Here is a 57671-nt window from a genome sequence, read left to right on the forward strand (position 1 = left end):
CGTCGCCTCGCAAACCAGTTCGTACAGACCGCCTTTGTAGTGCCGGTAGCGCACCATTCGAATGCTCCTTCGTTGAATTGAAAACCGCGGCGCGCGAGGTTCGCGACGCTCGCCGCGTCCCTTGCAGGAAGGTCGTTCCGAGCTCAGCCGCCCTCTTTCATCTGCTTCAGAATCTTGTAGACGGTGGCGCGTCCCATCGTCAGCACGGCCGCCACGTAATTCGCCGAACTGCGGCCGCGAAATGCGCCCTGCGCATGCAGCGCTTCGACGATTTCACGCTTGTGCTCGCGCGTGAGCGCGTTGACGCCGATCTGCCGCTCGCGCAGCCACGTGTGCAGGTACGTATTGATGCGGTCCTGCCAGTCGTCGCGGAACAGGTCCTCCGAGGGCGCGTCCGACAGCGTGCCGCCCTTGATGAACAGATCGAGCGTCGAGCGCACGTCTTCGAACACCGCGATGTTGAAGTTGATGCACAACATGCCGGCCGGCTTGCGCTCGTCGTCGAACAGGATGTTGCTCACGCAGCGCATGCGCCGGCCGTCCCAGTTCAGCTTCTCGTACGGACCGATGGTCTGGCCGCGTGCCGCATAGTGGACTTCGTCGAGCACCGACGGGCCGCCCACCTCGAGCTTCGACAGATTGTTCACGAGGTAGACGATGGTCTGATCGCGCAGGTCGTGTATCACCACTTCGGCACACGGGTAGAACAGCGCCGCGATACCGTCGGCGATGGGAGCGTAGCGCTCCAGCAGCAGGTCTTTCACAGGAGACACGGTTGTCTTGCGCATTAGAAAATCGCAGTGTTCGAAGGACGCCGCGTGCCCGCCATGCCGGATGGCCTCGCGCGGCAACTCGACATTGTAGCCACCCGGCCCGGCCGCCGCGACCGCCGCACCGATCACGCCCTCAAAAACCGGCAGCGCACGCAACGCCGCCATCGCGCACGGCGAATTTTGTTCGCGTGGCGAGCGCTTTTTTTTCGTGCGATAAAAGGCCATCTATTTCACGGAGCAACAGATGGCCACGCTCGAAGCGTTTCGCGCCGTGCTCGATGACGAAGGCACGCCGGAAATCATCCGCAATCACATCATCGATTCGCTGCAGTACGCGCTGCGCAATCACGGACAGATCTTTACGTCGAAGGAAGTGGAATGGCTGGCGGCCTGGGATGACGCGCGCATTCCGCTGGCGGCGTCGCGCGAGTTACAGAAGCGCGTTGCCGAGACGACCCGCTGAGGCGGTACGCCGCTCGCCACGACCAACCGCGGTGCGCTCAACGATGCACCGAACGTCGCGCCGGCCGCTCGATGACGCGTGACGGCACGCAACGGCTGCGTGGGCGCCCCGCCCGTGTCCGTCGCGTTTCGCTCAAAGCCCCGCCAGCCGGGCCGTCGGCTCGCGCGTGGAACTTTTCGCTATCCAATAAGCCCCATTTAGTGCATCATATTGGAATAGCTGCATTCCGAATTCGCACTGTCGGGAGCAAAAAGCGGCAGCAACACGCAACACCCAGGTAACACCGGGCCGTCTCAAACCCGCATCTCCGCACCACCCTCGACTGTTCGACCGCCGCCTGTCGGCGATCCCGTCACTCCGGCAATGCGCTGCATGCATGCGCCGTCGCGAGTTGTGCAGCTGAGTGGTTCAGCTTTTACGCGCCCGATGTCCGCGCGACATCAGCGTGTTTCTTCTCCATCGAATCCGCGATTTTGCGCGGCCGCGCTCAAGCCCTTGCCATCGGGCCTGTGCCAACCTTTTTCCATGGCGGCGCGCCCCAGGGTGCTGCGCTGCCCGGCCTGTCGTAGCGCGCGTAACACGCGTGACACGCCGGCCACGTAATACAGGACACGTGCTTCATGAATTCAGTTGTCAAGACGTACAAGGGTTATGAAATTCACCCGCTCGTCTATCCGCGCCGTCCGGCGGACGGTCAAACGGGCCGCAATCCGGACGCGGGCTACGACGCGTCGGTGCGCATCTGCCGCGTGGGCGCCAATCCGGCGGCCGACGGCCGGGTATTCCGTCTGCAGTATCTGTTTCCGTTCGACGGTACGGGCAAGGCGCGCATCGCGTGCATGGCTCACGCCGAACAACTGATCGACGGCCGAGTAGACGGCCAGTCCGTCGCCGATCTTTGAGCGGTACTATCAGCGCATAGGCTGATGCCGCAAGGCAACGGGCCTGAAAGCCAGTTGTCAACATTCGTAATCCCTGCTGTGCACCCGGCCTCGCCGGGGACCAGCAACCCGCTATCCCATCGACCAGGAGTTATGCATGGCGAAAGAAGAACTGCTTGAACTTGACGGTATCGTCGACGAAGTACTTCCGGACAGCCGTTACCGCGTGACGCTCGACAACGGCGTCGTGGTTGGCGCTTACGCGTCCGGGCGCATGCGCAAGAATCACATCCGTATTCTCGCGGGTGACCGCGTTACGCTGGAACTGTCGGTCTACGACCTGACCAAAGGCCGGATCAATTTCCGTCACAAAGACGAGCGCGCCAGCGGTGGCGGTGCAGCCCGTAACAATTCGCAATTCCGTCGCCGTTAAGACGGACGGCACACTGAGCGCGTTGCACATGGCGCCGGTGTGATCGATTGCAGTCAGTTGTACGCGAAGCCTTTCGCGCGCCTTCTCCGGCTTGACTCGTTGAATCGAGCCTGAGCGGCGCGCTGCGGCGACGTTCGCTCATTTGTCTGCCCCTGCCTGCCTCTTTCAGCGGCAATGGCGTTTCACACCCTCGCGACCTTGAACGGCGCCAGGCGCTTCTGTTTCCGTCCCTACTCCTATCTTCTGAATACCGCACCGAGATCCTCGCCGGCGGCGCTTTGGCGCACCTGCGCGATCACGCGCTCTTCCAGTTCAGCGAGATGCTCGCGCATCGCCGCTAACGCCTCTTGCAGGTCGCCTGCGTCGAGCGCCTCGATGATTCGCAGGTGTTCGTCCGCGGAGCAGGACGAGCCTTTCGACGGGTCGAACAAGGCTTTGTAGAGCTCGGTCTTCGCGACGAGCTGGCCGACCAGTCCCAACAATTCCGTGCCGCCCGCCAGCTCCGTCAAGAGCACGTGAAACTGGCCCGCGAGACGCACCGATTCGTCGATCGCGCCAGCGCGCGCCGCTTTTTCCTCGCTGCGCACATGCGCGCGCAGACGACGCTTGTGCGCGGCGCTCAACGCCCCGCACAGCGCCGTGACGATCCCTGCCTCGACGATCTGCCGCGCGCGATACACCTGGCGAATGTCCTGCTCCGACGGCGATGGCACGAACGCGCCGCGATTCGCCTCCAGCACCAGCTTGCCCTCGAAGCCCAGGCGCGCCAGCACTTTGCGCAGCGCGCCGCGCGTGCAGCCGAAGGCGGCGGCGAGATCCCGCTCGACCAGTTGCGCGCCCGGCCGCAAACGGCCTTGCAACAACGCCGCGGTGATCGACGCGTAGATGCGCTGCTCGACGCCGACGGGATCGTCTGCCGGTGCGCTAAGGCTGGCCGTTGCGGTGTCTGCGGGCGGTGAGCGAGGGGAACGTGAGGCCATGGTTTCGGTGACGGGTGTGAGTGGTGACCAGGTGATAACTGCGCGGTGAGCCGTGACCAGGCGATAGCCAGGCACAAACCAGGCAATCACCCGGCGCGCCGCCGCGCGTTGAAAACCGCGTACCGGCGCCGGGCATTCTAGCGGCGACGCCGCACCTGCGCCATCCGCTTATGTCGTGCGCTATACCGGTCATTGCAAAAATGGTCAACCATTTCAGGTTATTATGGTTAACCAAAAATGCGTTTGCGTGATTTTTCGTAGCACGTAAGTCTCCTTGCCTTCGCTCGCCGCGCCAACTTTCTTACGGGCGCCCCCGCGCGGACGGTGCCGCTCTTCTCTCTCCCAGGTCTATAGTGAATTCGCACTCCAGCGCCAGCCCAACTCCCCGCCACACGAACGACGCATCCCGACCACTCACCTGGCAGGACGCGCTGTGGCTCGGCGCGGTCGTCGTCATCGGCGTGAATTTGCGGCCGTTGTTGACGTCGATCAGTCCGTTGATGACCACGATTCGGGCGGCCACCGGGCTGAGCTTTTACGGCGCGTCCTTGCTGACCAGCTTGCCGGTGGTGGCAATGGGCATCGGTGCGTTCGGCGCGGGCGCATTGACCCGCGTGCTCGGCGAAACTCGTGGCGTCGCGCTGGGCTTGCTGGCGATCGCGCTCGCGTGCGGCGCGCGCTGGGCCACCGCCAGCGGCGCGGCGCTGTTGTTGAGCGCCGCGCTCGCCGGGGTCGGCGTCGCCGCCGTGCAGGCGTTGTTGCCGGCCGTCATGAAGCAGCGCTTTCACGCGCGTGTGCCGCTCGCCATGGGGGTATTCTCGGCGTCGATCATGGGTGGCGGCGGGTTGGGCGCACGCCTGAGTCCGTGGGTGAGCAACGCGCTGGGGTCCTGGCACGCAGGCCTCGCGGTGTGGGCGTTGCCCGCCGTGGTCGCACTGGCTTGCTGGCTGGGATTGAACCGGCGGCGCGCGGGCGTGTCTTCGGGCGTGTCTTCGAACTCCCCGTCAAACGTGCCTTCGACACGTGGCCCATCGAGCGAATCTTCGAGCCATCTTCCGAATCAACCTTCCTCGCCAAGCCCCGCGCGCCTTCCTTCCCACGCCTCCACGCTCCACCCGCCGCTCTGGCGCAAACGCCGCGCATGGACGCTGGGTCTGTTCTTCGGCATCGTCAACGGCGGTTACACCAGCCTCGTCGCATGGCTCCCGGCGTTCTATCAGCAACGCGGCGTCAGCGTCACGGATAGCGGCTCGCTGCTGGCCGGCATGACGGTCTTCCAGGCGGCCGCGGCCCTGTTGTTGCCGCTTGCCGCGGCGTCGTTCCGGGATCGGCGGCCGTGGCTGGTGCTCGGCCTGTCCGCGCAACTCATCGGACTGCTCGGACTGATTGCATGTCCCGATACGGCCGCGTGGCTGTGGGTCGGCGTCGCCGGTGCCGGACTCGGCGGCACGTTCTCGCTGACGCTCGTCACCGCGATGGATCATTCCGCCGACCACCGCATCGCCGGCAAGCTGGTCGCGTTCACCCAGGGCGTCGGCTTCGTGGTCGCCGCGATCGCGCCGATGCTTGCCGGCATGGCGCGCGGTTGGACCGGTAGTTTCGGGGCCGCCTGGGTGATGCTGGCAGTCGGTGTCGTCGCGATGATCGGGCTGAGCCTGCTGTTTTCGCCGCGCAGCTATGACCGGTGGAATTGACCGGGCAGATTCGTTTTTCGCCATTCCTCCGCAGCCGCTCATTTGAAAAATGACGCGGCAATTGAACGGTGAGCGTCAAGCTTGCCGACTCGACAAAACCCACCTGCTTCTGTTCACCAACCTTCCTGCCGCGTCCGCTCTGGACGCGACTCACGCGCGCCTGCCGCGCCCGTCGCACATTCAGTCCTACAGGCTGGGTAATTCCTCCGACACACAAATAGAATTGCCTGATTGCTTAACCTGATCAGGATATTTAATCTCCTGATCGAGCTAATTTTTCAAATGCCCTGCAAAACCGCGGTGGCTCGGTTCATCGCGGCGAAACGGGAACGTCAACGCCGAGCCCTGGCAGCAGCGATTAGTTAGCGATCCTGATCCAGCCGTACGAGGGCTGCATCGGGCGAGACAGTCATTTTCATTTGTCGTACGAGGTAGAACAAGATGCAAAAAGAGAGACATGAAAGCGGGAGCGAAACGTCCCGCACAACGATCGCGGCACTGGCCGCGTCGCGATCCATCATCACCGCACGCCGAACGTTGGTTTGCGCCGCCGCGCTGTCGCTTTCGCTGACACTCGCCGCCTGCGGCGGCAGCAACGGCAGCGGCACGATCGGTTCGGGCGCGGGCGACGAAGCCGCGGCGCCTGCCGCCAACGCCGACATCGAAACCTCGGCGGCGCTCGCCGCGGAGTCGACCAGCGTGCCGCTCGCGTTGTCGTTGAAAATGAAGACCGACGGACTCGAACCCGACGCCAGCAACGACCGCTTCATCGTCAAATATCGCGACGGCACCGCCGAACGCGACTCGACCTCGGCGGTGCAATCGAGACTGCAGAAACTGTCGGCGGCGTTCCCTGCCAAGGCACACCATTTCCGCCGCACCGGCATTGGCGCCGACGTCGTGACGACCGGACGCAAGCTGAACATGAAAGAGGCGAAGGCGTTCATGCGCGCCATCGCCTCGGACCCGAACGTCGACTATATCGAGGCCGATCGCGAGATGTCCACGACGATGGCACCGAACGATCCCGACTACAGCCGGCAATGGAGTCTGAGCTCGAACCAGAAAGCCGGCAGCGGCTATCCGGGCATTCGCGCCGAAGGCGCATGGGACATGGCAAACGGCGCCGGCGCCGTGATCGCGGTCGTCGACAACGGCACCACCAGCCATGCCGACCTGAACCCGAACATCCTGCCCGGTTATGACTTCACCGCCACCCATCGCGGCGGCAACGGCACCAACCCCGGCATCATCACCGAGACCTGCGCGGTCGATTGGCACGGCACGCATGTCGCCGGCATCGCGGCCGCGCTGACCAACAACGGCTACGGCGGCGCCGGCGTGGCGCCCGGCGCCAAGGTCGTGCCGGTGCGAGTCATGAACGCATGCGGCCGGGGCTACACGTCCGACATCGCCGACGGCATCGTCTGGGCGGCCGGCGGCACGGTGTCGGGCGTGCCCGCCAACACGCACCCCGCGAAGATCATCAACCTGAGCCTGGGCGGCCTCGGCGGCTGCGAAAGCACGCTGCAGAATGCGCTCGACTTCGCCGTCTCGCGCGGCGCCACGGTCGTTGCCGCGGCAGGCAACAACGCAACGAGCGCAACGAAGTTTTCGCCGGCCAACTGCCGCAACGTCATTAGTGTGGGCGGCAGCAACCGTTGGGGCTCGCGCTGGGTCGACTCGAACTATGGACCGACGGTGGATATCGCCGCGCCCGGCGACTCGATCTGGTCGACCTATAACAACGGCGCCGTCACACCCGGTACGGAGGGGTACGCCTATGCCTCGGGCACGTCGATGGCGGCGCCGGCGGTGAGCGGCGTACTTGCGCTGATGCAGTCGGTGGCGCCCACCCCGCTCACCCCCATCGAATTGCGGACCTTGCTTGCACAGAACGTGCAGCCGTTTCCCGGCGGCAAGCCCGACCAACCGATCGGCGCCGGGATTCTGGATGCCACCGCTGCGGTCGCGGCGGCACGGCTGGGGAAAATTCCGGCAGCGGCGAACTTCAGTTGCAAGCAAAGCGACAAGCTGATGCACGTGTCGTGCACGGACCTGTCGACCGCGCGCGGCGCACCGATCCGTTCGTGGGCATGGAACTTCGGCACGGCGGCGGGCGACACGGTCACCACGAAATCGACCAACCCCGAGCTCGATTTCGAGCAACCTGGCACGTACGAGTTCACGCTGACGGTGACGGACGCCAATGGCGGTATCAGCAAGGTGACGCGTCCCTTCGAGGTCGAACCGATGCGGGTCACGAACATTGCCGACGACGGAAGCGCGGTGAGATTCCCGATGAGCGCCGGCGACAAGCAGTATTTTTCGGTGACGATTCCGCCAGACGCGAGAAGTTCGGTGGCGCCAGTCGGCGTTAAAAGCCTGACCTTCACGCTGTCGCCCGACACACCGCGCGACGTGGCCACCCTGTTGCTGAAAAGCGGAACGGCTTCGATGGCCAATCCGAGTTGTACGTCGGTCATGTCGGGCGGAAAGCCGGCCGTTTGCGTGGTGAATGGCGTTGGGATCGGCACGTACTACGTGCTGGTGAGCAGCGCATCCGCGATCGATAACGTGTCGATCAAGGCTGTCTCGCTCTACTACTACCAATAGGCCACTGCGCCGCCCAGGTCGGAACGCGGGCGCCTGCATGCGGCAATCGCGTCATGCAGCCGCATCAGGCACCCGCGTTCCACACCCATCGCTCAACAGAAACCCAGGTCGCGTGTCGAAACAAAGTCTCTCCCTGCTGTCTCGCGACGAAACCGCCGCGAGTTTCGACGCACTCGTTGCGCGGGCCGACGTTCTTTTCTCCGCGCGTCACATGAATGCGGCGATGAGCCTCTACTGTCGCGCATTGCTCCAGCATCCAGACAACGTGCATGCCTTGCATCGCATGGCCCTCGCGTGTGTTCATACGGCCGAACTGAGCCGCGCGCGTTACTTCTTCGCGCAAGCCGTGCGCGCCGCGCCGAACCACACGGAACTCTGGGAACACGCGGGCTTGGCTGCGGCGATGCAAGACGATCACGCAGCAGCCGAGGCGTATTACCGTCGCGCGTTGGAGTCGAGCGTCGGGACGGCGAGCCTGCATCGCAACCTCGCCGACAGTCTGCGGCTCGCCGGCCATCTCACCGAGGCCATCACGCATTACGAGCGGGCGCTTGAAATCGAGCCGTTTCTACATCATGCACTGCGCTCGGCCGCGCGGCTCGCCACCGCACTCGGCAGAACCCGCGACGCCGCCACTTACTGGTTACGCGCATGGGCGCAAGATCCGGCGCGTCTGCAGGACGGCTTCGATCTGGTCGCCGCGCTCGCCCGCGACAATCGCCACCGCGAACTCGAGGACGTGGTCGAACAACTGAGAGCCCGCTGCGGCCATCACGCCGAGTCGCTCAAAACGCTCGCCTTCGTATTGAACAGCCACGACCGTTTCCGCGACGCGCTCAGCGTCGCCCGACAGGGCCTCGCGGTCGATCCTCAGCATCCGCTACTGCATCACAACGCGGCGCGCGCGCTGAGCATGCTCGGCCGTCTCGCGGAGAGCCTGCCGCACGGTCTCGAAGCGGCGCGGTTGCTGCCCGACAACGCCCACCTGCAATTTCAACTGGCGGGCGTACAACTCGGCCTCGGCGATTTCGTGGCCGGATGGCGGCGTTATAAATGGTTCTACGCGCTGCCGGGCAAGGAAAAAGAGCGGGTTCACGCGAGCTTTCCCGCGTGGCGAGGCGAACCCGTCGCAGGGTGCCAGTTCCTGCTCGTCGGCGAACAAGGCCGTGGCGACGAAATCCAGTGCCTGCGCTTCGCGGCCTGGTTGCATCGGCAAGGCGCCACCGTAGACTTGCTTGTCAGCCAGCCGATAGCGGCGCTCGCAGCGAGCATGACCGGCGTGCGGACCGTTTTCACTACGTTGCCGCCGGGTTTCTACCACTATCATTGCCTGATGCTCGGCATGCCGGAGCCGATGAAACTCGACGTCCCGATGCTGCCCATCGCCATGCCCTACCTCACCCCGGACCCGTGCAAGACGCGGGACTGGCAGGCCCGTCTCGAAGCGATCTCTCCACGCGCAGGGAACGCGAAACGCAAACGCGTCGGCATCGTATGGGCGGGCAATCCGGCTCACGCACTCGACCGTTTTCGCTCCATGCCTCTCGACGCGTTGAAGCCGCTGTTCGCGCTCGCGAACATCTCGTGGTATTCGCTGCAGAAAGGCGAACCGGAGCATGACAGCGCAGCGCTGGCGAGTACGCACCGCGATCTGCATACGCTCGGCCCGGTCATTCACGACTTTGCCGACACGCTCGCGATCCTGCCTTCGCTCGACCTGCTGATCACCGTCGACACGTCGGTCGCCCATCTCGCCGGCGCGGCGGCGTTGCCGGTCTGGGTCATGGTGCCCGCCCACGGCGAATGGCGATGGTTGACCGAGCGCACCGACAGCCCCTGGTATCCGTCCATGCGTCTGTTCCGCCAACCTGAGCCGGGCGAGTGGGCGCCTGTCGTCGACGACATCGCCGACGCACTGCGCGCATGGCGCGATGTGCCGCTTCGGTGCACGCCGTCCGGATGCCCCGCCCGGGTGCAGACGGAAGAGTCCACCGTCGCGGCAACCCCGTGCTTACGCTGACTGCAGCGCACGTTGCGACGACTGGCATAGCCGTTGCTTTAACCTTAGCCAGTCGTCGATAAACCTACTCCATGCTGCGTGTTCTCCTCGTCACCGATACCGACAAGCCCATAGGCGATCTGCGTGACACTCTCGCCCGGCTCGGCTACGACATGCTGGCCGGCACGGCAACGCCGCAAGCGCTGCACCGCACGGTGGAAAGCGAGCGGCCCGATGTGATCATCGTCGACACCGAGTCGCCCTCGCGAGATACGCTCGAACAACTCGCGGTGATGAACGCCACCGCGCCGCGTCCGGTGCTGATGTTTAGCCACGACGCCAACCAGCAGCTCATCCGCGACGCGGTCGGCGCGGGCGTCACCGCGTATCTGGTCGAAGGGCTCGCCACCGAGCGGCTTGCACCGATCCTCGAAGTCGCGCTCGCACGCTTCGCGCAGGAATCGCAATTGCGCGAGCGCCTCGCGCAAGCCGAAAACGAATTGGCCGAACGCAAGCTGATCGATCGCGCCAAACGTCTGCTGATGGATCAGCAGAATCTCACCGAACCCGCCGCCTATGCCAACCTGCGCAAACGCGCGATGAATCAGGGCGTCAAACTCGCCGAGATCGCGCGCGCAATCGTCGCGTCGGCCGATCTGCTCAAATGAAGTGCCGCTCATGAACTCTTCTTCCTCTTTCACCGCACCGGCTTCGTCGGGTCAACTCGAGAAGACCCATTTGCGGCTCGGTTTCGTGGCGCTTTCGGACGCCGCGCCGCTGATCGCCGCGAAGCTGCTCGAATTCGGTCACGCGCACGGGCTGACGCTGGAGCTATGCCGTCAGCCGTCGTGGGCCGCCGTGCGCGACAAACTGCTGTCCGGCGATCTCGACGCGGCGCATGCGCTGTACGGGCTCGTCTACGGCGTCCAGTTGGGTTTGGGTGGTCCGCAAACGGACATGGCCGTGCTGATGGTGCTCAACCGCAACGGCCAGGCAATCACACTGTCGAACCGTCTCGCCGCCGCGCTCGCCGAGCATGGCACGCTACCCACGGCGCTGGCGACGCTCGGCCGCAAGCCCGTGTTCGCGCAGACCTTTCCGACCGGCACGCACGCCACATGGCTGTACTACTGGCTCGCCTCGCAAGGGGTGGATCCATTGCGCGATATCGATAGTGTGGCAATTCCGCCGCCGCAAATGGTCGCCGCGCTGGCCGACGACAAACTCGACGGTCTGTGTGTCGGCGAACCCTGGAACGCGCAGGCCGAGGCTGACGGCGTCGGCAAAACGGTGGCTTATTCGAGCGAGGTCTGGCCCGATCATCCGGAGAAAGTGCTGGCCTGTCGGCGCGATTTTGCCGCAGCGCATCCGAATACCGCGCGCGCGCTCGTTCAAACCCTGCTCGAAGCGTGCCGCTGGCTCGACGGGCCGGGGCATCGCGACGAAATCGCGCACTGGCTCGCGCGGCCCGATTACATCGGCATCGACGCGGCGCTGATTGCCGCGCGGCTAGGCGGCGACATCGCCGTGTCCGCGCCGCGCGGCCTGCCGGTGCGTTTCTTCGACGATGGCACGGTGAACTATCCGCATCCGTTCGAGGGCGCGTGGTTCCTCACGCAATTCGAGCGATGGGGCATGATCGACGCGCGCACGGACTACGACGCGATCGCGGCGCGCATCAATCAGACGCAGTTGTATCGCGAGGCGGCGACCGGTATGAACGTCGCGGTGCCGGGCGACAACGTGGCGCAGCGCGTGTTGATCGACGGCAAGGTGTGGGGGCGTGACACGCCATCCGCCGCGTATGCGTCGAGTTTTCCGATTCGGCGTTGACGCAACCTCATTCACCCTCACACGGCGGAAACAGCACACTCACCACCAGCCCGCCACCGTGTGCATCGGTCAACGCAATCAACGCGCCATGCACGCGCGCGATTTCCCGCACGATCGACAAACCCAGTCCGCTACCCTCCACCGCCTGCGTCGCTTCGCTGCGATAGAAGCGCTCGAACACCGCTTCGCGTTCGCCGGCTGCAATACCCGGCCCGTTATCGATCACCTGCAACAGCGGCTGCCCGCGTTCGGTCGCGACCCGCACCGTGATTACCGCGCCATCGCCAGAATAGCGGATCGCGTTGTCGATCAGATTGCCGACCAGCTCCGCGAGCAGATCGACCTGCCCCGTCACGTCGATCCGCACCTCCTGTTCGAAACCCAGATCGATGCCGCGCGAGCGTGCCACCGGCGACCAGTCGAGCGTCACACTACGCGCGACTTGATGCAGCGGCACCGCGGCATGCTTGACGGTATAGCCGCTGTCCGCGTCGAGCCGCGAGAGCGACAGCAACTGCTGCACGATTCGCCCCGCCTGCTGCACCGCGCCGTTCAGCCGCCGCAAATGCACGCCTTGCCGACGGTTGCCGCCGGCGTTTTCCTCGACGCCGTCGAGATCGCGCAAGGCCAGTTCGGATTCCGCCTGGATCACGGCCAACGGCGTTTTCAACTGATGCGCGGCGTCGTTGAAAAACCGCCGGCGCGACGACTGCATCAACTGCGTGCGGCCAATGTACTGATTGATCGAATCGACCAGCGGCGTCACCTCGCTCGGCAAGCCGACCGTATCGAGCGGCACCGGATCGTCTTCGGCACGCGCGGCGACTTTCGCCGACAGACGATTCAGCGGCCGCAAGCCGCGCGCGACACCCAGCCACACAATGCCCAGCGCCAGCACCACCAGCAAGCCTTCCTGCTGCAACGAACCGGTCAGAATCTCACGCGCCAACGCCTGGCGCGGTTCGATCGTTTCGCCGACCCGCACCAGCACGACCCGCGTCTGCGCGCTCGGCACGTCGTGCACCGGCAACCGGAGCATGGCGATGCGCAGCGGCCGGCCGCGAAACTCGTCGTCGTAGAACTGCACGCTGTAGGGTTCGGCCGGCAGTTTGCGAGGATTCGGCAGATCGGGATAACCCGTCACCACGCGGCCACCCTCCTCGCGAATCTGGTAGTAGATGTTGCCGCCGCCGTTCGATTCGAACATTTCCAGCGCGAGATACGGCAGGTCCACTTCGATTTCGCCGTCGCGCAAACGGATGCCGTCGCGGATCGAGCGCAACGAGAATTCGAGCGTGCGGTCGAACGCGTCGTGGGCCGCATTCATGGCGCGTTGATAGGTGAGCCACGCGTCGAAGGCGAGGAGTAAAAGCAGCGGCAACAGCAACCAGAGCGCGACCCGCACGCGCAGATTCGGCTGCTTCATGCGCCCCGTGCTTCCAGCAGATAGCCGAGTCCACGCAGCGTCACGATGCCGACCGAACTGTGTTCGAGTTTCTTGCGCAGACGGTGGACGTAAATCTCGATCGCATCCGCATTCACGGATTCGTCGAGCCCGAAAATTTTCTCGGACAGTGTGTCTTTATTGATCGCGCGACCGTTGCGCAGAATCAGCACTTCCAGCACCGAACGCTCGCGCGGGGTCAGCGCCAGCGGCTCGCCGCCGAGCGTGAAGCCGCGGTCCACGCTGTCGTACTGCAGCGTGCCGCACTGCGCACGCTGCGGCTCCTGCCCATGACTGCGGCGCAATAGCGCGCGAGCCCGCGCTTCGAGTTCGGTCAGCGCGAACGGTTTGGCCAGATAGTCGTCCGCGCCGAGGTCGAGACCGCGCACGCGCTCCTCCACCGAGCCATGCGCTGTCAGCATCAATACCGGCACGGCGTTGCGCCGCGCGCGCAGACGCCGCAGCACTTCGAGACCGTCCAGCTTGGGCAGGCCGATGTCGAGAATCACCAGCGCGTAGTCTTGCGTGCGCAAGACGTGGTCGGCGGATTCGCCGTCATGCATGCAGTCGACGGTGAGTTTCGCGCCGGTCAGCGCGTCGGTTAGCGAACGGGAAAGGATCGGATTGTCTTCGACGAGCAGCACACGCATAACCAGAATCCCAGGGAAATCCATGAGGCGAATTCGACCATTGTGACGCATTTCCTTCGAAAAATGAAAGCTTTCAGAAAGCGATCTTCTCTTACCATTCGCCTACACAAAATCAACACGAAGTTTTCTGGAGGAAGACGTGCACAACGCTTTGAAGGCTCTCGCCATTGCTGTCGCATTCGCCGCAAACCCAACCTGGTCGGCCATTCCGGCCGGTTATCCGGGCGACTATCAGAGCACGGTAGACGGCGCGAAGAAGGAAGGCAAACTGATCGTCTACTCGGTCACGGATACTGCTTTGGTGCGCTCGCTTATCAAGGACTTTGAAAGCCTGTACGGCATCAAGGTCGAATACAACGACATGAACAGCACCGAGCTCTACAACCGCTATATCAGCGAAAACGCGGCCAGCAGCACCAGCGCCGACGTGCTGTGGAGCTCGGCCATGGACCTGCAGGTCAAGCTCGTCAACGACGGGTTGATGGCCTCGTACGAATCGCCCGAAGCGAAGCACTTGCCGCAATGGGCGCAATACCAGAAGCAGGCGTACGGCACCACGTACGAGCCACTGGCGATCGTCTACAACAAGCGTCTCGTGCCGGCCGGCGACGTCCCGCAAACGCGCGCCGATCTGATCAAACTGCTGCAGGCCAAAGCCGATCAGTTCAAAGGCAAGGTCACGACTTACGACATCGAAAAGTCGGGTGTGGGCTTCAACTATCTGACGCAAGACGCGCGCGTGAACCCGCAGGTCACGTGGGATCTGGTGAAGGCGATAGGCGCCACCGGTCCGAAATTGCAGTCGAGCACCGGCGCGATGATGGAGCGCATCTCGTCGGGTGAAAACCTGATCGGCTACAACATTCTCGGGTCGTACGCGCTGACCAAGGCGAAGAAGGACCCGTCGATCGGCTATGTCTACCCGAAGGACTACACGCTGGTGGTGAGCCGCCTTGTGACGATTTCGAAAAAGGCGCAAAGCCCGAACGCCGCGAAGCTGTGGGTCGATTATCTGCTGTCGCAACGCGGCCAGACGCTGCTGGCGAATCAGGCCAGCCTGTTCTCGATTCGCGCCGACGTGGACGGCGAAACGTCGATGGCCGGCCTGACGAAGCAGCTCGGCGATTCGCTCAAGCCGATCCCGATCGGCGCGGGCCTGCTGGTCTACCTCGACCAGTCCAAGCGCCTCGAATTCCTCAAGCAATGGCAACAGTCCATCAAGCGTTAAGCACGCGCGTTTAACGCCACGGCCGCCGCGCAGACACGCGCGGCCGCCCTTCCTTCACTACCTGTCGATATGCGGCTTGTCTGCCGCAGGGGGACACTCATGCTTTCCACAAGCGCAACCGGACACCGCGACGCGCCGTCGCTCGCGGCCGACGGCGGCTCCATCGGCGCGCTGCCGCGCGGCGGTCTGCAGCCGTTCGCGGGACTGCTGCGCTGGCTCGTCGTCGCGGTGCTGAGCGTCGCGGTAGCGCTGCCGCTCGGCTTCATTCTGTTTCAGAGCGTGCTCAACGCACCGTTCTTCGACGCCAAACGCACGCTCGGCCTCGCCGGCTTCGAATTCATTTTCAGCGACCCCGACTTCTGGTCCGCGCTGAAAAACTCGTTCGCGATCGCCGCCGGCATGCTGTTCATTTCGATTCCGCTCGGCGGCGTGCTCGCTTTCCTGATGGTGCGCACCGATCTGCCCGGCCGCCGCTGGCTCGAACCGCTGCTGCTGACCCCCGTGTTCGTCTCGCCGATGGTGCTCGCCTTCGGCTACGTGGTCGCGGCCGGCCCGGTCGGTTTCTATTCGGTGTGGTGGAAGGAACTGTTCGGCAGCGCCGAAGCGCCGTGGTCCGTCTACTCGATTCTCGCGATCACAGTGATCGTCGGCTTGACGCATGTGCCGCACGTGTACCTGTATTCGTCGGCGGCGCTGCGCAATCTCGGCTCGGACGTCGAGGAAGCCGCGCGCGTCGCCGGCGCACGGCCGTTTCGCGTCGCGCTCGACGTGAGCCTGCCGATGACGTTGCCCGCGCTGCTGTTCGCGGGCGTACTGGTGTTTTTCCTCGGCTTCGAAGTGTTCGGTTTGCCGCTCGTACTGGGCGACCCCGAAGGGCACCTCGTGCTCGCCACCTATCTTTACAAGCTCACCAACAAGCTCGGCGTGCCGTCGTACCACCTGATGGCCGCGGTCGCGGTGTGCATCGTCGCGATCACGTTCCCGCTGGTGCTGCTGCAACGACGCCTGCTGAAAAGCGCGAATCGCTTCGTCACCGTCAAGGGTAAGGCGGGACGTCAGACCGTCTTGCCGCTCGGCGCGTGGCGCTGGGTCGCATTGGCGATCGTCGCGCTGTGGCTGATGCTGACCGTGTTCGTGCCGCTCTCCGGCATCACGTTGCGCGCGTTCGTCACCAACTGGGGTGAAGGCGTGCATCTCGCCGACGTGCTGACGCTCGCCAACTTCACCGACCTGTTCGAACAGGACAACCTGGTCCGCGCGATTCTCAACACGCTCGGCATCGGCGTGCTCGGCGGCGCGCTGGCGGTGGGCTTCTATGCGCTGGTCGCGTTCGCTGGGCATCGACGTAACGATTGGGCGACCCGTCTGCTCGATTACCTCGTGCTGCTGCCGCGCGCGGTGCCGGGCTTGCTCGCCGGTCTGGCGTTCCTGTGGATCTTTCTGTTCGTGCCCGGCCTGAAGGAACTGAAAAACTCGATGTGGAGCATCTGGATCGCCTACACGGTCGTGTGGCTCGCGTACGGCATGCGTCTGATTCAAAGCGCGCTGCTGCAGGTCGGTCCCGAACTCGAGGAGGCAGGACGCAGCGTGGGCGCCACCCGTGCGCGCGTCAGTCTCGACGTAACGCTGCCGCTCGTGCGCTTCGGTCTGCTGGCGGCGTGGCTGCTCATTTTCATGATTTTCGAGCGCGAATACTCGACTGCCGTCTACCTGCTCTCGCCCGGCACCGAAGTGATCGGCGCGCTACTCGTGTCGCTGTGGGCAACCGGCGCGGTCGATCAGGTCGCCGCGCTTTCTGTCATCAACATCGCGATGGTCGGCGTCGGACTCGGCGTCGCGCTGCGCTTCGGAGTGAAATTGCATGGATAAGCTCTCGGTCGACAACCTCTTTCTGAGCTATGGCGACAACCCGATTCTGAAGGGCGTGTCGTTCGATCTGAATCCCGGTGAGGTGGTCTGCCTGCTGGGTGCATCGGGCAGCGGCAAGACCACGTTGTTGCGCGCGGTGGCCGGTCTTGAACAGCCGTCGTCGGGACGTATCGAACTGGACGGTAAAACGTTTTTCGACGGTGCAAAGCACGTCGATCTACCGGTCGAACAGCGCTCGCTCGGACTCGTGTTCCAGTCTTACGCGCTGTGGCCGCATCGCACGGTGGCGGATAACGTCGGCTATGGATTGAAGCTGCGGCGCGTGTCCGGCGCGGAGCAGAAAAAGCGCGTGCAGGCCGCGCTCGATCAACTCGGCCTCGGTCATCTCGCGGCGCGTTATCCGTATCAACTGTCGGGCGGTCAGCAGCAGCGTGTGGCGATCGCGCGCGCCCTGGTCTACAACCCGCCGGTGATTCTGCTCGACGAACCCCTGTCGAATCTCGACGCCAAGCTGCGTGAAGAAGCGCGCGCGTGGCTGCGCGAACTGATCGTGTCGCTGGGGCTGTCCGCCCTGTGCGTGACGCACGACCAGACCGAAGCGATGGCCATGTCCGACCGCATTCTTCTGCTACGCAACGGCCGTATCGAGCAGGAAGGCACGCCTGCGGAACTGTATGGCGCGCCCCGCTCGCTCTACACGGCGGAGTTCATGGGCAGCAACAACCGCATCGATGCGCGCGTGGCCGCCGTGGACGGCGAGCGCGTGACGCTCGCCGGCGACGGCTGGCAATTGCAGGCGCAAGCACGCGAAGCGCTCACCCCGGGACAGAACGCCCAGGCCGTGATTCGCCTGGAGCGCGTGCAGGTGGCCGACGGTCCCGGTGCGAATCGCCTCGAAGCCGATCTGATCACGTCGATGTATCTCGGCGACCGCTGGGAGTACCTGTTCCATTGCGGCGAGCTGCGTCTGCGCGCGTTCGGCTCGGTGCCGCGCACGGCGGGCCGCCACTGGATCGAATTTCCCGCCAACGATTGCTGGGCGTTCGCCCAGGCGAGTTGACGTCCACCCGTCGTTCGAGAAAAGCAGCAGCCGCAGCAAAAAAACCAACCACCGGAGACAGTAGATGAAGTGGAGCATGAAGAAGGCAACCCTCGGCGCGACCTGCGCCGGTCTTGCAGGATTGACTGGATTGGCGGGGTTCGCGAGCAGCGCGCAAGCGCAATCGAGCGTGACGTTGTACGGCATCGTCGATGCGGGTATCGAATACGTGAACCATGCGAGTGCCGCCGGCAGCGCGACGCGTCTCGTGTCGGGCGGCAAGAACACCTCGCGCTGGGGCTTGCGCGGCGTCGAGGATCTGGGCGGTGGGCTGAAGGCGATCTTCCAGCTGGAAAGCGGCATCAACATCGCGAACGGCCAGTTCGACGATAGTACCGGCGCGATTTTCGACCGTCGCGCGACGATCGGCCTGAAGAACCGCTTCGGGCAGATCACGTTGGGCCGCAATTTCACGACCACGTACGACTACATGCTGCAGTTCGACCCGATGGGTTATGCGCCGAACTACTCGTGGGCGAGTTCATCCACCGCGACCGGCGGCCGGAAGGACGGTCTGTTTTCGCGTTCGTCCAACGCGGTGCGTTACGACGGCATGTTCTCGGGCGTCAAGATCGGCGCGATGTACGGCTTCGGCAATGTACCGGGCAGCCTGAAATCGAGTTCGAAGTACGACTTCGGTCTCGGCTACGAAAGCGGCCCGTTCGCGGCGGTCGTGACCTTCGACCGGCAGAACGGCGCGTACGACAGCGTTACGCCGATCGACGGCACGAACTGCATCCAGGGCATCCATGCCGGTTTGAGCTACGACTTCGGCGCGGTGAAGGCCATGGCGGGCTACCGGAATTACCGGCGCACCTTCCATACTGCTGCGCCGACGCAGCGCAGCGATATGTATTGGGTCGGCGGGCAATACGACGTGACGCCGTTCGTCTCGGTGTTCGCCGCGATCTACCACCAGGATATCAAGGATGCGAGCGACGCCGATCCGACCTTGTTCTCGCTGCGCGCGCAGTATGCGCTGTCGAAGCGCACGGTACTGTATCTGGCGGGCGGTTACGCCATGGCGAAGCACGACAACGCGGTGAGTCTGTCGCGCGATCTGACCGGCGCGGCGGATACGCAAACAGGCGTGACGGCGGGGATCCAGCACCGGTTCTAAACCGGCGGTCGGGTCGGTCGCCGCCAAGGCATACAAGGCGTGCCGGGACGTTTATCGCCCGGCACGCCTCGTTTTATGGCTAAAAGCTTCGCCGCTCAGAAATTGAAGTTGTCGATATTGCTCGAATCGAACGTGGTCGGCGGTCCGAGAATGATTTCGCCTTGCGGTCCGATGGTGCGCTTGCCGAGCTTGCCGGCGTCGAACGACTCGCCTTCCTTACCCGTGATCGTGCCCGACGACAACGCCGCCGCGGCATAAGCGGCCAGGTAGCCCAACTGGTTCGGGTCCCACAACTGGAACGCCTTCACCGTGCCGTTCTTCACGAACGCACGCATCTGGTTCGGCGTGCCCAATCCCGTCACCGCGACCCGGCCCTTGCTCGACGACGACGAGATATACCGCGCCGCCGCCGCGATACCGACCGTGGTCGGCGCGACAATCGCCTTCAGATTCGGATACGCCTGCAACAAGCCCTGCGTCTCGGTGAACGACTTCTGATCGTCGTCGTTGCCGTAGGCGATTTTCACCAGTTTGATTTTCGAGTACTCGGGCTTCTTCAACTCCTCCTGCATCCACTTGATCCACGTGTTCTGATTGGTCGCGTTCGGCGTGGCCGACAGCACCGCGAACTCGCCCTCGCCGCCCATCAGTTTCGAAACGAGCTGGACCTGACTGCGCCCGATCCCTTCGGCATTCGCCTGGTTGACGAACAACTGGCGGCCCTCGGGCGCCGTGTCCGAGTCGAAGGTCACGACCTTGATGCCTTGCGACATGGCTTTTTTCAGATACGGCACCACGGCATTCGCGTCGTTGGCGGCGATCACGATCGCGTTCTGTCGTTGCGTGATCAACGTGTTGATGTATTGCACCTGCGACGAAGCGCCCGCATCCGACGGCCCCACCACCTTCCCCACGCCGCCGAACTCCTTGATCGCGGCGAGGCCACCGTTGTCGGCGGTCACCTCGTAGGGGTTATTGATCTGCTTCGGCACGAAGGCGATCTTCAGGCCGCTTTTCAGATCCGCGGCGGACGCGGCGCAACTGATCGCGAGCAACGCGACGCAAAGCGCGGCCGCGCCGGTGTGACGTAGAGGTTTGAACATGAAGTGTCTCCTGCTTGTTGTTGGACGTGACGATGTCCGGGTTATCGGTCGTTGGACTTTCTCTTCGTGTACCGGGATTAAAACGTCATAGGGATGAAGCGGACTTCGCGATGAAACGCCGGTCGCGCGCCGCGCGCCAGCGGGCCACCAGATTCGGGATCAGCACGGAGGCCAGCAGCAGCACGCCGGTCACCACGGTCAGCGTTTCGCTGGAGACGTCGTCGAGTGTCAGCGCGTTTTTCAGCACGCCGATAATCAGCAACGACAGCAGCACGCCGATCATCGAGCCGCGTCCGCCGAAAATGCTCACGCCGCCGAACAGCACCGCCGCGATCACCGACAACTCGAAGCCTTCGCCGTTGTCGCCGCGCGCGCTGGTGAAGCGCAGCGTGTAGACCACGCCCGCCAGCGCGCTCATCGCGCCGGACAACACGAACAAACGCAGCCTGAGCTTCGCCACTTCGATGCCGGAGAACGCAGCGGCAGTCGGATTCGCGCCGATCGCGTACAGACTGCGGCCGAACGCGGTGGATTGCAGCAACACGGTGAACAACACCGCCCCGACGATCACGATCACGAACGGCAATGGAATGAAACTCGCGCCGAGCGTGTCCATGCCGAACGCCGTATAGCCCGCCGGAAAATCCGCCACGGCCTGATCGCCGAGCAGCACATAGGCGAGCCCGCGAAACAGCGCCAGCGTACCGATCGTGACCGCGAGCGAAGGCAGATTGAGCTTGACGATCACGAGGCCGTTCAACAAACCGGCCAGCGCGCCGGCAATCACCACGAGCACGATCACGACGGGCATCGGCAAGCCCATATGCCACAGCACGCCCATCAACGCGCTGGAGGCGCCGAGCACGGAAGCCACCGACAGATCGATTTCGGCGGCGACGATGATCAGTGTCATCGGCAGCGCGATCAGCGCGATTTCGGTCAGATCGGCGAGTACGTTGCTCAGGTTCGCGCCGCTCAGGAATACGGGCGACAGCACCCGGCCAAGTACGAGCGACAGAATCAGCACGATCACCAGCAATACTTCCCACTGCAACGGCGTTTCGCGCTTGCGCGTGAGCAGCGCGGAATCGGGTTTAGCCATGATCGCGTTTCCTCATCATGCGTTTGGCGACGGAGCGGGCCAGCAAGGTATCCGCGGCGATGGCCGTGACGATCAGCGCGCCCTGAATTGCCTGTTCCCAGAACGGCGACACGTGCAGCACGACCAGCGCGATGCTGATCACGCCGAGCACCAGCGCGCCGAGCGTGGCGCCGAGAATCGTGCCGACGCCCCCCGTAATCGCGACACTGCCCACCACGGCGGCGGCGACAACCTGTAATTCAATGCCCTTCGCAGTGCTCGCGTCGACGGTGCCGAAACGCGCCAGCCACAACGCGCCGGCGAAACCGGCAATCGCGCCGGAGAGCAGAAAACCCGCCATGACGCGACGCTCGACGTTCACGCCGGCGAGTCGCGCCGCCTCGGGATTCGAACCGATCGCGTAATGCTCGCGGCCGCCGCGAAACTGTTTCAGATAAACCGCGAGGCCGAGCAGCACGACGAAGGCGATCAGCGCAAGCGTGGGAATCCCGAGCAGCGTGCCAGTCGCGAGCCGCGAATACGCGTCGGGCAAACTGGTCGCGTTGATCTGCCCGCCGTGTACCCACGCGTAATCCGCACCGCGAAAGATGTACAGCGTGGAGAGCGTCGCCACCAGCGACGGCACGCGCCCTACCGCGACCAGCAGCGCATTGATGCTACCCGCCACGAGGCCGATAACGAGCCCCGCGGCCAACGCGATCAGCACCGGCATATGCGGAAACGCAACATACAGACTGCCGACCGCATATGCGCTGATGCCGACCGTCGAGCCCACCGAGAGATCGATATGCCGCATCAGGATCACCACCGTCATACCGGCGGTCAGCAAACTGATAATCGACACATTCAGCAGCACGTCACGCAGATTCTGCAGATTCAGGAACTGCGGTTTGGCGAGTCCCGTGCCCACGATCAACAGAATCAGCACGACGAACAGCGTGGTTTCCCGGCTCTTCGCGATACCCGCCACCAAACCGCCAGGCGTGCCCGCGTTGCGCTTCGATAGCGGCGGCTGAACCGGCGCCGGATGAGTGGAAGAATGGCGCATCATGCTGCGTTCCCCAACGGTGGAACCGGTTGGCCGAGTGCCGCCGCCATGATACGTTCCTCGTCGGCTTCGGCGCGCGCTATATCCGCGCTGATCCGCCCTTCGTGCATCACCAGCACGCGGTCGGCCATGCCGAGTACTTCCGGCAACTCGCTCGAAATCATCAGCACGGCCATGCCGTCGCGCACCAGCTCGGCCAACGCGCCGTAAACCTCGGCTTTAGCGCCGACGTCGATGCCGCGCGTGGGTTCGTCGATGATCAGCACTTTCGGACCGGTGGCGAGCCATTTACCGAGTACGACCTTCTGCTGATTGCCGCCCGACAGCGTGCCGACCGGTGCGTTCGGATCGCCCGCTTTGAGGCGTAGCCGCGTGCCCCACTGATTGGCAAGCTGCGTCTCGCTGCGGCTCGAAATCAGGCCGTGTTTGACGAGCCGCCCGAGCACCGTCATCGACGCATTGCGCGCGATGCTCAACTCCAGCGCAAGGCCCTGTTGCCGGCGATCTTCCGGCACCAGCGCGAGACCGGCACGTACAGCCGCCGCCGGCCGTCCCGCCGTCAAGCGCTCGCCGGCAATCCAGACCTCCCCCGAGTCGAGCGGGTCGATACCGAAGATGGCCCGTGCCACTTCGCTGCGCCCCGCGCCCACGAGTCCGGCCAGCGCGACGATCTCGCCGGCGCGCACGTCGAACGAAATGTCCTTGAATACGCCCACGCGCGTGAGCTTTCGCACCGACAGCCGCACGTCGCCGAGTGGTCGTTCGGCTTTTGGATAGAACGTCTCCAGATCGCGGCCGACCATCTTCGCGACGATCGACCCGGTGCTGAGATCGGCGGTCAACCCGTCGAACACTTTCGCGCCGTCGCGCATGATCGTGACGCGCTGCGTCAGCGCGAACACCTCGTCGAGCCGGTGCGTGATGAACAGAATCGCCACGTCGCGCTCGCGCAGCTTGCGCACGATCGCGAAGAGCCGTTCCACTTCGGGCAGCGACAAGGCCGCCGTGGGTTCGTCCATGATCAGCACGTTCGCGTTCAGCGACAAGGCCTTGGCGATTTCAATCACCTGCTGGTCCGCGATCGACAAGCCGCGCACCAGTTGATCGGCGCGCAGATCGACACCGAGCGCCGCAAGCAGGCCGTCCACTTCGCGGCGCATCGCGTCGTACTGAATGCGGCCGATGCGGTCCACCGGCTGCCGCCCCATGAAGATGTTCTCCGCGATCGACAGATCGAAGAACAGCGTCGGTTCCTGATAGATCACCGCGAGTCCGGCGTCGCGTGCTTCGGCGGGCGTCGCGAAGCGGCGCGCCACGCCGTCCACCAGCAGTTCGCCGGTATCGGGCTGATGCACACCGGCGAGAATTTTCACGACGGTCGATTTGCCCGCGCCGTTTTCGCCGAGCAACGCATGCACCTCGCCCGGCCACAGCGAGAGATCGCCTTCCGAGAGTGCGCGAACCCGGCCGAACGATTTGCTTGCATGCCGCAATTCAAGCCTCGGCACGGCGGATGTGGATTGCTGCACTACATGTCTCCTTCCTGTTTCTCGTGGCCGACCGCACCGGATGCATCGAATGCGTTAAATGCGCTAAATGCGGTAGCAACGTTCTGCATTGCGGCGAAACAGCGCCTCTTTTTCCGCGACACTCGCGCCGCCGACAATCGACGCATACGCATGCCATAGATCTGTGTAAGAACCGAACAGCCGGTCGACCGGAAAGTTCGATGCGAACATGGCGCGCTCCACGCCGAAGGTGTCGATGGTTTCGAGCACGCAGGGCCGCAGGCTTTCCACGGTCCACTGGTGATCGAACATGGCGAGTCCGCTGATCTTTACGACGATATTCCTGCAACCGGCGAGCAGGCGCATGCCGTCGCGCCACGCGCGATAACCGGCCACGCTGTCGCGGTCCACGAACATGCCCGCATGGTTGACGATAAACAGCGTGTCGTCGTGAGCGCGTGCCAGCGTTGCCGCGTCTGCCATCTGCGACGGATACAGTTGCAGATCGAACGACAGATCGTGCCGGCGCAGCAACGCAAAATGTTCGCGCCACAGCGGTTCGCGCATGTAATGACGGCCGGTGTAATCGAACAGCTTGTTGTCGTGCACGTTCAGAATCTGGCGAATGCCGCGCGTATTGGCGAAGGCCGCGTGCGCGTCGAGCAGCGCCGGTGCGTTCGGCGCGGACAGATCCACCGCCGCGACGATCGCGTTCGGCATGCCGCGGGTTTCGCCACGATTTTCAGTGCCGTCCGCCATGGACTGCAACCAGCGCGTCTCTTCCACCGGATCGGCGGGATCGTGATTCGCCTCGACGTGCACCAGTTTCAGCACCTCGATGTCGCCCGCCTCGCCTAATAGATCGTCGAGCAGGTAATCGTGTTTCAGCTCGCGCGCGTCGCCGACGAACGACACGCCCGGGTTCTCCAGCCACGGATAGCGATGCGTTTTCAGATCCCACAAATGGATATGTGAATCGACCACCTGCATGCGCGTTTCTCCGTGCGGTGTTGATCGTGGCGAGCCTGCCGAACCGGGCGCGTTCATCGGCTCACCTCAGGCTCAGCGAATTCAGATGAAAGACCGGTTCGAGCGGCTGCTGAAACGGCGTGTGATCAGGCGCGGTCTGCATGATGTCGGCCATGTAATCCCACCATTTGCGCATTACGTCGAGTCGCGGCAGTTCTTCCATGGTGTGATGCGTGGTGCGCGTCAGGATGGCGAACAGATGGTGCGTGTCCGCGTCGAAGAAAATGCGGTACTCGCGCACGCCGGCGTTGTGCAACGCGTCAACCAGTTCGGGCCAGATTTGCGCATGACGTCGTTCGTATTCCTCGCGCATGCCGGGGTTGAGCACCATCCGGAAAGCGATTGTCTCCATTGCGGCTTGTCTCCCGTCGTATTCGGGCGCTTTTCCGGCGATGCGGTCTCGCGTCTGATACGACTATAATTCCTGCGTCGATAGCATCTCAATCCGTTGTTGGGATTGGGCGATCCACAAACCGAATCGCACAGAGCCATGAGCCAACACTCCGCTGCCGTCGCACTCGTCAATCGGCTCAAGTTCAAACATCTCGCGCTGCTCGTCGCGCTCGACGACGCCCGCAACCTCCATCAAGCCGCCGAGGCCATCAACGTCGCGCAGCCAAGCGCGAGCCGCATGCTCGGCGATATCGAAGAAGCGTTCGGCTTTCTGCTGTTCGAGCGCAACGCGCGCGGCATGACGCCCACGCCGCTCGGTGTCGTGACGCTCGCTTACGCGCGGCGCGCGCTGGCCGAATTGACCCGCTTCGCCGAAGACCTCGACGTCAAACGGCGTGGCGGACATGGCCAGTTGACGGTCGGCGCGATCATGGGTGCGGCGCCCGATCTGCTCGCCATGTCGGTCGCCGCGCTGAAAACCGAGAGCCCGCTGCTGAACGTGCGGATTCTCGGCGAAACCAGCGACCAGGTCGTGCAATTGCTGCATCGCCGCGAAGTCGATCTGGCGCTCGGCCGGCTGACCAATCCTCTCCAGCACAACGATTTCAGTTTCGAGCCGCTGGCGCGCGAAACCTTGCTGCTGGTGGTGCGCGCGGTGCATCCGCTGGCCGCGCGCTCGCGCATCACGCTGGCCGAGCTGATCGACTGGCCGTGGGTTGCACAACCGGTCACCAGCCCGGCGCGCGTGCTGTTCGAGGAAGAACTCGCGCGGGCGGGACTGGCCACGCCGGTCAACCTGACCGAATGCGCGTCGATCTTCGCGACGCTGCAATTGCTCGAGAATTACGACGCGGTGGCCATGTTGCCCGAGTCGGTGGTGCGCGATCATTTGCGCGGCCAACTGCTGGTCGCGTTGCCGCTCGAAATCGGCAAGAGTCTCGCGGGCTTCGGTATTCTCACGCGCAAGGAAGAACCGCTCGCCGAACCGGCACTGCGTTTCATCGATCTGCTGCGAGGTTTCTCGCGGCAACTGGCGCGTGACGATCTGGAAAGCGCATCCGTGGCGCCCTCCGCGAGCGCTTCGGTTCCGGTGAATTGAAGGTGGTGTCGGCAGCGGCAGCGGCATCGCGCGTTACTGCAGGTTGACGAACAGGCCGCCGTCCACCAGCAGCGCGGCGCCGGTCACGTAGCGCGCGCGGTCGGAAGCGAGGAACACCACGCAATCGGCCACGTCTTCCGGGCGGCCCAGGCGGCATAGCGGAATGCGCTTTTCGAAGTAGGCTTTCTTCGCTTCGTCGGCGAGATCTTCGGCGTTCAGGTCGGTGGCAATGGTGCCGGGCATCACCGAATTGCAGCGAATGCCGTACGGGCCCAGCGCGACCGCGCAGGATTGCATCAGCGAATGCACGCCGGCTTTGGTCGGCGTGTAATGCGTCTGCATGCCGCCGCCCACCAGCGCGCTGATCGAGCTGGTTGCGACGATCGCCCCACCCGTGCCCTGCGCCTTCATCTGTTGCGCGGCAGCTTGCGTGACGTAGAACGCGCCATTCAGATTGACCGCGACTGTCGACTCCAGAATCTCCGGCGGCATGTCGAGAAACGCGTGAAACGGACAGATGCCGGCGTTGCTGGCGAGCACGTCGACCTTGCCGAAGGCTTCGACCGTATGACGCACCAACTCCTGGCCGGTTTCGCGCGCGGCGACGTTGCCCTCGATCGCGATCACGCGCCGCCCCAGCGCCTCGATTTCCCCGACCACTTCCGCGACCGCCGAACGGCGTCCGTACGATGCGTCGTTATCGCCCCAGTAGTTGATCGCCACGTCCGCGCCTTCGGTTGCGCACGCAACCGCTATCGCGCGGCCGATGCCCCGGGAACCGCCAGTGACGATCACGACCTTGTCCTTGAGCAGCACGTCTTTCTCCTTTTCGATTTCAACGTTCAGCGCGGATACGGCCGCACCAGCGCGCATTCCGGATTCAGTCTCACGCCGAAGCCCGGCGTGTCCGGTACTTTCATGCGGCCATTCACCGGCACCGGTTCATCGAGCAACAGCGGCGTGAACATCGGCACGACCTCGTCGGCTTTAGGGGCCATCATCAGAAACTCGGCGAACGGCGAGTTGTGCCGCGTGACGACGAAGTGATAGCTGTACACCGACGAACCGTGCGGCACCACCATCACATTGTGCGCATCGGCCAGCGCGGAAATCTTGATCAGCTCGGTCATGCCGCCGCACCAGCCGACATCGGGTTGAATCAGATCGCAGCATTGCATCTCCAGCAACATGCGAAAACCCCAACGCGTCGCCTCATGCTCGCCGGTCGATACCATCATGCCGCGCGGCACGTTGCGGCGCAGTTCGGCGTAACCCCAGTAGTCGTCGGGCGGCAGGGCTTCTTCGATCCACTTCAGGCCGTACTCGTGCGCCGCGTGCGCAAACCGCGTTGCGTACGGCACGTCGAGGCTCATCCAGCAGTCGTACATCAGCCAGAAGTCGTCGCCGACCCGGCTGCGCATCTCGGCGAGCTTGTCGATGTTCAGCTTGAGGCCCGCTTCGCCCTCGGCGGGCCCGTGTTGCAACGGCAGCTTGCCGCCGATAAACCCCATCTCCTTCGCGAGGTCCGGTCGCGCGCCGGTCGCGTAGAACACGAGTTCGTCGCGCACCGGGCCGCCCAGTAGCTGGTACACCGGCTCTCTACGCACCTTCGCGAACAGATCCCACAGTGCGAGATCGACGCCCGAAATGGTATTGAGCACGACGCCCTTGCGGCCGTAGTACAACGTCGAGAAATACATCTGATCCCACATCTTCTCGATGTCGGTCACGCGTTGCCCTTCGAGAAAACGCGCGAGATGTTTCTCGACGATAAACGCGCCGATCTCGCCGCCCGTGGTCACCGCGAAACCGACAGTGCCGTCGCTCGCCTCTATCTCCACCACCAGCGTACCGAGCACGTTGATGCCGAACGACTGGCGGCTCTGCCGGTACTCCGGATAACGCGCCATCGGCGTGGAAATATGATCGTCGATCCAGTGTCCGCCGGGTTGATCGTGATAGTCCGCTCCGCCGCCGCGAACAGTGAAGGCACGCACGTGCCGGATAGTGGGCATGGCCATGAAAGGGGCTCCGTTATGAGTGCGTCGACAAGGCAGCGGCCGACAATGCGCCTAGCGGGCGCGATGCAATAAGGTTTGGAAAGAATCGTTCGCCCCGCTTGCGTCGCGGCGCAACAGCGTGCCGATCAGCAATGCGGCGAGCAGACTGGACACGCCCAGCACCACCAGTCCCGCCGATGTCGACGCAAACACGCGTTCCGCCGCGGTCCGCAAGCTCGGCGCGAAGAAACCGCCGAGGCCGCCGAGCGAATTGATCAGCGCGATGCCGCCGGCAGCGGCGGCGCCCGTCAGGTGACGTGTGGGGAAGGTCCAGAACAGCGGTTGCGCCGCGATGAAACCGCTCGCCGCGCAACACAAGGCGATCAGCCCGAGCGCCGGGTTATGCGCGAGTCCCGACGCAGCGATGCCGAGACCGGCAAGCACCAGCAGCGCAACGGCCCAGCGCCGATGCCCTCCCGTGCGATCCGCACGGCGCGGCACGTACCAGGTGACGGCCAACGCGCACAACCACGGCAACGCGGCGACGAGACCCACACGCAAACCGACGGTCGTCCCGAGCAAGGCGGCCACCTGTTGCGGCAGATAAAAAATCACGCCATACACGCTCATTTGAATCAGCAAATAGATCGCCGACAGCAACAACACGCGACGATCCACCAGCGCGGCGAGAATGCGATGCGGTCCATGCGCGGATGCGGCACGCGCATCGTCTTCGAGTGCGGTGCCCAGAGTGGCGCGCTCTTGCGGATCGAGCCATTGGGCGTCGTCGGGACGGTTGTCGAGGTACCAGAACGCCCACACACCCACCGCCGACGCCAACGCGCCTTCCACCAGAAAGAGCCATTGCCAGCCGGCCAGACCCAACATGCCATGCAACTCGAGCAGCGAACCCGACAACGGACTACCGAAGATAAACGCCAGCGGCGCACCGAAATAAAACACACCGACTGCCCGCGCTCGCGCGCGTTGCGGAAACCAGTGCGTCAGGTAATAGATCACGCCGGGAAAGAAACCGGCTTCGGCGACGCCCAATAGAAAGCGCAGCGCGTAGAACGTGGCGGCCGTGTGTGCGAGGCACATCGAGGCTGAAACGAGGCCCCAGGTGACCATGATCCGGCACATCCAGACCCGCGCGCCGAAACGATGCAGCAACAGATTGCTCGGCACCTCGAACAGCGCATAGCCGACGAAGAACACGCCCGCCCCAAACGCGAACGCCGCGTTCGACAAACCCGTATCGTGCTGCAACGCCTTCTGCGCAAAGCCGATATTGGCGCGGTCGAGAAACGCCAGCACGTACATCAGCAGGAGAAACGGCAACAGCCGGCGCATGACCTTGCTGTTGATCGCCTCCAGCGAAACGTTCGCCTGCGGGTCCATGTCGTCTCCTTCGCGAAGCTCGCCGGCGGGCGGCGGCTACGCGCTTTTATCTTGGGTGCAGCGACTGTCGGCAGGCACCGACACGGTTCGACTCAGTAAGTCGCGCGGCCGCCGGACAGATCGAACACCGAACCCGTGCTGAACGCGCAGTCCTCGGACGACAGCCACAAAATCAGCGAGGCGGCTTCCTCGGGCAACAGGAAACGGTTCATCGGGATCTTCGACAGCATGTAGTCGATATGCTGCTGGGACATCGAATCGAAGATTTCGGTTTTAGCCGCGGCGGGCGTGACGGCATTGACGAGAATGTTCTTCGTCGCGAGTTCCTTGCCGAGCGATTTGGTCAGGCCGATGAGGCCGGCCTTGGAGGCGCTGTAATGCGAGGCGTTGGGGTTGCCCTCCTTGCCCGCCACCGAGGCGATATTGACGATGCGTCCATAGCCCTGCTTGAGCATCTGCGGCACGACCGCGCGGCAGGTGAGATACGGGCCGATCAGGTTCACGTCGATCACGCGGCGCCACACATCGGGCTCCAGTTCCCACGTCGCGCCGTTGCCGCCGGTGATGCCGGCGCAATTGATCAGCACGTCGATCGCGCCGTGCGCGGCGACGGTCTGCCCGACCGCTTCGGCGACGGCGGCTTCCTGCGTGAGTTCGACGCTGACGGCGGTGACCTTGCCGAGTTCGCTCAACTCGCGCTGGCTGCGCGCGAGACGGTCCGCGTCGACGTCCCAGAGCGCGACGGATGCGCCCGAGTTCAGCGCCCGTTGCGCCACCGCGTAGCCGATTCCGCGCGCGCCGCCGGTAATGGCGACCACGCGTCCCTCCAGATCGATCCGATTCATCGCTGTGCTCCTGGGGCAAGCCGGGCGGCTTGCCCTTGTGTTTTTGTCTATGGGCGGGGTGAGCTTTGCCGCTCACTGTCCGGCCAATATACGAGCGGGGCGATGTGCTAACAATCCGAGTATTGGAGGGGGTGATAACAAAAGTGGATCGGAGGGGCCTTCCGCGAGGGCGCGGAATTCTCGCTGTGTTCGCCGCAAAGCCAATCCGGCAGCGCGGAGCCCGAGCCGTCCAGCCGGACCACGGCCGCCCTACGGCATGCCTCCCAGGCATGCCGCCCCACCTACAAAGTTTTTTATCTTCGTCGGGCCGAGCCTAACGTCCAACCCGGATTTGCCGTATCGTCTGAAGCATAAGCTGCCGCTCACGCCGTACGTTCGCGCCGCGTTCTGGGGCGGCGATGAAACGCACTACTCCGATTTCCCTGCCTATCAGCCTGTCGCAGAAGCCGAAGCGACCGTCTGAGTCGATTCGTGTTTCGTCATTAATCAACGGAGGTTTTCATGTCACGCACTATCCAGTTCGCCCAGGCCGGCGGACCCGAAGTTCTCGAACTCGTCGACACAGCCGCAACCGAACCGGGTCCGGGCGAGATTCGCATCAATGTGAAAGCGATCGGCATCAATCGCGCGGAAGCGATGTGGCGCGTCGACGAGTACATCGAGCCGGTCAAGTTTCCGGCGCGTCTCGGTTATGAAGCCGCCGGGATCGTCGATGCGGTCGGCAAGGACGTCAGCGGCTTCGCGGCCGGCGACGCGGTCAGTGTGATCCCGTCGTTCTCGATGAATCAGTACGGCACTTACGGCGAAGTGATCGTCGTGCCGGCGTACGCCGTCGTCAAACACCCGGCGTCGCTGTCGTACGCCGAGGCAGCCTCGGTGTGGATGATGTTCGTGACGGCGTATGGCGCGCTAATCGAAGATGCCAAGGTGACGAAGGGCGACTTCGTGATCGTACCGGCGGCGTCGAGCAGCGTTGGACTTGCGGCGATCCAGTTGGCGAATTACGCCGGCGCGACTTCCATTGCGCTAACGCGTAGCGCGGCCAAACGTCAGCAGTTGCTCGACGCGGGCGCCGCTCACGTGGTGGTGACGGACGAAACCGATCTGCTCGATGAAGTGATGCGCATCACGGATGGCAAGGGCGCGCGCGTGGTGTTCGATCCGGTAGGTGGGCCGAACTTTGCGAAACTGATTTCGGCGCTGTCGTTTCGGGGCATAGCGTATATCTACGGCGCGTTGAGCGACGAGGTCACACCGCTGCCCGTGCTTGAAATGATCGCGAAGATGATCACCGTGAAGGCGCACAACATCTGGTTGACGAGTGGCGATGAGACGCGTCGCAAGGCGGCAGTGGATTATGTTCTCAAAGGGTTGGCGAGTGGCGCGCTCAAACCGGTGATCGATCGCACGTTTTCGTTCGATGAGATGGTCGAGGTGCATCGGTACCTGGAAACCAATGGGCAGTTTGGGAAGATTGTTGTGACGGTGTGAGCGGGTGATGGGGTGTGACCTGAGACGTTCGCTGAAGGGTGGCGAACGTCCCACTACCGCTTGCCGCCCAGCATCCCCGCCATCGCGGACAAACCCGCCATCCCCGCGCTAGCCGCAGCGCGCACCGGCATCGAAGTCGCCAGCGACGTCATCACCGCCGCGCCCGCCACCGCTCGGACCGCGCCGATTCCCGCGCCGGTCCATGTTCCGCCCGGCTGCATGTTCCGCGCGAACTGCCGTGTGCCGCCGACGATCGACGATGCGCCCGAACCATGCCAAAGCGCCGTGCCGGCCATGCTGGTTATCTGCCCCATGGCGTCCCACGCACGGCTTCGGGGCGGTGTCGCGACCGGCGGCATCGCGTGTGTCGATCCCGATGACGACGACGATACCGACGACGCGGCGATCGACGCCATGGCGGTGGACGTCGGTGGTGTCGGCACAGGCGGCAGCACGGCAGGAATATGGGCGGAGTCCCGTAAAGGGGTATCCGCTTTCAACGCGCTCCAGTTGAAAGTGCCGACCCTCGAGTCACTACTCACCGCTTCCTTTGAAAGCATGACTTTCTTGCCTTGCTCGACACGAATGACCGAGCCCATACCGGCATTCGATGTCGTGCCTTTAGCGGCATCCTTGCGTGCCTGCTTATCGTCGCGCGTATGGACACGGATATCGAAGTTGGCCCCGCCGCCACTGTCGGGCACGGAGAAATTCCGTCCCGTGCGTATCTGATCGCGGCCGCCGCCCACGTGAGGCTTCCAGGGGATCTCGGTCGACGGATGGAGCAGTCCCATCAGCGCGCTCGCATCGATCGAACCACCGTGCCGCACGCCCTCGAGTTGCGCCCTGGTCACGTGCGTCGCCGCCCCGGTGGGTTGCAAGGCGTGAATCTCATGCGCCTGAGTGATCGAGTTGCGCCGTTGCACGCCGCCATTGAAGGCAATTGCTTGCGTATGTTCGGGCGAGCCTGTGCCGCCGTTTCCATGCATGATGAGCTTCCCGTTGCAGGTCTATCGTTTATGGGATTTCAAATCGGCGCGTATGTGTCGTGACAGGTCAGGCTGTTTCGACGGCGAGTTCGACCGGCGCGTCGATCGCCTCGCACAAACTCGTGAAGCGCGCGATCGTATCTTTTAACGACACGTGCGCCGCGGCGCCGGCCGTCGTTGCGGGTGCGGTGCAGAGATGAAAGAAGCCGACTTCAGGCTCCGCCGCCGGGCGCACCGGCAGACGGTCGAAGCCGAGCCGTCGCAACGCGGCGTGCGAGCGGGCATTTGCCGCATACGACGCCGTGAAGATATCCGCGATGCCATCCGCTCGCGCCTGCTCGAACAGCAAGCGCGCGGCGCGCGTGCCGTAGCCCTGTCCTTGCGCGTGAGCATCGATCCAGAAGTAGAAGTGCGCGGCGTCGCCCGCGCGGCACAGGCTCACGACGCCGACGAAGCCGCGCCACGCATCCATCACCGCGTAACTCGTGCGGCCTGCTTCGGCGGCGTCTGCTTCGAGCCAGGTCCGCACGTCTTGCGATTCATTCAGCGACGGTAGATTGGCCAGCGCGGCGAGGTGCGGATCGGTGAAGGCGGCGAGCAGCGCGTCGGCATGTTCGACGCCGAGCGGCTCGATCGACAGGCCGGCGTCGCGTGCGAGTTCCGGTCGATACCACGGTAGCGCGCGTCGACGGGCCGCGCGTGCTTCGAGTTCAGTTTGCCAGGCGCGAACGTCCGGGTCGTCGGGATCGAGAGAATGCGCGTGCGCGACGTGCTTGCAGGCTTCTGGAAGCTCGCCGCTCGAGGCGAGGCAATGCGCGAGATGCAGGTGCACGCAAGCGCGCCAGCGAGCGTGGTGTTGATCGTTCGCTGCGTTCTCTGCTCGCGCCACGTTCTCTGCTTGCGCCACGTTCGCCGCATTCTCTTCGCCCAACCGCCTAGTCTGACCAACGCCTCTTACCCCGCCGATGCGTGCATTTTCATCCACCACCAGCACGCTACGCCAGATCTCCTTCGCGAGTTGCCAATCGCCTAGCGCGGCGACAGCGCTCGCCAGTTGCACATCGAACTGCGCGGTCCGCGTGTCGGGCAAATGATGCCGCCACGTCCGCGCGAACGCGCGCCGCCACATCTGCACGGCCTCATTCGAGGCACCGGAGAATTGCGTCGAACGTGCGGACCAATCCGGCAGCATGGCGGCCAGCACGGCTGGGTCGTAAGCGGAGGCGCGCAACAGCGTGGCCAGTGTGTCGAGCGGCGCGTGTTCCGCAACCGACTCGGCGACCTGCGCAAGTCGTCGCGGGTCGCACGGCTCGTATCGTTCGATGATGTCCGTGAGTTTCAGCCGCGCCGCCATCGGCGGTTCAATGCCGGCGCGCGACCAGACCGCCTGGACCGCCAGATCGTGCGCGTCGGTCTGGCGCTGCATCACCCACGCGGACGGTTGCCGCCAGGCGAGCGCGTGAAAGTTGACGGGCACGCTCGTGTCGCCGGGCAGCCACGCGTCGGGCGCGCTCAGCGCACCGTCGCACAAGTCCGTTTCGCTCGATGCGCCGATGTCGCAGGCAAGCAGCAGGTAGCGATCGCCGCTCAACCGTCGCAATGAATCCACCAGCGCCATCGCGCCGGTCGGCAGCAGCACGCATGCGCTGACGAGGCTCGCGACATAGCGTTCGGCGAGCGGCGCCCACGCTGGCGGGAAATCATCCGTCGACGCGGGTTGCCAACGATAGGACAGCGTGTACGCGGCGGCGTCCGCCGAGACGTCGATATCGACTTCCGCTTCGAGCCATTGCCCGTAATGTGCCGCATACAGATCGGCACGTTGCCGCGAACACCAGCCGGCTGCGACGGCGACGACCGGGTTAGCGAGTCGTGCCATCACCGTTTGCCGGCCATCGGGACGCACCGCGCCGTCGGCGGAAATCGACCAGCGTGCTGTGTCGACGCGTCCCGTTTCGATCAACGCAGCGAAGCGCGGATGCGCGCGCAGACGTTGCAGCGTTTCGTGCGCTGTACTCGCTGTCGCAACAGCATCCACCTCGCCCGCTTCACCCCCTTCTTCACACCCGTCATCGCAGACGAGATAACGCCAATCGACTCCCGCCACGCCACTCGACGGCAACCGGTCTTCGATCGCCTGCACCAGCAACCACGCCAGCACGCCGCGCCCTGGCGTCACATCGAGCACATAAAGCGGCTGGTCCACATCGAGCGTGCCGAGCGCGCATTCCGTTTCCCAGAAACACACGATCGCATCAGCCCAAGCCGCGGCCCATTGCGGTCCTGCCAACGTGTCGGCGAGCGGCCCGGCCAACGGCAGCGTCGCGCAGACGTCGGCGAAACGTAGGCCTGTCCGGTCGCGTTGTGCGTCGCCGTGCGACACGGTCGGCGCTGAGGCACCGTGCCGCAAATCGCCGTTGCCGTTGCCGTTGCCGTTGCCGTCGCCGTTGCCGTTGCCGTCGCCACTGCCGTCGCCCTCACCACCGCCCACCACCCCGTCCTCGACCGCCAAATCCATGTCGCTCATACCGCCTCCCCGTCCCGTCATTTTTCCGTGCTGCTGGTCAGCTTCAACCCAGTCGTGGTGGTCGTGAAAATACCCGGACGGTAGTCGCCGCCTGTGCCGGTCACCTTCTGCGCGGTCTCCATCGACGGCATGCCGAACGTCAGGTTCGCCTGATACAGCCGCTCGCCGCGCGCAGTCGGCGTCATGCTGCTGGTCAGCGGCACATCGAGGCCGGTGCTGACACGGCCATTACCGGTGCCATGCCCGAGCCGCAGATTGCCGAACGAATCGAAGGTGCTCTTCAGGTAGCCCTTGTAGCTGTCCAAACGCGTGTCTGGGCTGCTTCCCTGAAATGCGGTCAGCACGTTCTTCATCATCGTGTCGCGCTTGACGAGATGCGCGTCGCGAGTCGCACCGCCCGAGCCGCCCGGGTCGCTGCTCACCGCTCTGGCGAACGGTCCCTGGGGCGCTTCCTCGCTCTGGATCGCACGGCCGATGCCGGTCATCCGGCCGACCGCCGCCGCTTGCTGGGCGATGCCCTTGAGCACGCCGGCCCCATCTTTCCTCGACATCGACGCACCGAAGCCCGCGACGCCTTCGTTGAACTGCAACGTCATCCGGTTCAGCAGGTTCTGGCCGGTACCGCTCGCGATCACGTGATTGATGCTGGTGGCACCGGGATCGTTGCCCTTGCTGACGTCGAACTCCTGGTGCGTTAGCGGACGGCTGGCCTCGTTCGCGGCGCGGACATAGTGCTCGCGGTTGGACGAATACTGCGTCAGGCGCGGCTTGGTTTTGGCGCCGTAATGCAGGTCTAGTTTCGCCTGATCCGACGAGTTAATACCTGCGCCCGGTCCGTACTTCACCTGATGCTGGAGCGTCGGGCCGCCTTTGTCGTAGAGAAAATTGCTGAGTTCCGGCGACGGCCGGTTGACCGGCGCGGGCAGGCCCATCACGTCGCGGCGGCGTTCGGTTGCGGAGCGCTCGGTGAACCTGGCCATGCCTTCCGGCGACTGGCTGAGCGCGTGCGTGGGCGCGGGGGCCTGCGGCAGCGCCGGCAGGGGCGCGTGCGGCTGTGCGTGCAACTGAGGCAGAAGCAGCGGCGACAACGGCGAGCTCGACGGTGCACTGTGCGGCATCGGCGTATCGACCGCCATCGCCGACGACGACGACGACGGCGAATGCGTCGAATGCGATGGCGCGGGCATCGAAAACAGCGACGGCGACGGCGGCGTCATACCGTGCGGCGCGGAGAATGGCGCGTGCGCCGGATGCATCGGCGAGAACGGCGAAACCGGCGAAACCGGTGGATGCGGCATCGCCCCGCCCGGCGTGACGGGCGCCGACATGCGCCGCGCCGTCATCGCCTTCTCGCGGCGCTCCGCCAAGATTGTCAGACTCTCCTGGAAGCGCTCCGCGCGCCGCTCATCGGCGGTCGGAATATGCTTGAGCGGCGTACGGGGTGGCTTCGGACCTTTGCGCGATCCATTCATGATGTATGCGTCTCCGGCGACTGATGCGTTGAATACGTTGGCGTCTGTTTCAATCCGGTCCGATCGGCTTCGATCGGTGTCGATCGAACTCGCCAAGCGGCACGTCACTGTCTATGATTGAGGCCGCTGTTCTAACGAACCCCTTGCCCGCTTACCGCGCTACCAGAATGCTTAAAGCCTTCTTTCTGCTGTTGCTGGTTGCCTTCGGCGCCGTGATGTTCGCCGCCGGCACCCTCGCGCCTTCGAACCTCAAGGCGCCGATCGAGCGGCTCGCCGCGCAGACCGCGGCGCTGCTGCCCGGCGAGGCGCCGAAAACGGCTGCCGGGTCGTCTTCCGCGTCGTCAGCGTCGTCTTCCACCGGCGGCTCGACCGTCGCAGGCGGTGCGGTGATCGCGAAGAGCGCCGCGCCCGCGGGCGCCGCCAATCCCGCCAATGTCGCCAGCCCGGTCTTTGCCGCATCGGCGCCGATCGCCAGTCTGCTGGTGCCGGCGCCGCCTCCCGCGCATGGCCACTACGCGTTGCAAGCGGCGACCTTCACGTCGAGCGACGCCGCCTCGCTGTTCGCCGGCTCCGTCAGCGAGCAAGGCTACAAAGCGACCATCGTGCCGATCACCGACAGCGGCCAGCCGCTGATCGTCGCGGTCGGCGATTACCCGTCGCCGGAAGCCGCCAGCGCCGATCAACTGGTGGTCGGCCGGCAGTTGAAGTCGACTGCGTTGCCGCCCGTCGTGCTGTTGCCGCCGCCCGCGCATTAAGCGCGGAGAATCGTTCTTTGGGGTCACTCGCCTGTCGAGCGCAGCGAATCGCTCACCGAACGTAGTGCCCGTCCATTGCACGCCGCGAATCGCCCATTGAACGTAATGCCCCGCCCATCGCGCGCCGCGACGCTTCATCCACCCGCACCTCGCCCAGCGCACATAACCCGTTCACCTCACCGCCCAATCCGCCCTCTCCATCGATGCGGCCGGTCATGCACCCAGCCCGCTTCGCCGCGAGTCGACACCAAACACACCTTCAGTTGCGCGAATCCTTCGCTGCAGAAGAACACGGTCACATTCGCGCTCTGCCGCTGCGTCGTTATGAACCACAGCGCATCTCCGACCGCCAACCCGTAACTGCTGACACGATTCACCAGCAGATCCGCGCGTCCTCTATCGGCGACCAGCGCCACTCGCAGATCCGCTTCGCCCATCGTCTCGGTCTGGTAGATACGTGCCATCAGCGGCCCCCTACGATTTGCGTTGCCAGAACAAGGATCGACCTCACGATGCCTGCTCCTCGGCTTGCGGCACGCCGAGCCCGAGCAGATCGAACACGTTCAGTTGCCCGCGCCCCTGAATGAACAATTCGTCGTAGAGCTGCGCCGTATTGAGCGTGCCCCACTCGACCGCCTTGCGTATCAGATACGGCACCGGACTGTGCGGTTCGAGTTCGGCCAGCGCGGCGGCGGCATCGGCCAGTTGCGCGTAGGCGCGTTTGCGCCCGCTGACCGAATGCGGCAAGGCGCTCGCTTCGTCGCGAAGCGTCGGTGGCGCTGCGTGGTCCTGAGCGTGGTCCGATGCGTGATGCACAGCCGCCTGCGTAGCGCTATCCACGTTCGCCGCAGCCGCAGTCGCAGCCGCAACCGAATAGGCTCCGCCATCCGTATTTGCATTGACCGAACCCGCCATCGACACCGCGACGGAAATCGTATCGGTCAACGGCACGACACCCGCTTCGGCATACGCTGCGTGCCCGTACCCCTGCGCCGGCGCAGCCGCACTAGCCGCACCAGCCGCACGCGCGGCGACGCCGAACGGCATACCCCGCTGCACCAGTTGCGCGCTGACAAACGCATGAATCTGTTCGAGCACGCCGCGCAGCGCGCCGACGCCCGGCGGATCGCCGTCGAAACATTGATCGAGCGTCGCGCCGAGCCTGGCCAGCGCCGCGAGTGCCTGACTCAACGCCGCATGATGAGCGATGAACACCTCCGTCGACGTCGCCGCTAGCGTCTTATCGAAATCGGCGGAGTCGATGCCACCTTCGTCGCCGCCACGCGAGCCGCTTTGCGGCGACTGTTGCTGGCGCCGCAGTTGTTCGCAATCGGCCCATGCATAACGCCGCTCCGGCTCGTCCAACGACGGCTGCGGCTGCACCGCCGCCAACCCCACGCCATTCGCAGCAGCAGAAGCAGCAGCAACAACCGCAACCGTTCCCGCCACCGTCAACGGCACCAGCCGCACCGGCGCAATCAACTTCTCGTTGAGCCAGCGAAACAGATTCGCCCGATGCTCGAAGTCGCCGTTCGCCACGCCTGGATACAGCACATCCCAATAGCGCTCGCACAGCGCGTCGACCACGCTAATACCCGCCGCGAGGCCCGCGAAACCGTGCTCATGTAGCAACGCTTCGGTGAGCCAGACCGCCAGATGCAGATCCTTGCTGCGATGCGCGAGCGCATCGAGCGAAGCGGACGCGACCTCACCCCAGTTCGCGCGCTTCAGTTGCCGCACCCATGCACCGAGCGGCAGCGACGCGTCATCGGCTTCGCGCGCGCGGCGAATCGCATGCCACACCGGCGTGCCGCGCAAGGTCTCGCCCTGCGGCTGCGCGATGCTGACCGGCGCGAGCAGCGTCGCGCAAGTCATGCCGTAAGCCGCACTCAAAAAACCGTTCGCATAATCGAGCGGATGCTCCATGTCTCACTCCTTCACTTTCAATGGCTGCCTTGGGACACCGCCGCGGTGTTGGCGACCGGCGCGGGGCCGTCCATGCCCGGCGGCAGCGGCGGGATCGACGGAATAGTCGGAATCTGCGCACTGACCGCGCCGCCGCGCGATGTGCGCGCCGACGCCGGCAGCGCGGGTGAACCGGTCGGAAACGCCGGCAGTTTCAGCGGCGCCGCCGCATGACTCACCGGATCGACGCCCTGCAATTGCAGATTGATCATCAACTGCGCGGTGCTGGCCGACGACAGCGGCGGCGTCGCGGCGCGCGACACGCCCGCACTCGACGCGCCCGAACCAGCCGATGCGCTCGTGGCCACGGACGCCGCAGCCGCCACGCTCGCCGCACTCGCAATCGGCACGCTGAAGCGCAGCGTGATGCCGTCGGCGGCCGCCGCGCCGCGCTCCATCGCGTGCTGCTGAACCAGCCGCATCAGCGCCCAGGTGCCGCCCGCGCTGAAAGTCGCCGTGCGGCCCTCGACATCCGGTGGATTCGGCACGGCCGGATTGACGTACGGCGCCCAGCGCGACAGCTCGGCCCACGTCAGATCGAGTGCGAGCGGTTGACCGGCGACCCAGTCGAGTCCGCTCTGACCGTTCGGATAAACGGCCGACTGGCTTGCCGAACTGAGCATCCAGCCGACCAGTTGATCGGCGCCGCGTTCGGCGCTTTGCCGCACGTTAAAAGCAACGTTCAGATGTACGCCGAGACTGCCGTCGGCGCGCAGCGTCTGCGCGAAGAACTTCTGATCGTCGTCGAGCTGGTCGAGGAATGCACTGGCCGCCGTGCGCTGCGTTTTCGGCAGCCGCGTCAACTGCGCGCGCAACGCCGCGCTCTGTTGCGCATAGACGGCGAAGAAGTCGCGCACCGCGAGCGGCGACGCTTCCGGCGCACCCGCCAGGCCGAACGGATAACGGCCGCCCAAGGTCGCGTCGAACAGCGAGAACAGATTCTGAAACGCCACGGCGTCGCTGCCCTGACACAGCGATTGCGCCACCTTGATCAGGTCGCGGCGACGCGCGGCGAACAGATCGTTGGCGCCGTCGTCGGTGGCGCTGGCGGGGTCCTGCAGACGCGCGTTGCAATTCTGCGTCGTCATGCCGTTCAGCCGGTCCACGAATAGCGACGCCAGTTGCCCCATCTGGCTCGCCGGATCGTTCGACGGCACGTAGCGGTTCACCTCGGCGATCGAATTGCCCCAGTACGCGGCGGTCTGCACGTTCGGACTGTTGGCGGGTGCATTGCCGGAGTTTTGCGCGAGCGTCGCGAACGGCGCGGCGTACGCGGCCAGCACCTGGGAACGTGCGACCTGGCGCGCGAGGTAATCGCGCGTCACCGGCACCGTGCCGAGCTCGAAAAACTCGCCGCCGGTCGTGTCGCTCTGCGGCTGGTACAACTGGCTCTGCACCGCGAGACTGCCGACCGTGGACAGGCGGTCCGCCGCATACTGCTGCAGGCAACCGGACAACGCACTGAAGCCCTTGCTGAAGCCGAACTCGCTGTAGGCGCGTTCCACCTGGATCAACGGCCCGAGCGTGCGCGACAGATCGCGGCTGGCCTGCGCGAGCGCCTGTTCGTCGAACGGCACCGCACTCAACGCATTCGACGTCGTCGCGGCCGGCCAGACATCCGGACCCGGCGGCGGTGGACTTTGCGCTTCGAGCAGCGCGTCGTTGAGGGAATTCTCCAACTGCGTGGCGGCGATCTGCGCATACAGCGGACGCGGCCCCGCCACCGGCAAGCCACTCGACGCCGGCACCCTGGCCGGCAGGAACGCGAACCGCTGCGCGAAGCGCCGGTATTCGTCGATGTACGCAGCGGCATCGCCGAGCGGCCCGGCATTCCAGCTACGCGCGCCGTTTGCGCCCGCGCCGTTGATCGAGCAGGCGAAGGCCGTGCGGCGCTTCGTGACCTGCATGAAATGCAGTTGCGACAGCGCGGCGAGGCCGGCGAATTCCTGCGTGAACGACGCGTTGAACGCGCGCCGCCCCTGCTCCCGCACGATCAGCGGGTTATACGGCGGCACGGAAAGCGCGTCGAGCTTCTGATAGACCTCGTCGTCGCATTCGGCCACGGAGAAGGTGCTCGCGGTCGTCTCCAGCAGCGCGGCATAGGGTGACGCGCGCGCGGCCTGGGTCGCGGTGGCGCCCGGCACCGAGCGTCCCGACGACGCATCGACCAGCACCAGTTGACGGATCTGTTGACGCAAGTCGGTGCGGATCTGCCCGCACAGATTGCGCTGCGCTTCCTGCTCGACCGCACCGAGCCAGTTGTCGCGCGTCCACGCGAGCCACGCGACCAGTTGGCGCGTCTGCGCGGCAGGGTCGCCATGACCGGTCTGCAGATCGACCAGCAGTTGTTGTCCGGAGCCGGCCTGCGTCACCAGCGCGTCACGCAGATCCGTTTCCATTTGCGCAAGCTGGTTGCGGTAGCTGGCGGCAAGATTCTCCGGCAGATCGGGCCGGTAGTCGGTCGACGCCGAACTCAGCGACGCGGCCAGCAAGCCGCTGTCGCCGTCACGCATCACGAGCGACACCGGCAGCCCATACGCGAAGTTGACGAGCCTCGCGAAGCGCATCACGTCCTGTTCGGTGGCGGCGCCGGAAAACGGCTCGGCGATCTTGTAGAAGGTGCCGAGGCCGGCTTCGAGATCGGTCACCTCGCGCAGTTGGCGGTTCAGGCGGCTGCGCGCGTTGCGGGCGTCTTCACCGGGGTCGCCGGTGATGCGGGGCGCTTCCGTGCCGCGTGCGCTCAGCGCCTTGGCGCGCACCGCCAGTTGACAGCCGAGCCCCGGCAGCACGAGGCCCGCGAAGACGCGCCCCGCCACCACCTGCGCCGCGCCGTCGCGCAAGGGATGCCAGAACCACGGCCACGACCACGGATTGGCCAGATCGAAAGAGCGTGTATCGAGTTCGTGGACCGACATCAGCACCGTCGAGATTTCGCTTGCACTCGGACAGACGCCGCCGCTGTACGGGCGGATGGTTTGCAACTGGACCAGCGCGCGGTCGAGCTGGCCGACCGTCTTGTAAAGGCGCGCGCCGGCGAAACCCAGGGCGATCGTAAGCGCGGCGGCCACGCCGAGCGCGGCGACCTGGAAGCCGCGCAGATAGCGGTTGCGCGACCATGCCGAGGCACGCACCACGCGCGCATTGCCGCGCTCGGCGAACACCTTGTCGTCGAGCAGGCCCGCCACGAACGAGACGTTCGCGCTCGCGCCGACCCCGGCGCCGTCGAGGTCGCCGGTGAAGTAGACGCCGCGGCACAGATGGCCGGGCCGGTCGAGCGTCGCGCGGAACGCACCCGCGAGCCATTGCGCGAGCGGCGCGCGCAGCTGGTCGAGACGGGCGGGAAACAGCAGCATGCCGTCGCGGTCAACGTCGTTCGCGATGGCTTGCGCGCTGGCCGCGGTGGCAATCTGCAACGCGCGCAATTGTTCGATCACCACGCGGAACGCTTCGTGACACCAGTCCTGCGGCGTGTCGTTACTGGCGAGCACCGGCGCCGACCAGCCGAACATCTGCTGGCGCAGCGCGTCGGGCTGCGCACGCCAGAACGGCGCGAAGCCGTCGATCCGGTCGCATTGCGTGACCACCACGCTGACCGGCTGGACGAAGCGGAACGCGTCCTGCACGTCGCACAACTGGCGATAGGCATCCGCGCCGAGGCGTTCCAGTTGATCGGGCGTGGCGCTCAGGAGGCTGCGCGCGGATACCGTCAGCACGATGCCGTCGGCTGGCCGTTCGGGACGCAGATCGACGAGTGTGCGCAGCAGCGTCTCCCAGCGCGAGCGCGCTTTCTTCGCGTGTCGGGTGGTAACGGCGGGCATTGGCGAGGTGCTCGCCGTGGCGCTGGCGGGCGCGCCCGTGGAAGCGCTGGCGGCGACGTTTGAAACGGATGCGCTCGAGGTGGAGCTTGCGGCGGCGCTCGAGGCTGCGCCCGCGCTTGCCTGGCCCGCTGCCACAACGCTCGTCGCCACCGCCGCATGCGCGCCCTCCGACGACACGCTGCCGTCGATATCGATCAGCACGCCGCGATTCATCACCGACACCGCGCTGCCCGGAATGCGCAGCGACGCGTAGCGCCGGTCCGGATTCGACTGTGCGAGCCGCACCGCCGCCGACAAGGCGAAGCTGGTCTTGCCCGCGTCGCGTTCGCCGAGCATCAGGATCCACGGCATGCGATAGCGCCACTCGCGACGCGTGCGCGCGTAGTCGAGCGCGGCGAGCGCGGTGCTGATCCAGCCAGGCGCGGCACTGTCGTCCGCATCGGCCGACGACGCGGCGGCAGCACTGCGCGGCGCATTGCGCGCGCGCCAGATCAGCAGCGCGGCGATCACGCCGAGCACGAGGCCGATACACAGCAAGATTCTGAATACCGCGCTCACAACACCTCTCCCCGTGGCGTAGGCTTCGACGCGGCCGCGCCGGTCGTCGGGCCGCGAGTGGCTTGCGGCGCGGCGGCCGCTTTGCTCGCGCTCGCGGTGGTGCTTCCGTTCGCGGCGGCGCTTTCGTTTGCGGCGGCGCTTCCGTTTGCAGCCGCGTTTACCGCCACGTTTTCAGCTACGTTTGAAGTCACGTTCGCAGTCACATTCACACTCGCATTCGCACCCGCGTTCGCACTCCCCGGCGCCGCGCTGATCGCGCCCGACGTCTCGGTCGGGCCGGACCCGGCCTCGCCATCCGCCACCGCCGCCTTGCCGATCTGCTGTTCCGCGCGCACGCGCTGCGCGGTGGGGTCGTCGGCGACCAGTTGCCTGAATGGATGCATCACGATGAACCAGATAGCCGCCGACACCAGCAGATACGCGACCAGCGCAAGCCGCGCCGCGTTGAACCACGGCGACAGCGGCGCGAGCCGGCAACTCGCCGGTTCGGGATCCTGCGGGCCGATGGTGTGTTCATAGGCCTGCTCGAACGCGTGGGCGGTGGGGTCGTCGCCACGCACATCGGTGACGAACTTCACCAGTTCGTCACGGCGAGCCGACAGCGCGGCCGCTTCATGATCGCCGCGCAGCGCGCCGCGAAAACCTACTTCCAGCGCGCCGAGCAGCACCAGCCCCAACTCCGCATGCGCCTGGCTCGGCAACGCCACGGCCAGCAAACTGTCGATCAAACGATAGAACCGCACGCCTGCATTGCGCGTATCGAACAGCGCGCTTTCGAGCATCAGGTTGAGCCATTCGCCGCTGCCGGCCCAACTGACTTCGAGCAGCAATTGCTCGTCGGCGAGCGCGGCCATCGCGTATTCGGCGTCGCGGTAAATGCGCAGCAGATCCGGCGTGCAATCGCGCTGCACCGTGCGGTATTGCTCGCGCAGACATTCCACGAGGCGCGTGTGGACCGCCGCCGCCGTCAGCGCCGCGGGCACGGCATGGCCGGCCGGCAATGCCGCCAGCCCGTGCTTGATCTCCACCAGCAAGCCGTAGAAATCGCAGAAGTAGGTGTAGAGCGGCAGCCGCGTGCGCAGCTCTTCGCGCTCAGATGTGTGCATGCCCCGCATCCTCGCCGTTGCCGCTTGCCCGTGGCGGCTGCGGCTGACCTTGCTGCGCCGGTCGTTGTGTCGACTGCTGCGTCGATTGTTGCATCGGCAGTGGCGCCGATTGCCGCGCCATGTCGTTGTGCGTGCCGTGGGCACCGTGCGCGCCATGACGTCCTTCACGTCCGCCTCGCGTTTCGTGGCTGGCCTGGGCGCCGCCCGGCTCGCGGTACAGCACGATGCCGCCCGGCGCATGCGTGGCCGCATGGCGGCCGCCGCCGCGGATCGTCAGCGTCTCGCCCGGCGCAAACATGTTGCGCATCACGTTGTCGAGATCGAACGCGGCGTTGCGGATCTCGTAGTACAGCCCCGCCGGATTCAGGCCCTTGCGGCGCGTGTCCGACGACTTCACCGAGGCCCCCGGCATGCGTCGGCTGTCGAGCGGATCGAGCAGCTGCGGCTGGCTGATCGTGCAGCTCTCCAGCCAGCGTTCGAGGTCGGCGCGGCTCTGTGCGGCCGACGGCACCACCTCGACCAGCAAGGTGTCGCCCGCGTCGAGCGGCAAGCGCAGCGAAAACTCGCCGCCATCGTGGCGCACGAACGGCAAGCGTTCGAAACTCGGACGGATCGCCTTGACGTGGTCTTCGATAAAGCCGAGCGCGGCGTCGAACCCCGGCTGGCAATCGAAATGGTCGTACGGCGGCAGCACCGGCGGATCCGGCAGCGGATCGAGCGCGGCCATCTCGCCGGCCGCGCGCGCGAGCGACAGATACAGCGCGCGCGGCGCGACGTCGGCACCGAGGCCGAGCACGTCGAGATCCGGCAGGATCGCCGCGAGCCGGCGCGCGGCCAGCGCCAGAAAAGCGTCGCCGATCGCGGCGTTCAGAAAGGCCCCCTCGCCGACCTGCGCGATCTCGCGCAGCTTCATGCGCACGCTGTCGCGCAGCGCGCCGACCCGGCCCTGCAAGCTTTTGTCGCGCAAAAATTCCGCCGCGCCGAGCGACGCCATCGGCGGCAGATAGTCGGTGCAACGATAGGTGCCGAGCGACGTGCGTTCGAGCTGGAACAGCGGGCAGCCGGCCAGCAGATTGGTGCCGGGCGTCCAGCCCGTGTCGAGCCGCAGCACCGGCTTCAGCCGTGGCACCAGCACCGGCACGCGGCCGGTGTTTTCGTCGACGGCGGCCACGCCCGGCACCGATTCGTAACGCCGGTTCAGACTGCCGGCGGTGGCCGCCGTGTCGCCGCGCAACGGCAGCACGAGGGCGATCTGCGCACGGTCGCCGGTGGTGGTCAGCGTGCCGCTCACGTCGAGTTCGAGCGCGTGGTCGCGGGTTTTGTCGAGCACGATCGGGGTGCCGTCGTCGAGCACGCATTCGAGCGCGCGCACCGTCACGCGCCCCTTGCCGAGCAAGCCCTCGTCGAGTTCGAGATGGCGCACGCCGACGAAATCCGGATTGGCGCGCTCGATCAGATAGCGCAGTTGCGCATGCCAGAAGCGATCGTTCTGCTGCAGATGCTGCGGCGACAGCAACAGCCCTTCCGACCATTGGAGGCCATACGGCAGATCTGCGGGCGAGCTCGACTGGGTCATCATTTCCTCGATACGGCAAGTGCTGCGACGATGTTCATTACGGGCGGTTCAGCGGTGCAACTTTTCAAAGGCCCGGCGGCGCGGACGACACGCGCAATCACTGCGTGCCGTCATACGTGACGGTCTGCGGACCCAGCGTGATCACCACGCGCTTGTACTGCGTCAGATCGGCGACGCCCTGACCGGCCGGCGCCACGAAATTCACATAGCAATAGACCACCAGTGCCTTCTTGTAGCGGGCCGGCAACGGCACCGGCGCGCTGCTCTGGTTCGGCGGCAGTTGCACCGACACGGCCTCGACCTTCGGACCGAGCGAGCTCAGGAGCGCCGCGCGATGCGCGAACCAGTCCGGCCCGGTACGCGGCAGCACGGCGGCGCTGGTCGCGTCGTACACGTAGACGAAGTCGAGCGCGGTGGCGCTGGCGTTGTTCGCGCCGTTCTGCGCGATCACGGTTACGCCGCGCAAGGCGGTCTTCGTCGGTCCGAACCAGCTGCAGCCGGCCGCGAACAGCAGGCCGGAACAGACCAGCAGGCGGACTATCGGCCACACGTTCGCGAGCCGGGCCGATTGCCATTTCATGACAGCAGGATCACGCGAAACTGCGCCGGCGTGATCGACATGCCGACCGCGTTCGGCGGCATGCCGTTCTGCATCGTCATGGTGGTCAGCCGGGTCGCGAACATCACCCCGACCATTACCTTGAAGCTGCCGAGCAGTGGCCGGTCCGGGCCCATTTCGATCTGCGACACCACGCCGCCCGCCGAAATATCGCCGAGGCTGAGGGTGCCTTGCGTCATCAGATTTTCCGCAAGACCGCCGCCGAAGATCACGTTGAACACCGACGGAATGTGGGTGAACGACAGCGCGAAATTCGGAAACGGAAACGGGATCGGAATGGGCAGCAGTTTGCACACGTCGGGGAACGCGAAATTGAGCACGCCGAGATTGGTATTGGCGAACATGGCATCAACCCATCGAAATGCGGTCGGCGTCGACCTTGACGTCTTTTTCCGCGGTGACCATCACCTGCTTGCCGTGTTGACGCAGCAACTGATCGACGTCGAGCAGATAGTGTTCGCCGTGGCCCACGTAGTCCTTGAACGCATCCACCACGCTCTGCGCGACGCTGCGGAACAGATCGTTCGCCGTCACGCTCAGCCTGCCGGTCGCGGCCACGATGTCGGCGTCTTTCATCGAGCGCAGCGCGGCCCGCTCGGTCGCGACGATATCGATCGATGCCTGCGCGATAGTCAGCTTCTTCGCACCCGGCACGCTCAGCGTCGCCTCGGTTTGCGCCGCGCCGGCTTCGGCGTTGCGCGCGAGAATGTGCACGATGTAGCGGCTCGTATCCGCGCGCTCGACCACCAGCACGGCGTCGCCGACCCGCGGTTCGAGCAGGCAGGTCAGCGCGGTCGACGCGATCCGGCCGTCGTCGAGCAGCACCCGTCCGCCGTCGAGTTCGACCGCGACCGCCGCCTCCTGCAGATGGGGCGCGAGCGGCGCGGCCGGCCGGTGTCTCAGCAACTCGTCGTTCATCTAAGGGTCTCCAGTTGTAACGTGGGGCGCTCGGCGTCGAGCAGCGCCGTATCGGTCGACTTCATCCGGTACGTGTGCGCGCCCGCGAACGACGCCTGCTCGAAGCGCGCGTCGTGCAGGCTCGCGTGTTCGAGCCACGCGCGCTCGAACGAGACGCGCGCGCCGCGCGCATGATCGAACTGCGCATACGAGAGCCGCGCGTCGTCGAAACTCACGTCGATCAGGTGGCTCTTGTGCCACACCGTCTGTTCGAGTTGCGCGCCGTTCAGGCGCACCCGCGTGAGCTGCGCCCGCGCGAGCATCGCGCCGGTGAGCGTGGTGCGCGACAGATCGACATCGCTCAGTCGCGCGTCGAGCAGCAGCGCACGTTCCGCGCGCAAGCCGTCGACCCGCGTGCGCGCGAAAATCGCCTTGCTGCAATTCGCTTCGGTCAGCGTCGCCTCGCGCAAATCGGTGTCGGTGAAATTGCAGCCTTGCAGCGTGCAGCGCACCAGACTGATCGCGGGCAAAGCTAGGCCCGAGAAATCGCAGTCCATCAGCACGGAGGTCTGCGCCGTCAAACCGCTCAGGTTCGCCGCGCGCAGATCGGTGTTCGCGAGCGCCGCCTGATCCAGCCGCGCGCCGCTGAAGCTCGCGCCGCCGACCTGGCAGCCGAACAGCACGCTGCGCAGCAGCGTCGCGCCGTCGAAGCGTGCGCCGCTCAGCGTGGCGGCGGAGAGCGTCGTCTGTTGCAGGCTCGCGCCGCGCCAGTCGGACGCGGATGCGTCGCATTGCATCAGCGTCAGATACAGCGCGCTGGCGCCAGCCATTTCCATCGCGACGCACGCGCAACCGATCAGCGCGGTGCGCATCAGCGTCGCCGTGCCGAGTCGCGCGCCGGACAGGTCGCAGTCGAGAAACTTCGCAGCGCTCAGATCCGCGCCGCTCAGGTCGGCCCCGGCAAGACGAACGTTCTTGAACACCAGGCCCGACCAGTCCACGCCGCGCAGAGCCGCGCCCGTGAGATCGAGGTCGGTCACCGGACGGCCCAGCGCGCGCTGCTTCGCAATCGCGGCGAAGGCGGCAGCAAGCGCGGACGCCGAGATCGGCGCACCAATGGGCAACGGTTGCGCGCTCATGCGATCGCCCTCCTGCCCGCTTCGAGTTGCACGTCGCGCAGATCGGCGCGGGTGAACAGCGCGTCGCTGGTGTCGGCCTGATAGAGACAGGCGGCGACGAGCGACGCATCGGTGAAATTCACCTCGCGGCACACGGCGCGAAACAGGTTCGCGCGCTCGGCGCGAGCGCCCGTCAGGGTCGCGGCGGTGAACAGGCAGCCGCTGAACTGACCGTCCGACAGTTGCGCGCCGGACAGATCGGTGCGGCCCAGATCGCACGCGGCGAGTGTCGCGCTGCGCCAGTCGCTGCCGCGCAGCGTCGCCAGTTGCCAACTGCAATGTTCGGCGCGCAAGCCGGTCATGCGTGCGTTCGACCAGTCGGCACCGGTGCCGCCCCCCGGCACGTCGACCAGCGTCGCGCCTTCGAACGAGGCATCGATCAGCTTCGCATCCATCAGCACGGTTTTGCGCAACGTCGCGTTGGCGAAGCTCGCGCCGCTCAGGTCCGCGCGCATCAATACGGTGGCGGCCAGTTGGGCGGCCTGCCAGTCGCTGGACGGCGCGTTCGCGTTGAGCAGCACGGCCTGGGTCGCCGTCAGGCGTTGCAGCCGTGCGCCGGCGAGACCGATACCCGAGGCGAGGCAATGATCGAGACAGGCGTCGCTCAGATCGGCTTGCGGCCATTGCGCGTCGAGTGCCCAGGCCCGCGTCAGGTCAGCACCGCCGAAACCGGTCCGCGCGCCGCTGCTGTGGCACAGGTTCGCGTCGACGAGCGTGGCGCAGGTGAAGTCCGCGCCGTCGAGTTGCGCGCCGCTCAACACCGCCCGATCGAGGCGTGCGCCGCTCAGTCGCGTGTTGCGCAGATCGGCGTTTTCCAGTTGCACCTCGCGCAGATCGGCGTCGGACAGATCGAGACCCGACAGGTCGATGCCGGCCAGATCGCGACCGGCGAGCAGCACGCCGGCGCGATGCCATTGCTCGACCTGCCTGCCGAGCCAGCGCGCGAGGTCGGGCGGCAACGGACCGTCGGGATCGGTGTAGCGCAAGCTCGCGCGGCGCGAGGCGCGAGCCTGCGCGGGTTGTGCGGCGAGTGCGGCGTCGAGTTGCGGGACGCCGGTGCTTTCTGGTGCGGCAGCGGCGGCCGGAACCGGGGACGCTGCGTTGCGGCTCGGCGGTGTGAGACCCACCACGGGATCGAGCGGCACGAGGTCGACGGCCGCGACGCTGATCCGCGTCCAGGCGGCTTCACGGCGCGCGGCGGGGTCGGGCGCGGCGGTGGTTATGCCGGTAGGCAGTTCGGGTAACGAAGCCCGCAGGCGGTCCGCTTGCGCGCGGGCCTCGGCAATCATGTCGCGTGCGCCGTCCAGCATCGGCGCCAGATCGAAATCCGATTCGGCAATCGCGACGCTGTCGAGGCGCGGCAAACGGGTCGGCTTGGTAGGCGCGTCGGTGACGGCGGTCGCGGCGGCCGTCCCGGCCGTAGCCTGGGCCACTATCGCAGACGGCGGAGTCATCCCACTCACCGCATAAAACTCCGCGAGCTGCGCATCGAGCTGCGCCTGTTCCGCGGCAGCCGCCTGGTCCGCGCGCGCGGCGCTCGCCGCAGCGCGCGCGATGCGGGTCGGCGCGTCGAAATCCGCGGCCAGATCCGACTCGTTGAACAGATGCGCGGCGGCCGTCGCCGGATCGGTGCGCCGCGCGAACACCTGCGCGTAATGCGCGAACGAACGAGGCCGGTCGCGATGCTCGTAAGCGACCATCAGCGCGTCGATATCGAAACCGAGCGAATGCGCGTGCGGCGTCTCGCCGTGGTACATCGCCACGCCGGTCAGCAGATCGGGAAAGAACCACACCGTGTCGAACCTGAGCGCGACTTCCTCGAGCGACGCCGCGCCGCTGCGCTGAATGAAACCCCGCGCGACCAGCGGCGGCACCTGCCCTTCGATCACCTCGCGCTGCGGATGCATGCCGCACAAACGGTACGGTTCACCACCCCGCAGATACGCGGCGAGCCACTGGTCCGCCGGCGCGCGCTGGAATAAGGCGGGCGTTGCGCTCGACGAAAACCCCGGCGCTTCGTGCGCGAGCCACTTCGCGCCGTAGCGCCCGGCATGCCGCGAACGCGTCTGCCAGTCGAACGCGAGCGGGCCGAAGCCGGCCGGCGCGTAGCGAACCCAATGACGCCGCACCGGTGTGCCCGGCAGTTCGAGATTCGGCATCGGCCGCGTGTTGACGCCGGCCAGCGCGGCGAAGCGGTTGCGCTCGTAGCCGCAGCCCACCGGATTGTCCGGGTGATGCGCGCCGCCGAACGCGTGCGTGTACGCGAGCGGCATCGACACGAACGGCGTGGGCGCGTCGATCCGCAACCACGGCGCGTAACGCCACACGCGTTCGCCGATCACGTCGAGCGTCTTGTCGACGCCGGCCGCGCTCAGGCTTACCTGCATCCGTTCGACCGGTTTGCCTTGCGGTGCATATGCGTTGCCGGACACCAGCAGTTCAGCGCGCGACTTCGGCAGCACTTCGTCGAGCGGCTGGGTGACGCCTTGCGTGGCCAAGGTTTTCAGCACGCCGGGCCATTGTTCGTTTTCCATCGCGAACCGCTGGACCGCCGCCTCGCCGAGTGGAAAAAAGCCCAGCGCCGAGACGACGAAACGCCGTTCGCCGCCGATCTGATACGAGCGGGTCAGCGTGCCGAGGCCGAGCGGTTTGACGATTTTCATCGGGCGCTCACAGGTAGATCTGGATCACGCCGACGATCGTGATCGTCGCATTGGACATCTTGATCTCGGGCACGGCGGCTTCCTCGGAGATCCGCAAGCCGGGTCCGGCCAGGGAAATCGTGTGACTCTCCGAGGAGATCGTCACCTGACTCTGGATGCCTGCCAGCGTCACGTCCGAAGTCACGCCGGACATGTTGACGCGGCTCGATGCGCCGACCATGCTGACCGAGTTCACCGCGCCCTGCATGTCGACCGAGTTCGACACGCCGACCATGTTGGTCGACGTCTGCACGCCGGTCATCGACATCGACGACGAGATGCCGGTCACGTTGGTCGTATCCGACATGCCGGTCACGCTCGTGCTGTTCTGGCTGCCGGTCAGCGAACTGGTGTGCGATGTGCCGGTGGTCGAATTCTCGGTCGACGAGCCGACCACATTGGTGCCGTGCGATTCGCCGATGATATTGCTGTTGATCGAGACGCCGGTGGTGCTGCTGTTGGTCGACTTGCCGGTGAGCGAGGTCGACTGGTTTTCGGTAATCGTCGACTTCGACGCGCTGATGCCCGTCACCGTGTTCTCGGACGAAGAATTACCCGTCACGGTGCTCAGATTCGTCACATTGCCGGTGCTCGACGAACTGCCGTAGGTGTCGCCGAACACGTCGTTCACGCTCACACTGACCGCCCCCGGATCCGGCGACGGCGACGGCTGCACGGCATCCGGACTCGACTTGCCGACCACGCTCTGGTTGTACGTGCTGCCGACCGCCGAAAAGTTCTGCTGCTGCAGCGCCCAGCTATGTCCGTAGCTGCTGCCGTACGAATACGACTGGCTCAGCAGACCGCGCTCCTTTTTTTCCGAGGTCGCGTGGCTGAAGCTCGCGCCTTGCGAGTAGCTCGCATCGCGATACTGCCCGCTCGCGTACGCGCTCGTCACCGTGTCGATCGCGGTATCGAGCGTGCTGTCCGTCGCCTCCGACGACGCCCCGAAACGAATGCTCTTGCTGTCGCTGTATGAGGTCGAATAATTGTTGCCGACCGAGGTGTTCGCGGTCCAGCCCGACGGCGTGACCACGCGCGAACCGTTCGCGTGCACGATGCTCTGGATCTCCGGCAACTCGGACTCGTCCTGCGCGCGCGCCACCACCACGGTCACACCCACTTCCGGCACGGTCTGCATATGGCCGGCGAGTTTCACCCACACCGGCTGGGTGGCCGCGTTGACCGCGCGGTCGGTGGCGAAGTTCACATAGACGCCCTTCGCGTTCAGCGTGGCCGGGCTCGCATCGCGATCGGTCTGATTGCTCGTGACCATCTCGAAGTTCTGCTTCGTGTAGTAGCGCCAGTCTTTTGGCGCGGTGCTGCCGTCGGCATCCACCACGATCGCCAGCAGCGAGCCCTGCTGCGTCTGTTCGATCGAGAAAGGCGTGATCAGGCTCGACGGATCGGTCGCGCTGAAGGTGTTCTGATAGTCGCCGTCGAGGCTCGCTTCGTGCGACACCTGGGTCAGCACGAAGCGCTGTTCATCGAGCGAGGGCTGGATCGTCATGCCGGCCGCGCCGCCCTTCGGCATCCGCAGCGTGAAGCTGTGACCCACGCGCATTTGCGCGCAACTGCTGGTGCCCGAAAAACGCTCGGCGGAACCGCGCCGCGACGCTTCCGACAAACCCTGCGTCTCGCGCGCCTGCCAGTCGCTCACGCCGTACTGGAACTGGCGGTATTGCGTGAACGGCAATTCGCCCGGCTCGGTGGCGCCGGCCGCGAAGGTCTGGAACGTGGGAATCGCGTCGACGTCCCACGATTCCTGCTGACGCGCCAGCACACACTCGACGCCAGTCGTCACCAGCGACTGCTCATACGTGTATTGCGACACCACGTCGGCTTGCGCGAGGCCGAGCGCGCTGGTGTCGCTCGATGTGTAGCGCAGCGGCCGGTCGAACGGAATCGACGGGTATTGCGCGCGGTTCGAGAACACCACCGTGTGGCTGTTGCCGGTGTGCGTGAAGCAGTAGTAAATCTGCGCCTTGCCCATCAGACGCTGCAACAGCGCGTAGTCCGATTCGCCGGCCTGCATCCAGTCCTGCAGGCGGGTCTGCGCGAGGTTGTGATTGCCGCCGATCCCGTTCAGCGAAAACGTCACGTCGTGCTCGCGCATCAGCGTTTCGATCGCTTGCGCGACGCTCTGCTGCACCAGCATCCGGTAACGGTTGGTGAGCGTGAGTTTCCACAGCGCGGGCTTGATGGCGGCTTTGTATACGCCCGGCTCGCTCATCGAGAACGACGTGACGATGCCGTTGAACAGCGATAACGTCGGGTCCGGCGCACCGCCGCCGAGCGCCGTGGCGAAACGTTCGTTCGAGGCGCCGGCGAGCGCGTCGGGCATGCGGTCGTTGGGCAGCCGGAAATCCGGCCGGTCGATGCCGATCGTCACCGGCCGCCCGATCAACTGATCGAAGCGCATGACCGGTGCGCCCGACGCTTCCGTGTTGGCGCGCAGGTCGAGCTGGAATTCGAAAGGCTGCGAGACCTGTTCCTGGCCGCTGATTTTCGTCGCGCGAAAGGTTTCCGCGCCGACGGTGTAGCCGCCGGGCAGGAAGAACGCGACGTGCAGGAAGACGGCCGGCGCGGGCCGCTCGACCTTGTCGATACGCGTGACGCCGAGGGTGTCGGGCGTGCTCATTGCAACGGTCCTTGCGGGTCGCCCGCGATGGCGTAGCTCACGCTGCGCAGGTCGGGGGATGCATCCGAGCCCGCGCCGCCCGACGCTTCGGAGCGCACCGCCAGCCAGGCCGTCTGGCCGAGGCGCAGGCCGCGATAGCGCACACCCGCCGGCAACCCGGCCGTGCTCAGCGGCACGGCCGGTGCCGTGACGCCGCTGCCGGGCGTGGCGCTCAGCAACGACGCGGGCAAACTGGACGCGGCAATGCTCAGCTCGACGGTGCAGTCCACGCGCCGGTCGAACAGCAGCCGCACCATGGCGGCGAGTCCGGCGTAACCGTCGAGCGGCGCGTCGTTGTCGGCGGCCGCTTCGGCGGCGCTCTGGTGGTGATGCGGATGCGTCGCGCCGGCCTGGTTGAATGGATCATGCGGTTCAGGTGGGTCTTGCGGCTGCCACGGCGGCGGCAGCAGATTGCACAGTCGCTCGTAATCGACAGCGGGCACGCTCAGGCGTACGCCGGCCATCTGGTTCCACACCTGCGTGCCGAGCACCGCATCGCCGCCGAGCGTGCCCTGCTTGCCGAGCCCCGACCATTGCGCGGACGACAGCGGCCGCCAGTCGCCCACCAGTTGTTCCAGTTGCGTGTCCGGCATGCCGAGGTACTGGCGCAACGCGGTCAGCGCCGCGGTGGCGCTGCGGCGCGGGTCGGCCAGCGTGGCCGTCATGCCGAGCCACGCGCGGCGCGGCAGCACGATCTGCGCCTCCGCGTCGAGCGACGCCATGCCGGCGATGCTCGCCAGAAAATCGGCCTGCAAGGTGTCTTGCGGCAACGCGTAGTCGAGCGCGACGTCCTGGGTCGCCTTCAACTGGTGCCGCAGCACGTTGATGCGATGATTGAAGACGTCGAGAAAGGCGGCGAAGGTCTGGTCGTCGTCGCGCAGACGGTCGCGCACCCACTCCAGAAACGGCTCCGGCAGCGGCCCGAGTTCGCTCGCCACGCTGTAGTTCGGCGTGCGGATCTCGACCACCTCGCCGTTCTCGACGCTGGTCAGCGCCGTGGTCAACGCGGCGCCGAGCGTCGCGGTGGACGGCGCGTTGACCGCTGCGTTCACCGGCTCGTTCAGCAGCGCGTGCACGGCGGCGTCCGGCACATGACGCAGCGCGGCCCGGCCGCCCGGCGTATCCAGCAGATCGACGGCGTCGAGCCGGCGGCAACCCGTCACCTCGACGCCCGGAAACGCCGGCGACAGGTCGGCGGTAAAGCGCAAGCGGCGCGCGAAGCCGGCGAAACTACGGGTGTCCGCCTCGCCGCTCATGAGCCGCCATGTCAACAGCACCTTGAGACGTTTCCTGACGGACGGCCGCGACGAATCGCGCACGCGCAACAGGCGGACGAGCTGAAACACGTCGATCCGTTCGGGCCGATCGAACAGCTGTTCTTCTACAGAACCGGCTGGAGGCCGACGAGCTGAGGCCATTCGCGCAAGATCCCCTTGATATCGTTGACGCTGATCCGCAGCGCGACCCCGGCGTTGACCGCGCCGTACAACGCGAAGAAGTGCCGCAGCACTTCACCGAACAGAATCACGCTGCCTTCCGCGAAGCTCGCACGATCGAGCCACAGATCGACCCGCAAACCGTCGACAAAACCGCGCCACGCGTCGTCGCCCCGGCGCACCATCACACGCGCGGTGCGCATGTCGCGAATCCCGTCGATCTGTTTGAAGCCGCTTTCGCCGCGCATGCCGACGTGCTGTTTGAGCAGGTCCTTCAAGGCCGCCAGCGCGTGCTGCCCGTCGGCGAGCGAGAGCCGGTTCAACGCGAGTTGCGCGGCGAGCGCCCATGGCCGCGCGCCGATCAGTCGCGGCGTCTGATGCGAGGTCACCTGACCTACGATCGAGGCGCCCGAAATCGGCCCCGCGCCTTCGAGCCGCAACGGATCGCCCTGCCGCAACTGCTCCGGCAGATTGCGGTTGGTACAGAGCGCCGAACCGCCGAGCGTTTCGTCGGCGGGTCTCGCGAGATTGAAGGTAGCGTCCAGAAACGACACGTACAACTCGGTGCCCTGCACATCGCCCAATTGCGCTTCCTCGCGGCGTGTCATGTAGAAATAGTGCTGCGATTGCAGGCGCTGGAAATCGTCCATCGAGAAATACGGCGCCAGCGTGCGCGGCGGCTCGCCGGGCCGCGTCGAGTACAACTCGGTCAGCGAATACACCTCGCAGTAACGGTGATCGCCGGCGTTGCCTTGCAGGCGGTATTCGTAACGCGTGTGATCGAGCGCGATCGGCTCGAGCCGTTGCGGATACAGGTTGATCAGCGGCACACAGTTCAGGCGCAACAGATCGGGCGGCAACGTTGCGACCACGTCGAGCGTCTGCGTGCCGATGAACATCAGTTCGAAGGCGCTCGCGCCGCTCGTGAAGGCGAGACCTTCCACGTCGAAGAACAGGAATTTCTCGGGAAACGCAAAGTATTCCTGCAACAGCCGGTAGCCCGGATGCGTGTTGGCGCTGACCTGCAACATCGCTTCGTCCTGCGCGAAGCCGCGCCATGTCAACGCGCTCAACGGCAACTCCTGGCGCGCGCCGGACGGTTTGCCGTCGGCGCCGAGCGGTTGCGCGACGATCTTCGCCAGACCGAGCGCGAGCATCTCGTAGAAGGTATGCAGGTCGTTGGGCGCGCAGTTCAGGTAGAAGCGCAGCGTACCGAGTTGCAGTTCGCTCAGGGTGCCGGCGCCGGTGCGCCGCAGCGTCACGCTCAGCACCGAGCGCAGATTCGGGTTCTT

Annotated in this window: 46 protein-coding genes (2 of these 46 only partly in view); 15 read left to right on the plus strand and 31 right to left on the minus strand. The window is 65.4% G+C overall.

All coding sequences use genetic code 11. The features are described 5' to 3' along the window. Together BX591_RS14345 and BX591_RS14350 are read right to left on the minus strand one after the other, a co-directional pair. A protein-coding gene (locus BX591_RS14345; RefSeq protein ID WP_111932095.1) for a DUF1653 domain-containing protein crosses the window boundary here: on the minus strand, positions 1 to 57 show its 5' portion. It extends 138 nt beyond the left edge of the window; 57 of the gene's 195 nt are visible here — the first part of the coding sequence; its start codon is at positions 55 to 57; its stop codon lies beyond the left edge, outside the window. Between the two features lie 86 nt (positions 58 to 143). Next, complete coding sequence (locus BX591_RS14350) at positions 144 to 788, minus strand: helix-turn-helix transcriptional regulator (protein ID WP_035563390.1); 645 nt, start codon at positions 786 to 788, stop codon at positions 144 to 146. Between the two features lie 229 nt (positions 789 to 1017). Between BX591_RS14350 and BX591_RS14355 the strand changes: the two genes are divergently transcribed. The 3 genes from BX591_RS14355 (at position 1018) to infA (ending at position 2550) form a co-directional block, all read left to right on the plus strand. Next, positions 1018 to 1236: a hypothetical protein gene (locus BX591_RS14355; RefSeq protein WP_111932096.1), complete on the plus strand. Its 219-nt coding sequence runs from the start codon at positions 1018 to 1020 to the stop codon at positions 1234 to 1236. A 620-nt stretch (positions 1237 to 1856) separates the two neighbouring features. Continuing rightward, the gene (locus BX591_RS14360; protein WP_093635985.1) at positions 1857 to 2138 is read left to right on the plus strand and encodes a hypothetical protein; all 282 of its coding nucleotides are present in this window, start codon (positions 1857 to 1859) and stop codon (positions 2136 to 2138) included. 136 nt (positions 2139 to 2274) lie between these two features. After that, complete coding sequence (infA, locus tag BX591_RS14365) at positions 2275 to 2550, plus strand: translation initiation factor IF-1 (RefSeq protein WP_105506354.1); 276 nt, start codon at positions 2275 to 2277, stop codon at positions 2548 to 2550. A gap of 236 nt (positions 2551 to 2786) precedes the next feature. Here infA and BX591_RS14370 read toward each other — a convergent pair whose 3' ends face one another. Beyond that, positions 2787 to 3530, minus strand: a complete 744-nt coding sequence (locus BX591_RS14370; RefSeq protein WP_244146968.1) for a GntR family transcriptional regulator — start codon at positions 3528 to 3530, stop codon at positions 2787 to 2789. Between the two features lie 353 nt (positions 3531 to 3883). Here BX591_RS14370 and BX591_RS14375 point away from each other — a divergent pair, with 353 nt between their 5' ends. The 5 genes from BX591_RS14375 (at position 3884) to BX591_RS14395 (ending at position 11672) form a co-directional block, all read left to right on the plus strand. Continuing rightward, entirely contained in the window at positions 3884 to 5224 is a 1341-nt protein-coding gene (locus tag BX591_RS14375; RefSeq protein ID WP_244146969.1) for an MFS transporter, read from the plus strand. A 441-nt stretch (positions 5225 to 5665) separates the two neighbouring features. Further along, on the plus strand, positions 5666 to 7840 hold the full coding sequence (locus BX591_RS14380; RefSeq protein ID WP_208459619.1) for a S8 family serine peptidase: 2175 nt from the start codon (positions 5666 to 5668) through the stop codon (positions 7838 to 7840). Positions 7841 to 7952: 112 nt separating this feature from the next. Next, a complete protein-coding gene (locus tag BX591_RS14385; protein WP_244146970.1) occupies positions 7953 to 9860 on the plus strand; it encodes a tetratricopeptide repeat protein in 1908 nt (635 codons plus the stop codon). 71 nt (positions 9861 to 9931) lie between these two features. Then, a complete protein-coding gene (locus tag BX591_RS14390) occupies positions 9932 to 10507 on the plus strand; it encodes an ANTAR domain-containing response regulator (RefSeq protein WP_111932098.1) in 576 nt (191 codons plus the stop codon). Between the two features lie 10 nt (positions 10508 to 10517). Beyond that, positions 10518 to 11672: a CmpA/NrtA family ABC transporter substrate-binding protein gene (locus tag BX591_RS14395; RefSeq protein WP_111932099.1), complete on the plus strand. Its 1155-nt coding sequence runs from the start codon at positions 10518 to 10520 to the stop codon at positions 11670 to 11672. Between the two features lie 7 nt (positions 11673 to 11679). On the opposite strand, the gene BX591_RS14400 is transcribed toward BX591_RS14395, so the two are convergent. Together BX591_RS14400 and BX591_RS14405 are read right to left on the minus strand one after the other, a co-directional pair. After that, positions 11680 to 13098 (minus strand): sensor histidine kinase, encoded by a 1419-nt coding sequence (locus BX591_RS14400; protein WP_111932100.1) that lies wholly within the window; start codon positions 13096 to 13098, stop codon positions 11680 to 11682. Continuing rightward, complete coding sequence (locus BX591_RS14405; protein WP_081936221.1) at positions 13095 to 13790, minus strand: response regulator; 696 nt, start codon at positions 13788 to 13790, stop codon at positions 13095 to 13097. Before BX591_RS14405 ends, BX591_RS14400 begins: the two co-directional genes overlap by 4 nt. Before the next feature lie 115 nt (positions 13791 to 13905). Between BX591_RS14405 and BX591_RS14410 the strand changes: the two genes are divergently transcribed. The 4 genes from BX591_RS14410 (at position 13906) to BX591_RS14425 (ending at position 19082) form a co-directional block, all read left to right on the plus strand. Next, on the plus strand, positions 13906 to 14994 hold the full coding sequence (locus BX591_RS14410) for an ABC transporter substrate-binding protein (RefSeq protein ID WP_111932101.1): 1089 nt from the start codon (positions 13906 to 13908) through the stop codon (positions 14992 to 14994). A gap of 99 nt (positions 14995 to 15093) precedes the next feature. Beyond that, entirely contained in the window at positions 15094 to 16863 is a 1770-nt protein-coding gene (locus tag BX591_RS14415) for an ABC transporter permease (RefSeq protein ID WP_111932102.1), read from the plus strand. Further along, positions 16856 to 17923: an ABC transporter ATP-binding protein gene (locus BX591_RS14420; RefSeq protein ID WP_111932103.1), complete on the plus strand. Its 1068-nt coding sequence runs from the start codon at positions 16856 to 16858 to the stop codon at positions 17921 to 17923. Before BX591_RS14415 ends, BX591_RS14420 begins: the two co-directional genes overlap by 8 nt. Before the next feature lie 76 nt (positions 17924 to 17999). Further along, positions 18000 to 19082, plus strand: a complete 1083-nt coding sequence (locus BX591_RS14425; RefSeq protein ID WP_111932171.1) for a porin — start codon at positions 18000 to 18002, stop codon at positions 19080 to 19082. 95 nt (positions 19083 to 19177) lie between these two features. Here BX591_RS14425 and rhaS read toward each other — a convergent pair whose 3' ends face one another. From rhaS to rhaM, 6 genes are all read right to left on the minus strand, one after another. After that, the gene (gene rhaS / locus BX591_RS14430) at positions 19178 to 20185 is read right to left on the minus strand and encodes a rhamnose ABC transporter substrate-binding protein (protein ID WP_111932104.1); all 1008 of its coding nucleotides are present in this window, start codon (positions 20183 to 20185) and stop codon (positions 19178 to 19180) included. 85 nt (positions 20186 to 20270) lie between these two features. Then, positions 20271 to 21287, minus strand: coding sequence for an ABC transporter permease (locus tag BX591_RS14435; RefSeq protein ID WP_111932105.1), 1017 nt, complete (start codon positions 21285 to 21287; stop codon positions 20271 to 20273). After that, positions 21280 to 22338, minus strand: coding sequence for an ABC transporter permease (locus BX591_RS14440; RefSeq protein ID WP_111932106.1), 1059 nt, complete (start codon positions 22336 to 22338; stop codon positions 21280 to 21282). Before BX591_RS14440 ends, BX591_RS14435 begins: the two co-directional genes overlap by 8 nt. Further along, positions 22335 to 23864, minus strand: a complete 1530-nt coding sequence (locus tag BX591_RS14445) for a sugar ABC transporter ATP-binding protein (protein ID WP_111932107.1) — start codon at positions 23862 to 23864, stop codon at positions 22335 to 22337. Before BX591_RS14445 ends, BX591_RS14440 begins: the two co-directional genes overlap by 4 nt. 63 nt (positions 23865 to 23927) lie before the next feature. Continuing rightward, positions 23928 to 24833, minus strand: a complete 906-nt coding sequence (locus BX591_RS14450) for an amidohydrolase family protein (protein WP_111932108.1) — start codon at positions 24831 to 24833, stop codon at positions 23928 to 23930. Between the two features lie 61 nt (positions 24834 to 24894). Next, a complete protein-coding gene (rhaM, locus tag BX591_RS14455; RefSeq protein ID WP_111932109.1) occupies positions 24895 to 25224 on the minus strand; it encodes an L-rhamnose mutarotase in 330 nt (109 codons plus the stop codon). Between the two features lie 138 nt (positions 25225 to 25362). Between rhaM and BX591_RS14460 the strand changes: the two genes are divergently transcribed. After that, positions 25363 to 26364, plus strand: coding sequence for a LysR family transcriptional regulator (locus tag BX591_RS14460; protein ID WP_111932110.1), 1002 nt, complete (start codon positions 25363 to 25365; stop codon positions 26362 to 26364). A gap of 33 nt (positions 26365 to 26397) precedes the next feature. On the opposite strand, the gene BX591_RS14465 is transcribed toward BX591_RS14460, so the two are convergent. The 4 genes from BX591_RS14465 to BX591_RS14480 all read right to left on the minus strand — a co-directional run bounded on the left by BX591_RS14465 (position 26398) and on the right by BX591_RS14480 (position 30610). After that, positions 26398 to 27180, minus strand: coding sequence for an L-rhamnose 1-dehydrogenase Lra1 (locus BX591_RS14465; RefSeq protein WP_111932172.1), 783 nt, complete (start codon positions 27178 to 27180; stop codon positions 26398 to 26400). Positions 27181 to 27206: 26 nt separating this feature from the next. Next, positions 27207 to 28385 carry an L-rhamnonate dehydratase gene (rhmD, locus tag BX591_RS14470; protein ID WP_111932111.1) on the minus strand — a complete coding sequence of 393 codons (1179 nt, stop codon included), beginning with the start codon at positions 28383 to 28385 and terminating at the stop codon, positions 27207 to 27209. 51 nt (positions 28386 to 28436) lie between these two features. Then, entirely contained in the window at positions 28437 to 29765 is a 1329-nt protein-coding gene (locus BX591_RS14475) for an MFS transporter (protein ID WP_111932112.1), read from the minus strand. 92 nt (positions 29766 to 29857) lie between these two features. Then, positions 29858 to 30610, minus strand: a complete 753-nt coding sequence (locus tag BX591_RS14480) for an SDR family NAD(P)-dependent oxidoreductase (protein ID WP_111932113.1) — start codon at positions 30608 to 30610, stop codon at positions 29858 to 29860. A 501-nt stretch (positions 30611 to 31111) separates the two neighbouring features. Between BX591_RS14480 and BX591_RS14490 the strand changes: the two genes are divergently transcribed. Continuing rightward, positions 31112 to 32101, plus strand: a complete 990-nt coding sequence (locus tag BX591_RS14490) for a zinc-dependent alcohol dehydrogenase family protein (protein WP_111932114.1) — start codon at positions 31112 to 31114, stop codon at positions 32099 to 32101. A gap of 53 nt (positions 32102 to 32154) precedes the next feature. Here BX591_RS14490 and BX591_RS14495 read toward each other — a convergent pair whose 3' ends face one another. The 3 genes from BX591_RS14495 to BX591_RS14505 all read right to left on the minus strand — a co-directional run bounded on the left by BX591_RS14495 (position 32155) and on the right by BX591_RS14505 (position 37089). Further along, positions 32155 to 33090, minus strand: a complete 936-nt coding sequence (locus BX591_RS14495) for a hypothetical protein (protein ID WP_111932115.1) — start codon at positions 33088 to 33090, stop codon at positions 32155 to 32157. Positions 33091 to 33157: 67 nt separating this feature from the next. Next, complete coding sequence (locus BX591_RS14500; RefSeq protein WP_111932116.1) at positions 33158 to 35617, minus strand: GNAT family N-acetyltransferase; 2460 nt, start codon at positions 35615 to 35617, stop codon at positions 33158 to 33160. Positions 35618 to 35634: 17 nt separating this feature from the next. Further along, entirely contained in the window at positions 35635 to 37089 is a 1455-nt protein-coding gene (locus tag BX591_RS14505) for a hypothetical protein (protein ID WP_111932117.1), read from the minus strand. A 167-nt stretch (positions 37090 to 37256) separates the two neighbouring features. On the opposite strand from BX591_RS14505, the gene BX591_RS14510 reads away from it, so the two are divergent. Beyond that, complete coding sequence (locus tag BX591_RS14510) at positions 37257 to 37844, plus strand: SPOR domain-containing protein (RefSeq protein WP_167444550.1); 588 nt, start codon at positions 37257 to 37259, stop codon at positions 37842 to 37844. 176 nt (positions 37845 to 38020) lie between these two features. Here the strand turns inward: BX591_RS14510 and BX591_RS14515 are convergent, their stop codons facing one another. From BX591_RS14515 to tssF, 13 genes are all read right to left on the minus strand, one after another. After that, a complete protein-coding gene (locus BX591_RS14515; protein ID WP_111932119.1) occupies positions 38021 to 38308 on the minus strand; it encodes a 7(1) septoil knot domain-containing protein in 288 nt (95 codons plus the stop codon). A gap of 43 nt (positions 38309 to 38351) precedes the next feature. After that, entirely contained in the window at positions 38352 to 39770 is a 1419-nt protein-coding gene (locus tag BX591_RS14520; RefSeq protein ID WP_111932120.1) for a type VI secretion system protein TssA, read from the minus strand. Positions 39771 to 39787: 17 nt separating this feature from the next. Continuing rightward, entirely contained in the window at positions 39788 to 44185 is a 4398-nt protein-coding gene (locus BX591_RS14525) for a type VI secretion system protein (RefSeq protein WP_111932121.1), read from the minus strand. Further along, positions 44182 to 45291: a DotU family type IV/VI secretion system protein gene (locus BX591_RS14530; protein ID WP_167444551.1), complete on the minus strand. Its 1110-nt coding sequence runs from the start codon at positions 45289 to 45291 to the stop codon at positions 44182 to 44184. Before BX591_RS14530 ends, BX591_RS14525 begins: the two co-directional genes overlap by 4 nt. Next, positions 45278 to 46867, minus strand: coding sequence for a type VI secretion system baseplate subunit TssK (gene tssK / locus BX591_RS14535; protein ID WP_167444552.1), 1590 nt, complete (start codon positions 46865 to 46867; stop codon positions 45278 to 45280). Before tssK ends, BX591_RS14530 begins: the two co-directional genes overlap by 14 nt. Positions 46868 to 46964: 97 nt before the next feature. Beyond that, positions 46965 to 47447 (minus strand): hypothetical protein, encoded by a 483-nt coding sequence (locus BX591_RS14540; RefSeq protein ID WP_111932124.1) that lies wholly within the window; start codon positions 47445 to 47447, stop codon positions 46965 to 46967. Then, positions 47444 to 47830: a PAAR-like domain-containing protein gene (locus BX591_RS14545; RefSeq protein WP_035558061.1), complete on the minus strand. Its 387-nt coding sequence runs from the start codon at positions 47828 to 47830 to the stop codon at positions 47444 to 47446. The genes BX591_RS14540 and BX591_RS14545 overlap by 4 nt, the downstream gene beginning before the upstream one ends. 4 nt (positions 47831 to 47834) lie before the next feature. Beyond that, a complete protein-coding gene (locus BX591_RS14550) occupies positions 47835 to 48404 on the minus strand; it encodes a DUF3540 domain-containing protein (protein ID WP_111932125.1) in 570 nt (189 codons plus the stop codon). After that, the gene (locus BX591_RS14555; protein ID WP_111932126.1) at positions 48401 to 49522 is read right to left on the minus strand and encodes a pentapeptide repeat-containing protein; all 1122 of its coding nucleotides are present in this window, start codon (positions 49520 to 49522) and stop codon (positions 48401 to 48403) included. Before BX591_RS14555 ends, BX591_RS14550 begins: the two co-directional genes overlap by 4 nt. Then, the gene (locus BX591_RS14560; protein WP_111932127.1) at positions 49519 to 52224 is read right to left on the minus strand and encodes a DUF2169 family type VI secretion system accessory protein; all 2706 of its coding nucleotides are present in this window, start codon (positions 52222 to 52224) and stop codon (positions 49519 to 49521) included. The genes BX591_RS14555 and BX591_RS14560 overlap by 4 nt, the downstream gene beginning before the upstream one ends. A gap of 7 nt (positions 52225 to 52231) precedes the next feature. Then, complete coding sequence (locus BX591_RS14565; RefSeq protein WP_111932128.1) at positions 52232 to 54904, minus strand: phage late control D family protein; 2673 nt, start codon at positions 54902 to 54904, stop codon at positions 52232 to 52234. Then, entirely contained in the window at positions 54901 to 56361 is a 1461-nt protein-coding gene (locus tag BX591_RS14570; protein WP_111932129.1) for a type VI secretion system baseplate subunit TssG, read from the minus strand. The genes BX591_RS14565 and BX591_RS14570 overlap by 4 nt, the downstream gene beginning before the upstream one ends. After that, positions 56325 to 57671: the 3' portion of a type VI secretion system baseplate subunit TssF gene (tssF, locus tag BX591_RS14575; protein ID WP_111932130.1), read on the minus strand. It continues 498 nt past the right edge of the window; 1347 of the gene's 1845 nt are visible here — the last part of the coding sequence; the start codon falls outside the window, past its right edge; its stop codon occupies positions 56325 to 56327. The genes BX591_RS14570 and tssF overlap by 37 nt, the downstream gene beginning before the upstream one ends.

It is taken from the genome of Paraburkholderia bryophila (assembly GCF_003269035.1).
In the GTDB taxonomy this organism is placed as follows: Bacteria; Pseudomonadota; Gammaproteobacteria; order Burkholderiales; family Burkholderiaceae; genus Paraburkholderia; species Paraburkholderia bryophila.

Excerpts from the sequence above, each read along its gene's own strand:
- BX591_RS14350 (WP_035563390.1), bottom strand. The coding sequence starts at position 788 with ATGCGCAAGACAACCGTGTCTCCTGTGAAAGACCTGCTGCTGGAGCGC.
- BX591_RS14355 (WP_111932096.1), top strand. The coding sequence starts at position 1,018 with ATGGCCACGCTCGAAGCGTTTCGCGCCGTGCTCGATGACGAAGGCACG.
- BX591_RS14360 (WP_093635985.1), top strand. The coding sequence starts at position 1,857 with ATGAATTCAGTTGTCAAGACGTACAAGGGTTATGAAATTCACCCGCTC.
- infA (WP_105506354.1), top strand. The coding sequence starts at position 2,275 with ATGGCGAAAGAAGAACTGCTTGAACTTGACGGTATCGTCGACGAAGTA.
- BX591_RS14370 (WP_244146968.1), bottom strand. The coding sequence starts at position 3,530 with ATGGCCTCACGTTCCCCTCGCTCACCGCCCGCAGACACCGCAACGGCC.
- BX591_RS14380 (WP_208459619.1), top strand. The coding sequence starts at position 5,666 with ATGCAAAAAGAGAGACATGAAAGCGGGAGCGAAACGTCCCGCACAACG.
- BX591_RS14390 (WP_111932098.1), top strand. The coding sequence starts at position 9,932 with ATGCTGCGTGTTCTCCTCGTCACCGATACCGACAAGCCCATAGGCGAT.
- BX591_RS14395 (WP_111932099.1), top strand. The coding sequence starts at position 10,518 with ATGAACTCTTCTTCCTCTTTCACCGCACCGGCTTCGTCGGGTCAACTC.
- BX591_RS14400 (WP_111932100.1), bottom strand. The coding sequence starts at position 13,098 with ATGAAGCAGCCGAATCTGCGCGTGCGGGTCGCGCTCTGGTTGCTGTTG.
- BX591_RS14405 (WP_081936221.1), bottom strand. The coding sequence starts at position 13,790 with ATGGATTTCCCTGGGATTCTGGTTATGCGTGTGCTGCTCGTCGAAGAC.
- BX591_RS14415 (WP_111932102.1), top strand. The coding sequence starts at position 15,094 with ATGCTTTCCACAAGCGCAACCGGACACCGCGACGCGCCGTCGCTCGCG.
- BX591_RS14420 (WP_111932103.1), top strand. The coding sequence starts at position 16,856 with ATGGATAAGCTCTCGGTCGACAACCTCTTTCTGAGCTATGGCGACAAC.
- BX591_RS14425 (WP_111932171.1), top strand. The coding sequence starts at position 18,000 with ATGAAGAAGGCAACCCTCGGCGCGACCTGCGCCGGTCTTGCAGGATTG.
- rhaS (WP_111932104.1), bottom strand. The coding sequence starts at position 20,185 with ATGTTCAAACCTCTACGTCACACCGGCGCGGCCGCGCTTTGCGTCGCG.
- BX591_RS14435 (WP_111932105.1), bottom strand. The coding sequence starts at position 21,287 with ATGGCTAAACCCGATTCCGCGCTGCTCACGCGCAAGCGCGAAACGCCG.
- BX591_RS14440 (WP_111932106.1), bottom strand. The coding sequence starts at position 22,338 with ATGATGCGCCATTCTTCCACTCATCCGGCGCCGGTTCAGCCGCCGCTA.
- BX591_RS14450 (WP_111932108.1), bottom strand. The coding sequence starts at position 24,833 with ATGCAGGTGGTCGATTCACATATCCATTTGTGGGATCTGAAAACGCAT.
- rhaM (WP_111932109.1), bottom strand. The coding sequence starts at position 25,224 with ATGGAGACAATCGCTTTCCGGATGGTGCTCAACCCCGGCATGCGCGAG.
- BX591_RS14460 (WP_111932110.1), top strand. The coding sequence starts at position 25,363 with ATGAGCCAACACTCCGCTGCCGTCGCACTCGTCAATCGGCTCAAGTTC.
- rhmD (WP_111932111.1), bottom strand. The coding sequence starts at position 28,385 with ATGGCCATGCCCACTATCCGGCACGTGCGTGCCTTCACTGTTCGCGGC.
- BX591_RS14475 (WP_111932112.1), bottom strand. The coding sequence starts at position 29,765 with ATGGACCCGCAGGCGAACGTTTCGCTGGAGGCGATCAACAGCAAGGTC.
- BX591_RS14480 (WP_111932113.1), bottom strand. The coding sequence starts at position 30,610 with ATGAATCGGATCGATCTGGAGGGACGCGTGGTCGCCATTACCGGCGGC.
- BX591_RS14490 (WP_111932114.1), top strand. The coding sequence starts at position 31,112 with ATGTCACGCACTATCCAGTTCGCCCAGGCCGGCGGACCCGAAGTTCTC.
- BX591_RS14495 (WP_111932115.1), bottom strand. The coding sequence starts at position 33,090 with ATGCATGGAAACGGCGGCACAGGCTCGCCCGAACATACGCAAGCAATT.
- BX591_RS14500 (WP_111932116.1), bottom strand. The coding sequence starts at position 35,617 with ATGAGCGACATGGATTTGGCGGTCGAGGACGGGGTGGTGGGCGGTGGT.
- BX591_RS14505 (WP_111932117.1), bottom strand. The coding sequence starts at position 37,089 with ATGAATGGATCGCGCAAAGGTCCGAAGCCACCCCGTACGCCGCTCAAG.
- BX591_RS14510 (WP_167444550.1), top strand. The coding sequence starts at position 37,257 with ATGCTTAAAGCCTTCTTTCTGCTGTTGCTGGTTGCCTTCGGCGCCGTG.
- BX591_RS14515 (WP_111932119.1), bottom strand. The coding sequence starts at position 38,308 with ATGGCACGTATCTACCAGACCGAGACGATGGGCGAAGCGGATCTGCGA.
- BX591_RS14520 (WP_111932120.1), bottom strand. The coding sequence starts at position 39,770 with ATGGAGCATCCGCTCGATTATGCGAACGGTTTTTTGAGTGCGGCTTAC.
- BX591_RS14530 (WP_167444551.1), bottom strand. The coding sequence starts at position 45,291 with ATGCACACATCTGAGCGCGAAGAGCTGCGCACGCGGCTGCCGCTCTAC.
- tssK (WP_167444552.1), bottom strand. The coding sequence starts at position 46,867 with ATGACCCAGTCGAGCTCGCCCGCAGATCTGCCGTATGGCCTCCAATGG.
- BX591_RS14540 (WP_111932124.1), bottom strand. The coding sequence starts at position 47,447 with ATGAAATGGCAATCGGCCCGGCTCGCGAACGTGTGGCCGATAGTCCGC.
- BX591_RS14545 (WP_035558061.1), bottom strand. The coding sequence starts at position 47,830 with ATGTTCGCCAATACCAATCTCGGCGTGCTCAATTTCGCGTTCCCCGAC.
- BX591_RS14550 (WP_111932125.1), bottom strand. The coding sequence starts at position 48,404 with ATGAACGACGAGTTGCTGAGACACCGGCCGGCCGCGCCGCTCGCGCCC.
- BX591_RS14555 (WP_111932126.1), bottom strand. The coding sequence starts at position 49,522 with ATGAGCGCGCAACCGTTGCCCATTGGTGCGCCGATCTCGGCGTCCGCG.
- BX591_RS14560 (WP_111932127.1), bottom strand. The coding sequence starts at position 52,224 with ATGAAAATCGTCAAACCGCTCGGCCTCGGCACGCTGACCCGCTCGTAT.
- BX591_RS14565 (WP_111932128.1), bottom strand. The coding sequence starts at position 54,904 with ATGAGCACGCCCGACACCCTCGGCGTCACGCGTATCGACAAGGTCGAG.
- BX591_RS14570 (WP_111932129.1), bottom strand. The coding sequence starts at position 56,361 with ATGGCCTCAGCTCGTCGGCCTCCAGCCGGTTCTGTAGAAGAACAGCTG.